This is a genomic window from Marivivens sp. ABH4_498 (assembly GCF_056160585.1).
In genome coordinates, this window is record NZ_JBSWXL010000007.1 from 113,853 (window position 1) to 165,369 (window position 51,517).

At 54.4% G+C, this 51,517-nt stretch carries 49 protein-coding genes (1 of these 49 running past the window's edge); 30 read left to right on the plus strand and 19 right to left on the minus strand.

Annotated features, from left to right (window positions below; genetic code table 11):
- The 3 genes from ctaA to ACXAGA_RS13970 form a co-directional block, all read left to right on the plus strand.
- Positions 1-897, plus strand: the 3' portion of a protein-coding gene (gene ctaA, locus ACXAGA_RS13960; RefSeq protein ID WP_475118082.1) for a heme A synthase. The gene continues 258 nt to the left of window position 1, outside the view; the window shows 897 of its 1,155 coding nt (coding positions 259-1,155); its start codon lies off the left edge, out of view; the stop codon is at positions 895-897.
- A 1-nt stretch (position 898) separates the two neighbouring features.
- Positions 899-2,368 carry a carboxypeptidase M32 gene (locus ACXAGA_RS13965; RefSeq protein WP_475118083.1) on the plus strand — a complete coding sequence of 490 codons (1,470 nt, stop codon included), beginning with the start codon at positions 899-901 and terminating at the stop codon, positions 2,366-2,368.
- 82 nt (positions 2,369-2,450) lie between these two features.
- The gene (locus ACXAGA_RS13970; protein WP_475118084.1) at positions 2,451-2,870 is read left to right on the plus strand and encodes a PaaI family thioesterase; all 420 of its coding nucleotides are present in this window, start codon (positions 2,451-2,453) and stop codon (positions 2,868-2,870) included.
- Positions 2,871-2,918: 48 nt separating this feature from the next.
- On the opposite strand, the gene ACXAGA_RS13975 is transcribed toward ACXAGA_RS13970, so the two are convergent.
- The gene (locus ACXAGA_RS13975; RefSeq protein ID WP_475118085.1) at positions 2,919-3,143 is read right to left on the minus strand and encodes a DUF1127 domain-containing protein; all 225 of its coding nucleotides are present in this window, start codon (positions 3,141-3,143) and stop codon (positions 2,919-2,921) included.
- Positions 3,144-3,238: 95 nt separating this feature from the next.
- On the opposite strand from ACXAGA_RS13975, the gene ACXAGA_RS13980 reads away from it, so the two are divergent.
- From ACXAGA_RS13980 to ACXAGA_RS13995, 4 genes are all read left to right on the plus strand, one after another.
- Positions 3,239-4,612: an aminotransferase-like domain-containing protein gene (locus ACXAGA_RS13980; protein ID WP_475118086.1), complete on the plus strand. Its 1,374-nt coding sequence runs from the start codon at positions 3,239-3,241 to the stop codon at positions 4,610-4,612.
- Positions 4,613-4,760: 148 nt separating this feature from the next.
- Complete coding sequence (rplM, locus tag ACXAGA_RS13985) at positions 4,761-5,219, plus strand: 50S ribosomal protein L13 (protein WP_475118087.1); 459 nt, start codon at positions 4,761-4,763, stop codon at positions 5,217-5,219.
- Between the two features lie 3 nt (positions 5,220-5,222).
- Entirely contained in the window at positions 5,223-5,705 is a 483-nt protein-coding gene (rpsI, locus tag ACXAGA_RS13990; RefSeq protein WP_475118088.1) for a 30S ribosomal protein S9, read from the plus strand.
- A 66-nt stretch (positions 5,706-5,771) separates the two neighbouring features.
- Positions 5,772-6,389 (plus strand): FMN-binding negative transcriptional regulator, encoded by a 618-nt coding sequence (locus ACXAGA_RS13995; RefSeq protein WP_475118089.1) that lies wholly within the window; start codon positions 5,772-5,774, stop codon positions 6,387-6,389.
- Here ACXAGA_RS13995 and ACXAGA_RS14000 read toward each other — a convergent pair.
- From ACXAGA_RS14000 to ACXAGA_RS14030, 7 genes are all read right to left on the minus strand, one after another.
- Entirely contained in the window at positions 6,365-8,812 is a 2,448-nt protein-coding gene (locus ACXAGA_RS14000; RefSeq protein WP_475118090.1) for a penicillin acylase family protein, read from the minus strand. The genes ACXAGA_RS13995 and ACXAGA_RS14000 overlap by 25 nt on opposite strands.
- Before the next feature lie 170 nt (positions 8,813-8,982).
- Positions 8,983-10,305, minus strand: a complete 1,323-nt coding sequence (locus ACXAGA_RS14005) for a branched-chain amino acid ABC transporter permease (RefSeq protein WP_475118091.1) — start codon at positions 10,303-10,305, stop codon at positions 8,983-8,985.
- Complete coding sequence (locus ACXAGA_RS14010; RefSeq protein WP_475118092.1) at positions 10,302-11,312, minus strand: branched-chain amino acid ABC transporter permease; 1,011 nt, start codon at positions 11,310-11,312, stop codon at positions 10,302-10,304. The genes ACXAGA_RS14005 and ACXAGA_RS14010 overlap by 4 nt, the downstream gene beginning before the upstream one ends.
- A gap of 1 nt (position 11,313) precedes the next feature.
- The gene (locus ACXAGA_RS14015; protein ID WP_475118093.1) at positions 11,314-12,027 is read right to left on the minus strand and encodes an ABC transporter ATP-binding protein; all 714 of its coding nucleotides are present in this window, start codon (positions 12,025-12,027) and stop codon (positions 11,314-11,316) included.
- Positions 12,024-12,806, minus strand: a complete 783-nt coding sequence (locus ACXAGA_RS14020; RefSeq protein WP_086450500.1) for an ABC transporter ATP-binding protein — start codon at positions 12,804-12,806, stop codon at positions 12,024-12,026. The genes ACXAGA_RS14015 and ACXAGA_RS14020 overlap by 4 nt, the downstream gene beginning before the upstream one ends.
- Positions 12,807-12,894: 88 nt before the next feature.
- Positions 12,895-14,085, minus strand: a complete 1,191-nt coding sequence (locus ACXAGA_RS14025; protein ID WP_475118094.1) for an ABC transporter substrate-binding protein — start codon at positions 14,083-14,085, stop codon at positions 12,895-12,897.
- Positions 14,086-14,257: 172 nt separating this feature from the next.
- Positions 14,258-15,253 carry a GlxA family transcriptional regulator gene (locus ACXAGA_RS14030; RefSeq protein ID WP_475118132.1) on the minus strand — a complete coding sequence of 332 codons (996 nt, stop codon included), beginning with the start codon at positions 15,251-15,253 and terminating at the stop codon, positions 14,258-14,260.
- A 227-nt stretch (positions 15,254-15,480) separates the two neighbouring features.
- Between ACXAGA_RS14030 and ACXAGA_RS14035 the strand changes: the two genes are divergently transcribed.
- Positions 15,481-16,851, plus strand: coding sequence for a class II 3-deoxy-7-phosphoheptulonate synthase (locus tag ACXAGA_RS14035; protein WP_475118095.1), 1,371 nt, complete (start codon positions 15,481-15,483; stop codon positions 16,849-16,851).
- Here the strand turns inward: ACXAGA_RS14035 and ACXAGA_RS14040 are convergent, their stop codons facing one another.
- On the minus strand, positions 16,852-17,454 hold the full coding sequence (locus ACXAGA_RS14040; RefSeq protein WP_475118096.1) for a PAS domain-containing protein: 603 nt from the start codon (positions 17,452-17,454) through the stop codon (positions 16,852-16,854).
- A 149-nt stretch (positions 17,455-17,603) separates the two neighbouring features.
- On the opposite strand from ACXAGA_RS14040, the gene ACXAGA_RS14045 reads away from it, so the two are divergent.
- From ACXAGA_RS14045 to ACXAGA_RS14095, 11 genes are all read left to right on the plus strand, one after another.
- Positions 17,604-18,497, plus strand: coding sequence for a YicC/YloC family endoribonuclease (locus ACXAGA_RS14045; protein WP_475118097.1), 894 nt, complete (start codon positions 17,604-17,606; stop codon positions 18,495-18,497).
- Positions 18,498-18,509: 12 nt separating this feature from the next.
- On the plus strand, positions 18,510-19,145 hold the full coding sequence (gene gmk, locus ACXAGA_RS14050) for a guanylate kinase (protein ID WP_475118133.1): 636 nt from the start codon (positions 18,510-18,512) through the stop codon (positions 19,143-19,145).
- The gene (locus ACXAGA_RS14055; protein WP_475118098.1) at positions 19,142-19,660 is read left to right on the plus strand and encodes a gamma carbonic anhydrase family protein; all 519 of its coding nucleotides are present in this window, start codon (positions 19,142-19,144) and stop codon (positions 19,658-19,660) included. Before gmk ends, ACXAGA_RS14055 begins: the two co-directional genes overlap by 4 nt.
- 70 nt (positions 19,661-19,730) lie before the next feature.
- On the plus strand, positions 19,731-20,777 hold the full coding sequence (locus tag ACXAGA_RS14060; RefSeq protein WP_475118099.1) for a sensor histidine kinase: 1,047 nt from the start codon (positions 19,731-19,733) through the stop codon (positions 20,775-20,777).
- A gap of 135 nt (positions 20,778-20,912) precedes the next feature.
- Positions 20,913-21,944 carry a substrate-binding domain-containing protein gene (locus ACXAGA_RS14065; RefSeq protein ID WP_475118100.1) on the plus strand — a complete coding sequence of 344 codons (1,032 nt, stop codon included), beginning with the start codon at positions 20,913-20,915 and terminating at the stop codon, positions 21,942-21,944.
- 85 nt (positions 21,945-22,029) lie between these two features.
- Positions 22,030-23,511: a phosphate ABC transporter permease subunit PstC gene (pstC, locus tag ACXAGA_RS14070; protein ID WP_475118101.1), complete on the plus strand. Its 1,482-nt coding sequence runs from the start codon at positions 22,030-22,032 to the stop codon at positions 23,509-23,511.
- Positions 23,511-24,836: a phosphate ABC transporter permease PstA gene (gene pstA, locus ACXAGA_RS14075; RefSeq protein WP_475118102.1), complete on the plus strand. Its 1,326-nt coding sequence runs from the start codon at positions 23,511-23,513 to the stop codon at positions 24,834-24,836. The genes pstC and pstA overlap by 1 nt, the downstream gene beginning before the upstream one ends.
- 56 nt (positions 24,837-24,892) lie before the next feature.
- Entirely contained in the window at positions 24,893-25,654 is a 762-nt protein-coding gene (gene pstB, locus ACXAGA_RS14080; RefSeq protein ID WP_475118103.1) for a phosphate ABC transporter ATP-binding protein PstB, read from the plus strand.
- A gap of 16 nt (positions 25,655-25,670) precedes the next feature.
- Positions 25,671-26,381: a phosphate signaling complex protein PhoU gene (phoU, locus tag ACXAGA_RS14085; protein WP_475118104.1), complete on the plus strand. Its 711-nt coding sequence runs from the start codon at positions 25,671-25,673 to the stop codon at positions 26,379-26,381.
- A gap of 1 nt (position 26,382) precedes the next feature.
- Complete coding sequence (gene phoB, locus ACXAGA_RS14090) at positions 26,383-27,069, plus strand: phosphate regulon transcriptional regulator PhoB (protein WP_475118105.1); 687 nt, start codon at positions 26,383-26,385, stop codon at positions 27,067-27,069.
- A gap of 124 nt (positions 27,070-27,193) precedes the next feature.
- Positions 27,194-27,949 carry a LuxR family transcriptional regulator gene (locus ACXAGA_RS14095; RefSeq protein ID WP_475118106.1) on the plus strand — a complete coding sequence of 252 codons (756 nt, stop codon included), beginning with the start codon at positions 27,194-27,196 and terminating at the stop codon, positions 27,947-27,949.
- Between the two features lie 371 nt (positions 27,950-28,320).
- Here ACXAGA_RS14095 and tsf read toward each other — a convergent pair whose 3' ends face one another.
- From tsf to ACXAGA_RS14110, 3 genes are all read right to left on the minus strand, one after another.
- On the minus strand, positions 28,321-29,193 hold the full coding sequence (tsf, locus tag ACXAGA_RS14100; protein WP_475118107.1) for a translation elongation factor Ts: 873 nt from the start codon (positions 29,191-29,193) through the stop codon (positions 28,321-28,323).
- Between the two features lie 78 nt (positions 29,194-29,271).
- Positions 29,272-30,039, minus strand: a complete 768-nt coding sequence (rpsB, locus tag ACXAGA_RS14105; protein ID WP_475118108.1) for a 30S ribosomal protein S2 — start codon at positions 30,037-30,039, stop codon at positions 29,272-29,274.
- Between the two features lie 151 nt (positions 30,040-30,190).
- Complete coding sequence (locus ACXAGA_RS14110) at positions 30,191-31,345, minus strand: HupE/UreJ family protein (RefSeq protein ID WP_475118109.1); 1,155 nt, start codon at positions 31,343-31,345, stop codon at positions 30,191-30,193.
- Here ACXAGA_RS14110 and ACXAGA_RS14115 point away from each other — a divergent pair.
- From ACXAGA_RS14115 to ACXAGA_RS14130, 4 genes are all read left to right on the plus strand, one after another.
- Positions 31,344-32,141, plus strand: a complete 798-nt coding sequence (locus ACXAGA_RS14115; protein WP_475118110.1) for a DUF4198 domain-containing protein — start codon at positions 31,344-31,346, stop codon at positions 32,139-32,141. The genes ACXAGA_RS14110 and ACXAGA_RS14115 overlap by 2 nt on opposite strands.
- A gap of 36 nt (positions 32,142-32,177) precedes the next feature.
- On the plus strand, positions 32,178-33,071 hold the full coding sequence (locus ACXAGA_RS14120) for a PfkB family carbohydrate kinase (RefSeq protein ID WP_475118111.1): 894 nt from the start codon (positions 32,178-32,180) through the stop codon (positions 33,069-33,071).
- A complete protein-coding gene (locus ACXAGA_RS14125; protein ID WP_475118112.1) occupies positions 33,068-33,991 on the plus strand; it encodes a pseudouridine-5'-phosphate glycosidase in 924 nt (307 codons plus the stop codon). The genes ACXAGA_RS14120 and ACXAGA_RS14125 overlap by 4 nt, the downstream gene beginning before the upstream one ends.
- Positions 33,992-34,070: 79 nt before the next feature.
- Positions 34,071-34,805 (plus strand): DUF502 domain-containing protein, encoded by a 735-nt coding sequence (locus ACXAGA_RS14130; RefSeq protein ID WP_475118134.1) that lies wholly within the window; start codon positions 34,071-34,073, stop codon positions 34,803-34,805.
- On the opposite strand, the gene ACXAGA_RS14135 is transcribed toward ACXAGA_RS14130, so the two are convergent.
- Together ACXAGA_RS14135 and ACXAGA_RS14140 are read right to left on the minus strand one after the other, a co-directional pair.
- Positions 34,802-35,836 (minus strand): patatin-like phospholipase family protein, encoded by a 1,035-nt coding sequence (locus ACXAGA_RS14135; RefSeq protein ID WP_475118113.1) that lies wholly within the window; start codon positions 35,834-35,836, stop codon positions 34,802-34,804. The two genes, ACXAGA_RS14130 and ACXAGA_RS14135, sit on opposite strands and share 4 nt — an antisense overlap.
- 112 nt (positions 35,837-35,948) lie before the next feature.
- A complete protein-coding gene (locus ACXAGA_RS14140; protein ID WP_475118114.1) occupies positions 35,949-36,722 on the minus strand; it encodes a 3-hydroxybutyrate dehydrogenase in 774 nt (257 codons plus the stop codon).
- Positions 36,723-37,066: 344 nt separating this feature from the next.
- On the opposite strand from ACXAGA_RS14140, the gene ACXAGA_RS14145 reads away from it, so the two are divergent.
- Both ACXAGA_RS14145 and ACXAGA_RS14150 read left to right on the plus strand, forming a co-directional pair.
- Entirely contained in the window at positions 37,067-38,884 is a 1,818-nt protein-coding gene (locus ACXAGA_RS14145) for an extracellular solute-binding protein (protein WP_475118115.1), read from the plus strand.
- Positions 38,874-38,990, plus strand: coding sequence for an entericidin EcnA/B family protein (locus tag ACXAGA_RS14150; RefSeq protein ID WP_475118116.1), 117 nt, complete (start codon positions 38,874-38,876; stop codon positions 38,988-38,990). The genes ACXAGA_RS14145 and ACXAGA_RS14150 overlap by 11 nt, the downstream gene beginning before the upstream one ends.
- A gap of 26 nt (positions 38,991-39,016) precedes the next feature.
- On the opposite strand, the gene ACXAGA_RS14155 is transcribed toward ACXAGA_RS14150, so the two are convergent.
- Positions 39,017-39,640 carry a helix-turn-helix domain-containing protein gene (locus tag ACXAGA_RS14155; protein WP_475118117.1) on the minus strand — a complete coding sequence of 208 codons (624 nt, stop codon included), beginning with the start codon at positions 39,638-39,640 and terminating at the stop codon, positions 39,017-39,019.
- A gap of 117 nt (positions 39,641-39,757) precedes the next feature.
- Between ACXAGA_RS14155 and ACXAGA_RS14160 the strand changes: the two genes are divergently transcribed.
- Together ACXAGA_RS14160 and ACXAGA_RS14165 are read left to right on the plus strand one after the other, a co-directional pair.
- On the plus strand, positions 39,758-40,402 hold the full coding sequence (locus ACXAGA_RS14160; RefSeq protein ID WP_475118118.1) for a DsbA family oxidoreductase: 645 nt from the start codon (positions 39,758-39,760) through the stop codon (positions 40,400-40,402).
- Between the two features lie 19 nt (positions 40,403-40,421).
- The gene (locus ACXAGA_RS14165) at positions 40,422-41,627 is read left to right on the plus strand and encodes an MFS transporter (RefSeq protein ID WP_475118119.1); all 1,206 of its coding nucleotides are present in this window, start codon (positions 40,422-40,424) and stop codon (positions 41,625-41,627) included.
- On the opposite strand, the gene mfd is transcribed toward ACXAGA_RS14165, so the two are convergent.
- Together mfd and ACXAGA_RS14175 are read right to left on the minus strand one after the other, a co-directional pair.
- Entirely contained in the window at positions 41,628-45,074 is a 3,447-nt protein-coding gene (gene mfd / locus ACXAGA_RS14170) for a transcription-repair coupling factor (RefSeq protein ID WP_475118120.1), read from the minus strand.
- 34 nt (positions 45,075-45,108) lie between these two features.
- Positions 45,109-45,633: a component of SufBCD complex gene (locus ACXAGA_RS14175; RefSeq protein ID WP_475118135.1), complete on the minus strand. Its 525-nt coding sequence runs from the start codon at positions 45,631-45,633 to the stop codon at positions 45,109-45,111.
- A 115-nt stretch (positions 45,634-45,748) separates the two neighbouring features.
- Here ACXAGA_RS14175 and hemB point away from each other — a divergent pair, with 115 nt between their 5' ends.
- Both hemB and ACXAGA_RS14185 read left to right on the plus strand, forming a co-directional pair.
- Positions 45,749-46,747 carry a porphobilinogen synthase gene (gene hemB, locus ACXAGA_RS14180; protein WP_475118121.1) on the plus strand — a complete coding sequence of 333 codons (999 nt, stop codon included), beginning with the start codon at positions 45,749-45,751 and terminating at the stop codon, positions 46,745-46,747.
- A 95-nt stretch (positions 46,748-46,842) separates the two neighbouring features.
- Positions 46,843-47,397, plus strand: a complete 555-nt coding sequence (locus ACXAGA_RS14185) for a lipid-binding SYLF domain-containing protein (protein WP_475118122.1) — start codon at positions 46,843-46,845, stop codon at positions 47,395-47,397.
- Here ACXAGA_RS14185 and ACXAGA_RS14190 read toward each other — a convergent pair.
- A complete protein-coding gene (locus ACXAGA_RS14190) occupies positions 47,394-48,623 on the minus strand; it encodes a DUF2254 domain-containing protein (protein ID WP_475118123.1) in 1,230 nt (409 codons plus the stop codon). The genes ACXAGA_RS14185 and ACXAGA_RS14190 overlap by 4 nt on opposite strands.
- 71 nt (positions 48,624-48,694) lie before the next feature.
- Between ACXAGA_RS14190 and ACXAGA_RS14195 the strand changes: the two genes are divergently transcribed.
- Complete coding sequence (locus tag ACXAGA_RS14195; protein WP_475118124.1) at positions 48,695-49,273, plus strand: nucleotidyltransferase family protein; 579 nt, start codon at positions 48,695-48,697, stop codon at positions 49,271-49,273.
- A 37-nt stretch (positions 49,274-49,310) separates the two neighbouring features.
- Here ACXAGA_RS14195 and ACXAGA_RS14200 read toward each other — a convergent pair.
- Positions 49,311-51,517, minus strand: a 2,207-nt coding sequence (locus tag ACXAGA_RS14200) for a Hint domain-containing protein (RefSeq protein WP_475118125.1), incomplete at its 5' end; no start/stop codon positions are given.

The window sequence follows — 51,517 nt, forward strand, 5'->3', positions numbered from 1 at the left end:
GAGTTTGAAAAATACCAATCCAGCCCCGAATACCAACTGCAGAACACCGGCATGTCCATGTCCGAATTCCAGTTCATCTATTGGTGGGAATGGGGCCATCGCCAATTGGGCCGCGTGATCGGTTTGGTGTGGGCTGTTGGGTTCTTTGGCTTTTTGGCGGCGCGTAAAATTCCGACGGGCTGGACAAAACGCCTGTTTTTGTTGGGCGTTTTGGGCGGATTGCAGGGCGCGATTGGCTGGTGGATGGTCCATTCGGGCCTGAATGAAACCGCACAAGAAATCGGCCGCACGGATGTGGCATCGTACCGTTTGGCAACGCACCTTGGTTTGGCGTTTGTCATCTTGGGCTTTACCGCGTGGTACATTTTCCTGCTGGGCCGCCCTGAATCCGCGTTGATGCAGGCGCGCCGCGACAGCAACCGCAAACTTTTCGGCATGTCGACGGGCCTGATGCATTTCGGGTTCTTGCAGATCGTTCTGGGCGCTTTGGTCGCGGGTATCGATGCGGGCCGCGCGTTCCCAACATGGCCGCTGATGGGCGATAGCTTTTTCCCGCCCGACCCATTCCTGATCGACCCTATCTGGCGCAATTTCTTTGAAGACGCAGGTCTGGTGCAGTTCATCCACCGCATGTCGGGCTATCTGCTGTTGATCTATGGGTTCATTGTATGGAACCGTGGCCGCAAATCGTCCAATGGTAAAACCCGCACTGCGTTCCACGCTGTTATGGCGATGCTGCTGATCCAGATGGTTCTGGGCATTATGACGGCGCTGTATTCCGCGCAGCTGCATGTTGCGATCACCCACCAGATTGGTGCGATTGTGATGTGGGTGCTGATCCTGCGTGCCCGTTACCTGTCGCAATACCCATTGCCGCAATCGATCCGAGGAAACTGATATGACCGCCTATGACGACCTGCTTGCCTTTGTTCGTGACACCCAAGCGTTAGGCGAAATTGCCGGTCGTCTTGGGTGGGATCAGGAAACGATGATGCCTTCGGGCGCTGCCGATCAGCGCGCCGACGAATTCGCAGCCATTGAATCGGTCCTGCATGCCCGCCGGACCGATCCGCGCATCGGGGAATGGTTGGAAACGGCGCAGGCGCCCGATGAAATTGGCGCCGCCGTATTGCGTCATGTGCGCCGCAGCTATGACCGCGCCAACAAAATCCCCGCGAAATTGGCGACCGATCTGGCGAAGCTGACGTCCAAATCCCAAGGCATCTGGGCCGCCGCCCGTGCCGACAATGATTTTGCCGCCTTTGCCCCGACATTAGCCGAGGTTCTGCGCCTAAAACGCGAAGAGGGCGCAGCATTGGCCGCTGGCGGCGCCATCTATGACGCGATGTTGGATGATTATGAACCAGGTGCCAAAGCGTCTGATCTGACGGCAATGTTCGACGCGATGCGCCCGCGTCTGGTAGCATTGAGAGAGGCCGTTCTGGCCCAGCCCGCGCCGAAACCCGTCCAAGGCCAATTCGACGATACCCAGCAAATGAAACTGTCGCAGTTGCTGGCGGAAACATTCGGCTACGACATGACCCGTGGCCGCATCGACAAAGCGGTGCACCCGTTCAGTTCGGGGTCGGGCAATGACGTGCGTATTACCACTCGCACTGCGGCTGATGATCCTTTCAATTGTTTCTATTCGACCATCCACGAAGTCGGCCACGCTTGTTACGAACAAAACATCGATCAGGCGTATCTGCTGACTCCGCTGGGATCTGGTGTGTCGATGGGCGTGCACGAAAGCCAAAGCCGCATTTACGAAAACCAACTGGGCCGTAGCCGTCCATTCACAGGATGGCTGTTCGGCAAAATGCGCGACGCGTTCGGTGATTTCGGCATTGATACCGAGGACGAATTCTATGCTGCCGTGAACCGCGTTCAAAACGGGTTCATCCGCACGGAATCGGATGAACTGCAGTACAATCTGCACGTCCTTCTGCGCTACGATTTGGAACGCGCGCTGTTGTCTGGGGATCTAGAGGTCGCTGTTCTGGAAACCGCTTGGAACGATCGGTTTGCCGCTGATTTTGGATTTGCCGTCGATAAACCTGCGAACGGCGTGTTGCAGGACGTGCATTGGTCGCTGGGCCTGATGGGGTATTTCCCAACGTACAGTCTGGGCAATGTCTATGCGGGTAATCTGTACACCGCATTGCGTCAGGCGCAGCCAAATCTGGATGATGATCTGGCAAAGGGTGATCTGACGGGCGCGACTGGCTGGCTGCGCGATAACCTGCAAACCCATGGCGGCCTGTATGAACCGCGCGATACGATTAAACGTGCCTGCGGGTTTGAACCATCCGAGGCGCCTTTGCTGGATTACCTAGAGGCGAAATTCAAAGATATCTATAATTTGTGACCCTACGGCCTATTTGAAATCTTTGAATAGGCCGTTGTCATTTTTGTACCCGTGATCCAACGTTTGGATGGGAGGATACATAATGACATTTGCACTGGATGCCGATGCGCTAAACGCGTTTTTGCAGGATGATTTTTGGCAGGTCAAAGACACGCTAAAAATCGAAGAGGTGACCGAGGAAGGCGTCATTGTACGCCTGACCCCGACGGCGGAAAACCTACGCCCCGGCGGCACGGTTTCTGGCCCTACGATGTTCATGTTGGCCGATTGTGCAGTTTATTTCGCCATCCTATCGAGGATCGGAATGAAACCGCTGACGGTCACAACGAACGCATCTATCGACTATTTGCGCAAACCAGCTGCGAACGCCGATCTGACATGTCACGTGCGACTGTTGAAAATCGGGCGCGTTTTGGCCGTGGGGGATTGTTTGGTCTATTCCGACGGCGTGGATGATCCTGTGGCCACCGCGCGCATGACCTATTCCATACCGCCCAAATAAAAAAGGCGGGGAACATGTCCCCGCCAGGTACAGGAAGAGCCGGGGATATCAGGCCCTCCAAAAGTATTTCGCAGCTTCGGTTTGTGCTTGTTCGCGGGTCAAACCGACATCGAATAGGATGTGATCGGGCATATTTCGCAGCGCCTTTCGGGTTTGGCGGCGGGTGGCCCATGTGTCCATCTTGACCGCGGCTGCAATCATGCCGCGCGATACAACAAATGTTGGCGCAGGGATTGTGATCGTTTGCGGGATGGTCGTGTTCACATAGGTCATGGGGTAAGCCCTTTACTTGTATCGGTACAATCGGATAGTGTGTCCGTGTAAGTTCGATACAATTTGCCGAACATCCTGTCGAGGAATAGATTGTTATGGGTACAATTTGGTTGCCAGATCTGGATCAGTCCAGCGGTCCAAAATATCGTGCGCTGGAAACAGCAATCAAAAAAGCCATACATGACGGTACTTTAGCGCCCGGAACGCGGCTGCCTCCGGTCCGCGAATTAGGGTGGGAGGCAAATGTAACCCCAGGAACCGTGGCGCGAGCGTACAAATCATTGGTTGATTCTGGCGTGTTAGAGGCCGCCGTCGGACGCGGCACATTTGTACCAGAACGATTACGGCCGGTAGAACGGCCCACATTTGATCCGGGCGCGACATTGCTTAGCCCTAGGTTGCCGGACATGGGGCAGGGGGATCTCATTCGGCAGGGTTTTGTTGAATATTCTCATTCAGCTTCGGCTGAAGCGTTGCTGCGTTATCCGCGCCGTGAATTTCACACGCCAGCGCACCAAGCGTTTGCAAAATATCACGCAGATGCACCCATTGGGCCTTTTACCGCGGACGACGTGGTGATCACGCATGGCGGCCAGAATGCGATCATCATGATTTTGCAGACCGTATTACGTGGCACCGCGCCTGTCGTGATGATCGATGACCTGACCTATTCGGGTTTTCGGCGCGCGGCTGAATTGTGTCGGGCCAAAGTGGTGAGCGTTCCGTGGGACGATGACGGACCGGATGTTGTGGAATTCGAAAGGTTGATCCGCGAAGAGGGCGTTCAGGCCTATTGTACCTCTGCCGATGTGATCAATCCCACCGCGCAAAGCGCGACATTAGAGCGACGCAAAGAAATTGCAGAGATTGCGCAGCGGTACAATATTCACGTCTTAGATGACGATTGTTACCGCAACGGACCCCACGAAGGCCCAAGCTATCGACAGCTGTTGCCCGAATTGGGGTGGTACACGACCTCTCCGTCGAAATCAGTTAGTGCTGCGTTACGAATTGGGTTCGTTGTCGCGCCTACAGGGTGGGTCAATCCGTTGATCCGTACCGCGACCTTTAACAGCTTTGGTGTACCTGTCGCGATCACTGCGGTTTATACCTATGTCCATAGCCACCCCGAACTGCCCGGAATTCTGTCTGCCGCGCGGGCGCACATGAACGGAATGCTGAACAAAGCGGTTGATCGACTAAAGCGGTACAATATCCGGTGGCGCAATAATGTCCCGTTTATCTGGCTGGAATTGCCCTATGGCTGGCGCAGTGGTGAATTCTGTCAGGCCGCCGAAGCCCAAGGCGTCTATCTGAAATCATCCGAAGAATTCGGACTGCGCCACAGCCAATCTGTCCACGCCGTGCGCATTGCCTTGAACGGAGAGATCGCTCAATCCGCGTTTAACGACGCCTTGGACAAGATTTGTTATATTTTGGATCATCCGCCTGAACAAATTACCGTTTAAGTTTGGGGTATTATGATACCATATTTGCAAGTCGTTGTTTTTGAACACTTTTTGCGTGAATAAACCTGTTGACTGTGTTTTTGGTGGCTATATAACCCGCCCATCGAATGTAACGGGGGCAAACCCCGCCAACCAGTCATGGTGTGATATGAAAACCTTTTCTGCTACTCCGGCAGACATCGAAAAAAAATGGATCCTGATCGACGCCGAAGGCATCGTTCTGGGTCGTTTGGCTTCGATCGTCGCCACTCGCTTGCGCGGTAAGCACAAGCCATCCTTCACCCCCCACATGGACATGGGTGACAACGTGATCGTTATCAACGCTGACAAAGTTCAGCTGACCGGTAACAAGCGTGAAAAACCAAACTACTGGCACACTGGCCACCCAGGCGGCATCAAATCCCGCACCACTGGTCAGATCCTGGAAGGCGCGCACCCAGAGCGCGTTGTAATGCAGGCTGTTAAGCGCATGCTGCCAGGCAACCGCCTGTCCCGCAAGCAAATGACCAACCTGCGCGTCTTTGCCGGTGCTGAGCACGGCATGGAAGCCCAGAAGCCCGAAGTTCTGGATGTTGCATCCAAGAACAAGAAAAACACGAGGGTCTAATCGATGGCTGATCAAATCAACTCGCTAGAAGAGCTGGGCGCAGCAGCCGGTGAAACCGTTGTTGAAGTCGCAGCACCACGTGAACCAGTACGTGACTCGCTGGGTCGTTCGTACGCAACCGGTAAACGTAAAGACGCTGTTGCACGCGTTTGGGTTAAGCCAGGTTCGGGTAAAGTCGTTGTAAACGGCAAAGACATGTCCGAATACTTCGCACGCCCAGTGCTGCAGCTGATCGTTAAACAACCTGCACAAATCGCAGGCGTTGAAGGTCAGTTCGACGTGATGGCAACCGTTAAAGGCGGCGGTCTGTCGGGCCAAGCTGGCGCTGTAAAGCACGGCATCTCGAAAGCTCTGCAGCTGTACGATCCATCGCTGCGCGCTGCACTGAAAGCAGCAGGCTTCCTGACCCGCGACAGCCGTGTTGTTGAACGTAAGAAATACGGTAAGCGTAAAGCTCGTCGTTCGTTCCAGTTCTCGAAGCGTTAATCTTCGATTACTTACCAATTACGAAAAGGGCTCGCTTTTGCGGGCCCTTTTTGCTTTGGTCGCGCCATGTACCAGCCTGATCATTTTAAACAAATTGACCCATCCGCGATTGACGCCCTGATCGCAGCGCACCCTTTGGCTGCGGTGTCCTATGTGGTGAATAGCGCACCTGACGCGGACCATATCCCGCTATTGCGGGTCGGTTCTGATTTGGTTGGGCATATTGCGCTGAATAACGATATGCACCTCATGTTGACTGATGGGGCGGCGGTATTGGCGATTTTTAAGGCTGAAAACGCCTATGTATCGCCCAATTGGTATCCATCCAAAGCGGACCACCACAAGGTCGTCCCGACGTGGAATTATGACGTTGTGCATGTCCATGGTCGGATCCATTTCGATCACAGCGAAAAATCGAAACGCGCGGTTGTGGGGCGATTGACCAAACATTTCGAAGGGTCGGGTGGTTGGCGCATGGCTGATGCGCCCCCCGATTATCTGGACGGCATGATCGCCAATATTGTCGCCGTTCGGATCGAAATTGACCGGATCGATGCGAAATCCAAGCTGAGTCAGAACAAAGAACAGCGTGACATATCAGGTGCCGCAAACGCGATTGAAGCGAACGGCGGCACAGATTTGGCAGAAAAGATGCGGCGCTATTCGGATAGCGGTTCGAAATAGGTCACGCCGACAGCCGCTGCGCGCGCAAGCGTTGGGTCCAACGACATTGGAATATACTCTCCGCGGCGCCACAGATCGCCCATATCATCATAATAGCGTGACAGCGGATGGCCGGATTGCCCCGTCGAAATGATGAACACAGAACTGTCTGGGTCGGCCAGATCATACACTCCGCGATACCCCGCAGCGTGGACATTTTCAAAAGGTGCGGCAGGGTCGCCCGAGGTCAGGCCTCGCATCAATGTTTGATCACCACCCGAGGTAGACTGCTGGATATTAACGACCCATTTCAACAACGGAGCTTCGTGCAAAATCGGATGGTTGTGAACGGCATTATGGGCGTCGCCCCAACGCAGCGATTCCAGCGCGGGACCATAGGTTTCTTCGATCCAGATGATCGCTTCGTCCAGTGATTGACGGGCGATATCGACACAGGTTTCCGTCGCTGCGGATCGGATAATATCACACCATGCTGCAGCCCCGCCAATGTTGCGATAAACCCGTTCGATGAACAGTGGATCAACATGCGTCAGGCGGTCTGCGGTATTGCCCAGTTCGTCGCGGATCAGGCGATCCTGCAGCGCGCGCATCCACGCGGCATAGATCAACGGTTCGGGCAGATGTTCGTTCATTTCGCCGTTCCACGCCGCCAGCATTTCCAGCGCATGTTGGCGTTGACGTTCGGGCGTGCCGTCTTGTGCCGGATCGCCGGTGAACCAAAGCTCGGCACCGACCAGCGGCAGCAGCGACCGCGCTGCATAGCTGACGGTGTCCAACTGCGCTTCGATAAAGCTTTCTCTGGTGTGGACTTCACGAGCTTGCATCAGGCGCTGCCAACGATAGATCCGCTGACTGTCCCCCCAGACGTAAGATACGTGATCGGGAAAGACGTCGGTGGTGGTTTTATTGTTGGTGTTTCCCAAAATCCCGCCGACCGGATCAATGATTTGCGGGGCATCTGCGTAGTTGCGCATGCCTTGCCATTGGTTTTCGGGCAGATACCCAAATGACGGCATGCGGCCTTGGGTGATGTGGCCAGCATCGCGGACGGGTAGGGCGCCAGCCAATTTCATGCCCAAACCGTTGCGGTCCGCCACCATGAGGTTCACAGCGGGCGCAATAATTGGTTCTGCTGCACGAATTGCGGCACGCATGTTTGGTGCGCGCATCACGTTCAGCCAGCCCGCAATGGTCGTGTCTTGGTCCGACAGGCCGGTCCAATTCATCGTGACCACGTGGCCAGCGGGACGGATGGCGGCCAACCCGAATTGATCAGGTGGCAAGACGGGGCCGTTTTCCGTCCATAGTAATTTCAGAGTGATGGCGGGCGCATCTTTGATGCGGATGATGCTGTCGCGGGTTCGGAACGCTGCCGTTCCGTCAGCGGTGCGATACCGACCTGCGGTTTGCGATACCTGTTCCAGATATAGGTCCATATCATCGACCCAAGCGGTCGTGGCGCCCCAACCCAGAACCGCGCTGCGACCCGACATGATCACCGGTATGCCCGGCATCGTCGCGCCAATGATCCCGCCCGACTGTAGTTCCAACCGCGCGAGATACCATTGGGCCGGCGCGGTTAATAGGTTGTGGGGATCGTTCGCCAACAGCGTGGACCCCGTCGTTGAACGGTTTGGTCCCGCGGCCCACGCGTTTGATGCACCTGTAACGGCAGGGCCGCCGATCGGGTCAATGATGTCAGCAAACTGGTTCGACGGCAGGTTGGGGACCAACGCCGCATAGGACGGTAGATCAACGATGCTTTGCCCCGGTACATCAGGCAGAATATCGCGCAGGCGTTCCTCGGGCAAAAGACGCGAAATATCCGCACGCAGGACTTCGGCCTGTAGATGTCCGCTAGACCGCAGCGCATGAAGCTTCATCAGCGCGATACTATCCCCGGGCTGCCACGGCGCGATAGGCTGATTGAACAGCCACATTTCGGGTGCGCCGCGCCCACGAACGCCGTTGTTCACTTCGTCGAACCATGCGTTGATGCCATCACTGTAGGCATTCAAAACAGACAACGTGTAGTCGTCTTGGTCGTCAACCGACGCGAGCGATAGGTTATACAAATCCAATCGCCGCATCAGAATGTCAGACGGTAGATAGCTTTGCCCGAACAGCTCTGCCATGCGTCCTTGGGCTGTGCGGCGGGCCGTTAGCATCTGCCACATGCGATCCTGCGCATGGGCGAATCCTAACGCGAAAAAGACGTCCGGATCGGTTTCGCCAAAGATGTGCGGTACGTTCGAATTGTCGCGCACGATTTCGATGGGTGCCGAAATATCCGTCGTTTCAATCCGTTCATCGTAATCGGGCAGCGAACGGGACGCGAAATAATAGGCCAGAAACGTCGATGCGACGATCAATCCGAACAGGATTGTCGCAAGGTATAACATCCATCGAAACAGATTGAGCATTCCGGCCCCTTTGGCAGCATCGCTTGGCTGGTCGAACGGACAACCCTAACCAGATAGATTAGGGAATATTCTGACACGCGCACGGGAACAAGTGCGAACCTTATCTTTACTTGGGCAGGCAACCCTTTGCCCACAAAGAAAAACGGGGCCGCTGGGGCCCCGTTCGATGTTTAGTTTTCAGGTAGCAACCCGCGCGGGTTAAACCGCAAGACCAAGAGCAGGATAAGACCCATGGTAAATAGGCGCATGTGGGGGGCTGCCTCTGCCATGCGGACCGCGAACCAGTTCGTTGGGTCCAGTCCAGCCGTAGTGACCTGCGCCAGCCATTGGCCCATGGGTTCCACTTTGACCCAGAGCCACCAGATCAGGAAACCGCCCAGAACCGAACCCAGATTGTTGCCCGATCCGCCGACGATCACCATCACCCAAATCAGGAATGTGAAACGCAGTGGGTGATAGCTGTTTGGTGTCAGCTGGCCATCTAGGGTGGTCATCATTGCCCCCGCGATCCCGCAAACGGCAGACCCTAGGATAAAGATTTCCAAATGGCGGCGGGTGACGTTTTTACCCATCGCGCGCGCGGCTGTTTCGTTGTCGCGGATCGCGCGCATCATACGGCCCCATGGGCTGTGACGCGCCAGTTGCGACAGGACCAGAATGAACACCAGCACCGCAGTGAACATCAGCGCGTAACCGATTTTCACGTAGAGGGTCGACGCCGTTACCGGATCCAAGCCCAATTCTGCGGCTTTGGCGACGAAATCGGCGCTTTGCTGTAGGTCGATTTCATAAGGCACAGGACGCGGCAGACCGTTGACGTTGTTCGCACCGCGCGCCAGCCATTCTTCGTTCTTTAGGATGGCGACGATGATTTCTGCGATGCCCAGCGTTGCAATCGCCAGATAGTCAGACCGCAGGCCCAATGCCGTTTTACCGATGATCCACGCAGCGCCCGCCGCCAACAGGCCGCCCACGGGCCAAGCCAGCACAACAGGCAATCCCAGACCGCCCAGATAGCCTGACACGGATGGGTCGATCGCCTCGACCGCGTTTACGCCGCCGTCGAAAATACTGCGATACGCAGCAAAGCCGATGACCAACATGACCACTGTCGCGATTGCGCGATTGCGGCCTTCGGGCATTTTTTTGCGCAAGAAAATGGTTCCGACCAGAAATGCGGCGCCAACAGCCAAGCCTAGGAAAATACGCGGACCACCAGCGGCCCACGTTTCCTGAACCGGGGCCATCGACGTGATGACCACAGCCAAACCGCCCAGGGCGACAAAGCCCATGATGCCCGTGTTAAACAGACCCGCGTAGCCCCATTGCAGGTTCACGCCCAAGGCCATGATCGCCGATACCAGCGCCATGTTCAAAATAACCAGCGACGTGTTCCAAGAGCCCGAGAATACCCACGTATTTGTGGTGCCTTCTGCGATGAATAGTACCGCCATGATGGCGAAAAAGAGTGATGCTCGTACAGTTTGGGTCATACCGATTGCCCCTTGAACAGACCGGTTGGTTTGAACAGCAGCACGATAACTAGGATCGCAAAGCTGACGGCGAATTTATATTCGGTGGACATCAATTGCATCAGGCTCGATGGTTCTAGGTTTTCTGGCATCAGATAGGTCAGCACCTTTTTCCAGACGTGGGTGATCATGACTTCGGAAAAGGACACGACAAACCCGCCGACGATGGCGCCCAATGGGTTACCCAGACCGCCGACAATCGCTGCGGCAAAGGTGGGCAGCAACAGCTGGAAATAGACGTAAGGCTGATACCCTTTGTCCAGACCGTATAGAACGCCCGCAGTCGTGGTCAGCAGCGCCACAATGATCCACGTGACAATCACAACGCGGTTGGGGTTGATGCCCGACAGCAGCGCCAAATCTTCGTTGTCGGAAAAGGCGCGCATGGATTTACCGGTGCGCGTTTTGTTCAGGAACCAGAACAGCCAAGCCACGATTGCGACAGCGACAACCACGGTCAAAACCTGCGTTGTGCGCAGTCCCAGAGGTTCGGCCAAACCTGTCATTTCTTTGAAATCACGGGCTTTTATAATGAAACGCGTGCCGTCATCGAACGATATGTTTTTCACGCCGGCCAGAAAACGGACAAAGCCGTTCATCATCAGCATCACGCCTAGCGACGCCATGACAAAGATGATCGGAACTGCGCGTTTGGCGCGATAGAAACGGTAAACTGCGAAATCCGTGCCGACCAACAATGCCGCTGTCACAACGACGGCAAAGGGCAGGGCCAAAAGGGCAGTTGGAAGCGGGCCCAGCGAAATGCCCCATGATTGGAACACTGATGTGATGCCGATGGTCACGATCGTGCCAAAGGCCATCGTGTCACCATGGGCAAAGTTCGAAAACCGCAGGATCGAATAGATCAGCGTCACACCCAGCGCACCCAGCGCCAGCTGCGCGCCATAGGTGGTTGCCGGAATGATCAAAAGGTTGGTGATATTCACCAGAGCGTTAAGAAAATCCATCTTAACCTCCCAAGAATGAACGGCGGACTTCGGGGTCTGCCAATAGCTCTTTGCCGGTGCCGGTATGCGCATTTGCGCCCTGCACCAGAACATAAGCACGATCCGCGATTTCCAGCGCCTGTTTGGCGTTCTGTTCGACCATCAGGATCGGAATGCCTGTGCGGCTGACTTCGATGATGCGATCAAACAGTTCGTCCATCACAACAGGGGAAACGCCCGCAGTCGGTTCGTCCAGCAACAGAACTTTTGGCTGAGTCATCAGCGCGCGGCCCACGGCCACCTGTTGACGCTGACCGCCAGACAGTTCGCCCGCCGCCTGATTGCGTTTGTCGCGCAGGATCGGGAACAGGTCATAAATCTGTTCGATCGTGCTGCGGAAATCGTCGGTACGGATGTAGGCGCCCATTTCCAGATTTTCTTCGACCGTCATGGACGGGAAAATATTGCGGACTTGGGGGACGAACCCCATGCCTTTGATCACGCGTTCCTGCGGAGACAGTTTTGTAATGTCTTCGCCGTCCAAACGGACCGAACCGGACCGGACGTTCAGCATGCCAAAGGTGGCTTTCATCGCCGTCGATTTGCCAGCGCCGTTCGGGCCAACAATCACGGCGATTTCGCCAGGGTTCACCGCGATGGTACAGTTGTGCAGAATATCGGGGCCGCGGCCGTAACCGCCGGTCATATTATCCCCGATCAGGAAAGGTTCGGTCATGCGCCCACCTTGTCTTTGTTCTTTAGGCCGGTGCCCAGATAGGCCTCGATCACCTGTTCGTTCGCTTTGATTTCAGCCAAGCTGCCTTCGGCCAGAACCTTACCTTCGGCCATACAAATGACGGGGCCGCAGATTTTGCCGATGAAATCCATGTCGTGTTCGATCACAACAAATGTGTACCCGCGTTCTTTGTTCAGCTGCAGGATCGCGTCGCCGATGGTCATCAGAAGGGTGCGGTTCACGCCTGCGCCGACTTCGTCCAAGAACACAATCTTGGCGTCCACCATCATGGTGCGGCCCAGTTCCAGCAGTTTTTTCTGACCGCCAGACAGGTTGCCTGCCTTCTCATCCGCCAAATGGCTGATCGTCAGGAACTCTAGCACTTCGTCTGCTTTGGCGCGTAGGGCGCGTTCTTCGTCTGCGATGCGTTTGCGGCCGAACCACGTGTTCCACAGGCTTTCGCCCGACTGGCCCGCAGGGACCATCATCAGGTTTTCGCGGCAGGTCATCGAATGGAATTCATGCGCGATCTGGAACGTGCGCAGCAGACCTTTGCCGAATAATTCATGTGGCGGCAGGCCTGTGATATCTTCGCCGTCCATGGTCACGCGGCCCGAGGTTGGCTCAAGAACGCCCGCGATCACATTGAAAAGAGTGGTTTTTCCCGCGCCATTCGGCCCGATTAATCCAGTGATCGAACCCTTTTCGATCTCTAGACTGGCGCCATCCACAGCGTGGAACCCGCCAAAATGTTTATGGAGGTTGTCTACGACAATCATTTGTATCCCCAGCGACGCTTTACGCGTTCATCTTATGGAAAAACGGCGCGGAGATTCCCCGCGCCGTAAATTGGTCTAATCGTTCAGATTAGCGGTATTCGACGGTGACCATTTCGCCACCCGACATTTCGATCACGCGGTAGGAACCAGCAGCTTCGCCGCCGTTCACCAGCTCAACGCCAGTTGCGCCAACCAGATCAACGTCGCCGCCTTCGGCCAGAATATCCAGCGCTTTGCCCAGCTCGCCTGGCATGATTGGTTCACCCGGTGCGTTTGCAACGGCCTCTACGAACTCTTTATAGACGTTCGGGTCGGTCGAACCTGCCGCCTGCATCGCCAGCATGATCAGCGCAGCAGCGTCATAGGACTCCGACGCATAGGTGCCTTCGCCGTTGAATGCGTCGCCAGCCAGTTCAACAAAGGTGCCGTAACCTGGGTTGTCGGAACCTGGTGCCTGACCGAACGATCCGTCGATTTCGTCGCCGAACGTGCCGCCCAGTGCGTCACCGATCATGCCGTCTGGGAAATGGAAGGTGTCGAATGCGCCAGCGTCCAGTGCTGCGCGAACGATGTCGCCGCCGCCTTGGTCAACGTAGCCAGCAACGACCAGACGGTCGCCGCCTGCACCCGAAAGCGCCGCAACTTCAGCCGAATAGTCGCCTTTGCCAACTTCGTGCGATGCGGAAATCGTCACGGTGCCGCCGATTTCGGTGTAGGCCGCTTCGAATGCGTCAGCCAGACCTTTGCCGTAGTCAGAGTTGATGTAGGTCACTGCAACCGATTCAACGCCTTGGGACATCAACAGTTCAGCCATGACAACACCCTGACGTGCGTCAGATGGTGCGGTGCGGAAGAACAGGCCGTTGTCTTCGACGGTCGACAGACCTGGGGACGTTGCCGATGGCGAAATCATAACCATGCCGTTTGGCACAGCAACGTTCGACAGGATCGCGCCGGTCACGCCCGAACAGTCAGCGCCAAAGATACCTGCAACGCCTTCGGCGATCAGTTCTTCGGCTGCGGTGGTTGCTGCGGCTGCGTCAACACAGGTCGAGTCTTTGCGAACCGGAGTGACAGCCATGCCGCCCAGCAGGTTACCTGCTTCGGTGACTTCGGCCATTGCCAGTTCAGCGCCTGCTGCCATGTCAGGGGTCAGCGATTCAATCGGACCGGTAAAGCCCAGAATCACGCCCAGCTTAACTTCGGACCCGTGACCTTCGGCGGAGGCTGCACCAGCAACCAGAGCGGTGGCCGCAGTGGCCAGAAGAAGTTTTTTCATTTTTAGACTCCCTATCGGATGTTGTTATCCTGATCACACGCTAAGTTGACCAATTGGAAAAGTGAAGCGGTGACGGAACGAAAATAGCCCGCGAAAGCAGTTTTTCACGGGCTATCCTATGCGTTGATCAACCATTCCGCGCAAATTGGACGGATCATTGGTATATTTGAGGTTATTCTTTCCGCCCATGCGCACCGCGTTCACGGTACGGGGTCGTTTCATAATGCGCGCGGTAGCATTTCGAAAAATGCGAAGGCGACGTGAAACCGCAGGCAAGGGCGACGTTAATCACGCTCATATCCGTTTGCATCAACAGGTTCCGCGCTTTTTGCAGGCGCAGTTCCATATAATACCGTTTTGGTGACCGCGCGAGGTAACGGCGGAACAGGCGTTCCAACTGGCGCGTCGACATGCCCACATCTTTGGCCAACGTCGCGGGGCTGATGGGTTCTTCGATATTCTTTTCCATCATCTGAATGACGCTGGACAATTTGGGGTGACGCACGCCGATCCGTGATGGGATCGACAGACGCTGTGTGTCGCGGTCGGTACGGATGGACGAATAAATCAGCTGATCCGCCACAGCATTTGCCAATTCTTCGCCGTGGTCGTCGGCAATCAATTTCAGCATCAAATCCAACGATGACGTGCCGCCAGCCGCTGTCATGATGTTACCATCGACCACGAAAACCGATTTTGTCAGCAAAACTTCTTCGAAATCTTCGGCGAAACTATCTTGATTTTCCCAGTGAATGGTGGCGCGTTTTCCGTCCAACAGCCCCGCTTTGGCCAGCGCGAAACTGGCGGTGCATAGCCCGCCGATGGTCACGCCGCGACGTGATTCTTTGCGGAGCCAATTCAGCACGCGTTTGTTTGTCGCTTTTTGAACATCGACGCCGCCGCACAGCATTAAGGTATCGTCACGACCAAGGTCGGATAGGTCTATGTTCAGTTTAAATTCTGTCCCGTTTGAACACGTAACAAAGTCGCCGCCGTCACCAGCAAGAACCCAATCATACAGGGATTTGCCCGACATCCGGTTCGCAATCCGAAGGCATTCAACGGCGCCCGCGAAAGACAAAAGTGTAAAATTTTCCAACAGAACAAAGACAAACCGACGTGTTTTGCCGGTTGTTTCTACGTCGACAATTTGAATGTCGCTTTCCATCGTGGCCCCATCGCTTCGGTGAATGATGGACCAGAACATTTTTTTTCAAAACGACGCAAGAGGGTAAAGTCAAAGAATTTGCTTAGCCTTTCACCGAACGCCCTAACTTTAGGCAAAAACCGTTTTTGCATTGCCCCAATCGAGGCAGTTTATATAAATGGCCTCTGATACCGCTAAAATCGATTATAGCGGATCGTTGAAAAGAGACATTTTTACGGAGCAAGACAATGACCGAGTGGCAAAAATCTGACTGGCGCCAAAAGCCCCGAGTTCAGATGCCCGACTATACGGATGGGGCAAAGCTGAACGCTGTAGAAGCGAAGCTAGCCAGCTATCCGCCCTTGGTCTTTGCTGGCGAAGCCCGCAAGCTAAAGGCAAAGCTGGCAGCTGTTTCGCGCGGCGAAGCGTTCTTGCTTCAGGGTGGTGACTGCGCAGAGAGCTTTGGTGAATTCAGCGCGGACAACATCCGCGACACGTTCAAAGTGATGCTGCAGATGGCGATGGTTCTGACCTACGGCGCCAAAGTGCCTGTGGTCAAAGTTGGCCGTATGGCTGGCCAGATGGCAAAACCGCGTTCGGCACCGACAGAAACAGTGAACGGCGTCGAACTGCCTAGCTACCGTGGTGACATCATCAACGGTTTCGATTTCACGCCAGAGGATCGCATCCCTGACCCTGACCGTATGCTGCAGGCGTACACTCAGGCCGCGGCAACGCTGAACCTGCTGCGCGCGTTTTCGACCGGTGGTTACGCTGACCTGCACAAGGTGCATTCTTGGACCTTGGGCTTTGTCGAAAGCCCAGAGGCTGAACGTTACCGCGAACTGGCGAACCGCATTAGCGACACGCTGGATTTCATGAATGCGGCAGGTATGCGCGACGAAGCTGCGCACGCGATGCAGACCGTCGATTTCTACACCAGCCACGAAGCATTGCTGCTGGAATACGAAGAAGCCCTGTGCCGCTTGGATTCGACCTCGGGCAAATGGCTGGCAGGTTCGGGTCACATGATCTGGATCGGCGACCGCACCCGCCAGCCTGACGGCGCGCACGTTGAATTCTGCAAAGGCGTGATCAACCCGATCGGTCTGAAATGCGGCCCGTCGATGACCTCTGGTCACCTGAAATCGCTGATGCAGTCGCTGAACCCAACAAACGAAGAGGGCCGTTTGACCCTGATCGCGCGTTTCGGTGCAGGCAACGTGGGTGAACACCTGCCACGCCTGATCAAAGCCGTTCAGGAGGAAGGCGCAAACGTGACTTGGACCTGTGATCCAATGCACGGCAACACGATCAAATCGACCTCGGGCTATAAAACCCGTCCGTTCGACAGCGTCCTGCGCGAAGTGCGCGAATTCTTTGCCGTGCACAACGCCGAAGGGTCCGTTCCAGGCGGCGTCCATTTCGAAATGACCGGCAAAGACGTGACCGAATGCACCGGCGGCGTGCGCGCAGTCACAGACGAAGACCTGTCCAGCCGTTACCACACCGCTTGCGACCCACGTTTGAATGCGTCGCAATCGTTGGAACTAGCGTTCCTAGTCGCCGAAGAACTGTCGGCGCGCCGCGAAAAACTGGCTGACGTTGCGAACGGCTAATTAGCTGTTGTCGACAATCAAACGAAGGGCTGGCCGCTGCGCCGGCCCTTTTGTTTTGATGGGGGCATCATTCGTCCACACGACACGTTCCGCAATGTGTCCGCCATGGTCTGCGATGTGAAATTTGGGGCTGCGCACATAAGATGGGCTATCGGTGATGATCGCGCCCATAACGCGGGTCGGTAATCCGTTATGCCCAGCCAAAGGCAGCAAGATCATTCTGCCGTGGATTTTTGCCGCTGGACCACGGTTTGCAAACAAAGTCAGGCGTTTGATCGACGGCCCATCGAAACAGTCATTTATGATCTGGGCCAGTTCGGCGCGACTGTCATTGTGGAAAAAACACGACAACGGCATCCCGCGTGTTTCCATCAACATCATTTCATTCACTTTCTGGCCGCTGACCCGAAACCGTGCCGCACCTTTGGCCACGCGTTCCAGAATGAAAGAATAAGGTAAAGCCATGTCCAGACGCGCAGGATCAAACGACGACCGTTTGGGCAGGCCGGACAAACCGCGCATGTCTTGCCAATACGCTTCGATATCAGCGATGACATCGCGATTGTCAGGGGTGTTGATCTGATTGATTTGAATAACGTCCATAACCGGCTCCATCGTAAACTATCGCCAATTTAACTTAACTCTTCGTACAGATCAGTTACCAAATGATGAACTGGTTAAAGGGTTAATGCCAAAGCCTTGATACCTTTGGCATATACGCTTAATCACCTAGGCAGAGGGAGGACCGTAAATTGATCCAGTCGATGACCGCCTTTGCCAGCCGCACCAGTGAAATTGATGGGGCGAATTGGGTATGGGATATGCGCAGCGTCAACGCGCGCGGCATTGATATACGTGTCCGATTCCCCGAAGGCTATGCAGCGCTGGAACAGATCATTCGCCAACGGATCGCGAAAACCTTTGCACGGGGCAATATATCCCTGACCTTGCGCATGACGGCCGATGACGCACACAGCGCGATTGAGATTGATCAGGATATGTTGGCGCGTGTCATCGCGGCCAGCGGTATTGCTCGCGCGCAGGCCGAAGCAGCAGGTATTCCAATCGCCGCGCCAACGGCGCTGGATTTTTTGAATGTCAAAGGCGTCATGGTGCCGCGCCAAACCTCGGCAGGGAATATAGACACCGTCGTTACGGCGTTGACCCGTGAATTTGATCTGTTGCTGAATGATTTTGCGTCCATGCGCAAAACCGAAGGGGCCGCGCTGTTTGCGGTGATCTCCGACCATCTGGCGACCATCGAGGCGCTGATTGATCAGGCCGCACAGGTCGCCCTAGACCGCCAGCCGCATATGGCAGCATCATTGAAACAAGCTGTTTCGCGGATCATGGCGGACGCCGATACGATCGATCCAGATCGTTTGGCCCAAGAAATCGCTCTGGTCGCCGTGAAACAAGACGTCACCGAAGAGATTGACCGATTGCGTGCCCATGTGATCGCAGCGCGTCAGTTGATCAATCTGCCTGAACCTGCGGGGCGAAAACTGGATTTTCTGGCCCAAGAATTTAACCGCGAGGCAAACACTTTGTGTTCCAAATCGCAGTTCCGCGAATTGACGGCTGTCGGTCTAGACCTTAAGGCCGCGATCGAACAGATGCGCGAACAAATCCAGAATGTGGAGTAAACCATGACCGAAATGCGCCGCCGTGGCCTGCTGATTATCCTTTCTTCGCCGTCTGGCGCGGGCAAATCGTCTTTGGCCAAACGCCTGATGGCATGGGACCCATCGCTGAAATTTTCGGTCTCTGCCACAACGCGCCAACCGCGCCCGGGCGAGGTTGATGGTGTTGATTACTATTTCAAATCCCACGAAGAATTTGAAACCTTGATCGCCGAAGGCGGTATGTTGGAACACGCCGAAGTTTTCGGGAACTACTACGGCAGTCCACAAGGCCCAATCGACGACGCCATCGCCGAAGGCCGCGATACGATTTTCGATATCGACTGGCAGGGCGGTCAGCAGATCCGCCGTTCGAAATTGGCCCAAGACGTTGTTTCGATTTTCATCCTGCCGCCATCTATTGCTGATCTGGAATCCCGCCTGCGTGGCCGCGCGCAAGACAGCGAAGAGGTGATCGAAAAACGCATGGCACAAAGCCGCAACGAAATCAGCCATTGGGCCGAATATGATTATGTCATCGTTAATCGCGATTTGGACAAAGCCGAAGAAGAGCTTAAGACTATTCTAACAGCTGAACGTGCCCGCGCATCGCGCCAGCCGCAATTGACCGAATTTGTGCGCGGCCTGAACAAGGAATTCGAACAACGATGATTTATGAACTGGATGGAATTGCGCCCGAAATTGCCCCTGACGCATGGGTTGCGCCCGATGCGAATGTGATCGGTAAAATCACCCTAGGGCCGCGCAGCTCTGTCTGGTTTGGCGTGACGCTGCGCGGTGACAACGAACGGATCACCATCGGCGAAGGCAGCAATGTTCAGGAATTGACCGCGCTGCACACCGACATGGGGTTTCCACTGACCGTTGGGAAAAACTGCACCATCGGTCACAAGGCGATGCTGCACGGCTGCACCATTGGCGACAACACATTGGTCGGCATGGGCGCGCAGGTCATGAACGGCGCAAAGGTCGGCAAAAATTGCCTGATCGGGGCAGGGGCGTTGATCACCGAAGGCAAAGAAATCCCTGACGGATCGCTGGTCATGGGCGCGCCGGGCAAAGTCGTGCGCCAATTGGACGACGCCGCGATTGCCAAACTGGAAAAATCTGCGCTGAATTATCAGGCGAATGCTGCGCGTTTCCGTGATGGCCTGAAGGCGGTTTAGGTTTCGTCGCAGGACTGTCACACTGTTCATCGATAGTCTGACGACTGAATATTTGGAACGGCGCGAAAATATGACGACCCCGATTGAACCGGCTGATTTGGTGAATGCATTCCCGCTGACTGCGGTGTTGATTGGACCAAACGAACGTATTTTGGCAGCCAATCAGTTGGCCAAGGATTTGTTCAGTTCGGAATGTGTGGGTCAGCATTTCATCAATGTTCTGCGACAGCCCAACGTTCTAGACGCGATCGAGACTGTAATCGTGCGCGGTCAGCACATGGAAACACGGTATTTGGGCCGCGATGGTGGTCGCGATACGACTTACCGCGTTAATGCGGCCCCTGTTGCCGCGCCAAATGGCCCTGCTGTTTTGCTGACATTCGAAGACCTGACCGACATCGAAGAAGCCGGCAAGATGCGCCGCGATTTTGTTGCGAACGTAAGTCACGAATTAAAAACGCCGCTGACGGCTTTGATGGGGTTTGTTGAAACGCTGCGCGGACCTGCGCGCAACGATCCCAAAGCTCAAGATCGGTTTCTGACAATCATGGAACGCGAAGCGTCGCGTATGTCCCAATTGGTTCAGGATCTATTGTCGCTTAGCCGCGTAGAGGAACACGAACGCGTTCGCCCCACTGAACAGGTGGATTTGGTCGCGCTGGTCGCATCTGTCAAACAATCGCTAGAGCCTGTCGCAGCATCGTCCGATGTGACGATCAATCTGGATGTGCCTGATACGCAGGTTCAGGTTTTGGGCGATTCCAATCAGTTGCGTCAGGTGCTGACAAATTTGATTGAAAACGGAATCAAATACGGCGGCGCGGGAAAATCGGTCGATGTGTCGGTTTTGATGCCGCAGGATCAACCTTTGCTACGGGGCAAAGGTGTCACAATTTGTGTCACAGATCACGGTGAAGGAATCGCCGAACATCACATTCCGCGCCTGACCGAACGTTTTTATCGCGTCGATTCACACCGTTCGCGCGAAGTTGGCGGTACTGGATTGGGTCTTGCGATTGTAAAACACATTATCAATCGTCACCGCGGTCGTTTGCGGATTCATTCTGAATTGGGTCAAGGTACTGTTTTTTCAGTAATTTTACCTGTTTTGGAATAAAGTTTGCATTTGAACCCAGCCCTGTCATAAAACTTTTACAAAAGTGTCACAAAAGCGTGGTGAGGCGCACTTAGGACGTCCCTCGAAGGCTACGGGAAACGCCCAACGCCTATGACTGACAGACTGGAGTTAAATATGTCTTTCATCAAACTGACCGCTTCGACCCTGGCAATTGCTGCCGTTACCGCGACCGCAGCTGCTGCACGTGACAACGTTCAGGTTGCAGGTTCGTCGACTGTTCTGCCTTACGCTTCGATCGTTGCCGAAGCATTCGGTGCAAACACCGACTTCCCAACACCAGTTGTTGAATCGGGCGGTTCGTCCGCTGGCCTGAAACGTTTCTGCGAAGGCGTTGGCGAAAACACCATCGACGTTGCAAACGCATCGCGTGCTATCCGTGAAAAAGAAATCGTTGCTTGTGCAGAAAACGGCGTAACCGACATCATCGAAGTTCGTATCGGTTATGACGGCATCGTATTCGCATCGCAAATCGACGGCCCAGCATACGACGCTTTCACTCCATCGGACATCTTTAACGCTCTGGCACCAAAAGTGATGGTAGACGGCGAACTGGTCGACAACCCATACACCCAGTGGTCGGAATTCAACGCTGACCTGCCAGCCGCTGACATCCTGGCATTCATCCCAGGCACCAAGCACGGCACCCGCGAAGTTTTCGAAGAAAAAGTTATCGCAGCTGGCTGTGAAGCAACTGGCGCAATGGAAGCGATGATTGCTGGCGGCATGTCCGAAGACGACGCAGAAGACGCATGTCTGGAAGTTCGCACCGACGGTCGTTCGGTCGACATCGACGGTGACTACACCGAAACTCTGGCTTCGATCGCTGCAAACAGCAACGCTATCGGCGTGTTCGGTCTGGCATTCTACGAAAACAACACCGACAAGCTGAAAGTCGCGACCATGTCCGGCGTTGTTCCTTCGACTGAATCGATCGCAACCGGCGAATACCCAGTATCGCGCCCACTGTTCTTCTACGTGAAAGCAGCACACATCGGCGTTATCCCAGGTCTGAAAGAATACGCACAGTTCTTCGTATCTGACGATCTGGCAGGCCCAGACGGCCCACTGGCAGCATACGGTCTGGTTTCGGATCCAGAACTGGCAGCGACCCAAGCTGCTGTTGAAGCCGAAGCAACCATGAACTAATAGCCCTAGGGCATACACATCCCGAAGGGGCGGCTGTGACTGCCGCCCCTTTACCATTTCAACGAATTACCCATATGGGGGGCTAATGCCTATTTTATGGCTCATCTGTGCGGTTTTGATCATTGCCGCAATCGGATTTGTAATTGGACGGACCCGCGCAATTTCTAGCGGTCAGGGTGACATCCGCAACTTGCACTCTTTGCCCTCGTACTATGGTTGGAACGTTGCACTTAAAACATTGGTGCCAGCGTTTCTTGTTTTGATTGTCTGGCTGATTGCGCAACCACTGATTATTGGTTCGATCACGTCATCGAAACTGCCTACCTCTGCGATCCCCGAAGGATCTAGCGCCGGCCTAATCATGAGCGAAGTCCAGCGGACATCGAACGGTGTAACGGCGGCCGTTGCATCGGGTGATCTGGATAGCGCTGTCTTGGCTGACCCGAACGCGGATCTGTCCGTTGTCACTGACGCACTTAAAAGCGCGGGTCAGATTGTGACCACCGACTTGACCCAGCCGATCTGGGATGCGGCGCTGTTCTATCGTTCGACGTCGAATGCGGGCACGATTGCAATGTGGGCTGTCGTGATCGCATTGGCAATTGCCGGTATGGTCTGGGGCCTAAGCCAATCCAGTGCCGATTTTCGTGCGCGCAACACGGTGGAAACCAGCATTCGATATATGCTGATCGCAGCCGCATCGATCGCGATCCTGACGACGGTTGGTATTGTTCTATCGCTGGTCTTTAACACGATCGAATTTTTCCGCCTGTATCCGATCTCGCATTTCTTCTTTGGCACCGAATGGGCGCCTAGCTTTTCGGGCCGTGGTGGATCGTCTGAACTGGGCATTCTGCCACTGCTGTGGGGTACGCTGTACATTTCAGTCGTCGCATTGGCGGTGGCCGTGCCGATTGGCCTGTTTGCTGCGATCTACCTGTCGGAATACGCATCGAATTCGGTTCGTTCCGTTGCCAAACCATTGCTAGAGGTTTTGGCAGGCATCCCGACCATCGTTTACGGTCTGTTTGCACTGTTGACCGTTGGCCCGTTGTTGGTCAGCGTCTTTGGCGAAGGCGGATATTTGGGCGTCGATTGGCAGGGCGGTGGCCGCGCGGTGATGACCGCAGGTATCGTCATGGGCATCATGTTGATCCCGTTCGTATCGTCGCTGTCTGACGACATTATCAACGCAGTACCACAGTCGCTGCGCGATGGTTCATACGGATTGGGCGCGACCCAGTCGGAAACGATCAAACAGGTTGTTTTGCCCGCAGCGTTACCTGGGATCGTTGGTGCGGTTCTGTTGGCTGCATCGCGCGCCATCGGTGAAACCATGATCGTCGTATTGGGGGCAGGGGCCGCCGCGCGCCTATCGCTGAACCCGTTCGAAGCAATGACCACCGTGACCGCAAAAATCGTATCGCAGTTGACGGGCGACAGTGACTTTTCGTCACCCGAAGCCTTGGTCGCTTTTGCACTGGGCATGACCCTTTTCATTCTGACGTTGGGCCTGAACATCTTCGCGCTCTACATCGTTAATAAATATCGGGAGCAGTACGACTAATGACCGACGCTACCAACTCGGGGGCACAGGCCCCAAAAACGTCGCTGATCGCACATGACGCCCGTACGAAAAAACGCAACTCGGCTGAAAAACGGTTCCGCGCATATGGTATGACCGCCATTGGCATTGGCCTGTTTTTCCTGACCGTCCTGTTCTATTCGATCCTGAAATCGGGTCTGCCTGCGTTCACGACAACTGTTCTGTCGGTCGAATTCACAATGACCCAAGAACAATACGAAGAAGCCGAAGGTACGATGCTGAAGACAGCAAAATACCAAGGATTCTTTAACGACGGACTGGCCGCGCAGTTGGCCGAAGCCGGCGTAGAAGTCGCGTATGATGCGAAAACGATTGAACGGATTGCGGGCAAAACCGGCAACCTGATCCGTGCGCATTATCAGGAAAACCCGAACGACGTGGGATCGCCTGTTACGTTCGATCTGCCAACGTCATCGCGCGTGAATCGCTATATCAACGGTGAATTCACCAAAGACGAAGTTGAGGACAGCCGTTTCCTAGAGGCAGCCGACCTTGATCTGGTGGATGTCATGCTGGAATCGGGCACGATCCGCACGGTGTTTGACTGGAATTTCATCACTGGCAAAGACTCCGGCGTGGATAACCCAGGCGGGGCAGGGATCGGCGCATCGGTTATCGGGTCGTTCTTTATGATGTTGGTGGTCTTGGTTCTATCGCTGCCGATTGGCGTGGCTGCGTCCATCTACCTAGAAGAATTCGCACCGAAAAACCGTTGGACTGACCTGATCGAGGTGAACATTTCCAACCTAGCCGCAGTGCCGTCCATCGTGTTTGGTATCTTGGGTCTGGCTGTGTTCATCCAGTTCATGCACCTGCCACAGTCCGCACCTTTGGTCGGTGGTTTGGTTCTGACGCTGATGACTTTGCCGACGATCATCATTTCGACCCGTGCATCGCTAAAGGCCGTGCCGCCGTCGATCCGTGACGCTGCACTGGGCATTGGCGCATCGAAAATGCAGGCGGTGTTCCACCACGTTCTGCCTCTGGCCATGCCGGGAATTCTGACCGGTACAATCATTGGTCTGGCACAGGCCTTGGGTGAAACGGCGCCGCTGTTGTTGATCGGTATGGTTGGCTTTGTCGCGCGTGAATACCCTGAGGGTTTCATTCAGGGTTTTGTCGAACCAAACTCTGCTATGCCTGCACAAATCTACACCTGGGCGTCCCGCGCGGATGCCGGTTTCTACGAAAAGGCGTGGGGCGGTATTATCGTACTGCTGGCTTTTCTTCTTACGATGAACATCATCGCAATCATCCTGCGCCGCCGCTTTGAGCGCCGCTGGTAATCGAGCAGGAGGACATAAACATGAACGACATGCGACTAATTGATAGAGCGGTGGACATGAAAGACATCAAAATTTCGGCCCGTGATGTACAAGTATTCTACGGCGATAACCACGCGATCAAAGACGTGAACGTTGATATCGCTGACAAAACCGTCACTGCATTCATCGGCCCATCGGGGTGTGGTAAATCCACGTTCTTGCGTTCGCTGAACCGTATGAATGACACCATCGATATCTGCCGCGTCGAAGGTAACATCCTGCTGGACGGCGAAGATATCTACGACAAACAGGTTGATCCCGTGCAGCTGCGCGCAAAGGTCGGCATGGTTTTCCAAAAACCGAACCCATTCCCGAAATCGATCTATGATAACGTGGCTTACGGCCCGCGTATTCACGGTCTGGCGAAAAACAAAGCCGACCTAGACGACATCGTTGAAAAGGCGCTGCGTCGCGGTGCGATCTGGGACGAAGTAAAAGACCGTCTGGATAAACCGGGCACAGGCCTGTCGGGCGGTCAGCAACAGCGTTTGTGCATCGCACGTGCTGTCGCAACCGAACCAGAGGTTCTGCTGATGGATGAACCATGTTCGGCGCTGGACCCGATTGCGACCGCTCAGGTCGAAGAATTGATTGATGAACTGCGTGAAAACTATTCGGTCGTTATCGTGACGCACTCGATGCAACAGGCCGCGCGTGTCAGCCAGAAAACCGCGTTCTTCCACCTAGGGAATTTGGTGGAATACGGTGAAACCGGTCAGATTTTTACAAACCCGGTCGATCCACGTACCGAAAGCTACATCACAGGCCGTATCGGTTAAGGGCAGGGCAGATATAATGACAGATCAACACATTCTTTCCGCATACGACCGCGACCTAGAAGCTATTCAGGCGTTGGTTATGAAAATGGGCGGACTGGTCGAAGCCGCCATTCTGGACGGCGCGCAATCGCTGGAAACCCACGATATCGAATTGGCGGATAAAGTCCGTCAGGGCGACAAAGCCATCGATGCGCTAGAACTTCGCATCAACGAAGAGGCCGCGCGCACCATCGCGCTAAGAGCGCCTGTTTCCAAAGATTTGCGCACCGTTCTTACGGTAATGAAAATCGCGGGCAGCTTGGAACGTATTGGCGATTACGCGAAAAACATGGCGAAACGCACCCATGTTCTGGCGGAAATGACGCCGATTAGTGGGCCGGATGCCGCGCTGCGTCGTATGGCCCGCGAAGTGCAAGGTATGCTGCGCGACGTGCTGGACGCCTATGTGCGCCGCGACGCCGAATTGGCAGAGCAGGTCCGCATGCACGACCAAGACGTCGACCAGATGTACAACGCGCTGTTCCGCGAATTCCTGACATTCATGATGGAAGACCCGCGTAACATTACGGCCTGCATGCACCTGCATTTCATCGCGAAAAACGTGGAACGCATGGGCGATCTGGTGACCAACATCGCCGAACAGGTGATTTATCAGGTGACCGGCGAAATCCCCGACGAGGCGCGCCCAAAGGGCGATATTACGACATCGGTGTCTAAGGTAGAGTAACATGTCTGGCCAAGCTCATGTCTTGATTGTCGAAGACGAACCAGCGCAACGCGAAGTTCTGTCGTATAACCTAGAGGCCGAAGGCTATCGTGTTTCGGCCGCTTTGAATGGCGAAGAGGCGTTGCTGCTGGTTTCAGAAGAAGCCCCAGACGTCATCGTGCTGGATTGGATGCTGCCGAACGTTTCTGGCATCGAGGTCTGCCGCCAAGTCAAAAGCCGTCCTGAAACCCGCGAAATTCCTGTGATCATGCTGTCCGCGCGGTCAGAAGAAACAGACAAGGTGCGCGGATTGGAAATTGGCGCTGACGACTATGTGACCAAACCGTATTCGGTCAGTGAACTGTTGGCGCGCGTTCGCAGTCAGCTGCGCCGTGCGCGTCCAACGATGACCGGTCAGGTCATGACGTTTGATGACATTCAGCTGGACAGTGAAACGCATCGCGTCACGCGCAACGGCGAAATGCTCAAACTTGGGCCAACTGAATTTCGTCTGTTGTCGACCTTTATTGAAAAACCAGGTCGGGTTTGGTCACGAGACCAGCTGCTGGACCGCGTTTGGGGCCGTGATGTCTATGTCGATACCAGAACCGTCGATGTTCATGTCGGGCGTTTACGCAAAGCGTTAACCGCGCATGGCGGGGCAGATCCAGTGCGCACAGTCCGCGGGGCTGGCTACGCATTAGGCTAAAGTCGCAGTTCAGTGTTTGTGTAATCAGTATTATGTTAAATAAAGAGGCGATAAAGCTATTGGTTGCTACCGTTTAAGATGATATTAGCAGTCAAGATTAAGTTATTGACCATACGGGTGTGTTTTGACTGACTTTCTGGAATACCTTGACGGCTTGGCAAATTCAGCCTCGGTCGAGGAATTGTGGAATTTACACACAGACAAAATGGCGGCCTATGGATTTGATCGGCTGATCTTTGGATACACGCGATACCGCACGGAACGGTCTTTGGGTGATCCGCAGGATTGGGTTGTTCTAACGAACCAATCGCCTGAATACATGAAAGTTTTCATCGACGACGGAATGTATTTCCATGCACCGATGGTTCGTTGGGCTATGGAAAACTCTGGCGCATGTAGCTGGAGCTGGATTCGGGGCGCGGTCGAACGTGGCGAACTGAACGAGAAAGAGCTAGAAGCCTTAGCTTTCAATCAAAAGATGGGCGTCACGGCCGGTTACACGATTAGTTTCCATTCCATGAGCGCACGGACCAAAGGCGCGATCGCCCTCACCGCCCCTACGGGTGCGAACCAAGACGACGTTGACGCGATTTGGGACGAACACGGGCGTGAAATTCATCTGGCTGCCAATGTTGCTTACCTAAAACTGCTCACGCTGCCGAATACGCATGCACGGCAGTTAACCAAACGCCAACGCGAAGTTTTGGAATGGGTTGGCGACGGCAAAACGACCCAAGACATCGCCCAAATCATGGGGCTTACGCCTGCGACTGTTGAAAAACACCTACGTTTGGCACGCGAATCTTTGGATGTAGATACGACGGCTCAGGCGGTATTAAAGGCGTCTTTTTACAACCAAATGTTCGTCTTGGATTTTTGATTCAACAGTCAAATAGTTAAAATACATCAACTATTTCAAATGGTCAGGTATACCTGACTTTCATTACCTAACGTCAATCGTCATAACTGAATTGTTCCGTGAGTGGTGGCCTTAGGCCAGGGACACAAGCGTTTTGGATCCCTAAACATTTTTTAGGTTCCCCAAAGCGTGCCGGTTTTCCGGTGGCTGGTTGCGATAGTTTGCTATCAATTCCGGCGTACAGTTATGCGGCGAACATCCCATCCTTTTCGTTGCATGACGGTGTTTCTGGGCGCTGTGTCTTATGACCAGCGCCTTTTTTTTATTGGCTATAGATAAAGAAAAAGGCCCGCCAAAATGGCGAGCCTTTCGAATGCGATATGATCCAGAAATTACTGGTTCATTGCAGCAACTTCAGCTGCGAAATCGGATTCTTCTTTTTCGATGCCCTCGCCGACTTCCATACGGATAAAGCCAGTGATTTCAACGCCAGCTTCTTTTGCAGCAGCTTCGACGGTCAGGTCCGGGTTCACAACGAACGCTTGGCCCAGCAGAGTCGATTCAGCGATGAATTTCTTCATGCGGCCTTCGATCATCTTTTCGATGACTTGTTCTGGCTTGCCCGATTCACGTGCGATTTCGATCTGGATCGAACGCTCTTTGTCTACGATCGCTGCGTCCAGGTCAGCTTCGCCCAGTGCGGCTGGGTTTGCTGCTGCAATGTGCATTGCAACCTGTTTGCCGAACGCGTCGTTTTCTGCGGACAGAGCAACCAGAACACCGATTTTGCCCATGCTGTCTGCTGCTGCGTTGTGGACGTAGGTCACAACCGAAGCGCCTTCGATCGAAGCCATGCGGCGAACCGACATGTTTTCGCCGATGGTTGCAACTGCATCAGTGATGGTTGCTTCTACGGTTTTGCCGCCCAGATCAGCAGCTTTCAGCGCGTCCACGTCTGCAACGTTCAGTGCTACGCCTGCGATTTTGGTAACCATTGCTTGGAACTTTTCGTTCTTAGCAACAAAGTCGGTTTCGGAGTTAACTTCGACAGCAACACCTTTGCCGCCTTCGATAGCTACTGCAACCAGACCTTCGGCAGCGGTACGGCCAGCTTTCTTAGCAGCTTTTGCCAGACCTTTGGTGCGCAGCCAGTCTACTGCTGCTTCCATGTCGCCGTTGTTTTCAACCAGAGCTTTTTTAGCATCCATCATGCCAGCGCCAGTCGACTCGCGCAGTTCTTTTACCATTGCTGCGGTGATCGCCATTTCACATCTCCTGGAAATTATAGTGTCCGGCCATGGATGTATTCCATGACCGGTAACATTTGTGCAAAGCCCCTGCCCTTATTGAGCAGCTGCTTCCTCTGCCAGTACTTCTTCTGCCATTTCTTCGACAGCACCCAGGTCAAAACCTGCTTTTGCCATCTGAGCGGACATGCCGTCCAGAGCTGCGCGAGCAGCCAGGTCACAGTACAGAGCAATCGCACGAGCAGCGTCGTCGTTGCCTGGAACTGGGTAGTCAACGCCGTCTGGCGAAGAGTTGGTGTCAACGATGCCAACAACTGGGATGCCCAGTTTCTTAGCTTCGGCGATTGCCAGATCTTCTTTGTTTACGTCGATAACAACCATCAGGTCAGGAACGCCGCCCATTTCGCGGATGCCGCCCAGCGAAGCTTGCAGTTTAGCTTGCTCACGCTCTGCGTTCAGACGCTCTTTCTTGGTCAGACCTTCGAAACCACGCTCTGCGGATTCGTCGATTGCTTTCAGACGGTTGATCGACTGCGAAACAGTCTGCCAGTTGGTCAGCGTGCCGCCCAACCAACGGTGGTTCATGTAGTACTGAGCGCATTTTTCTGCAGCGTCAGCGATAGGCTTTTGTGCCTGACGTTTGGTACCAACGAACAGAACGCGGCCACCTTTTGCGACGGTGTCACGGATGACGTTCAGAGCAGCGTCCAGCATTGGAACGGTCTGGGTCAGGTCGAAAATGTGGATGCCGTTACGCGAACCGTAGATGTACTGTTGCATCTTAGGGTTCCAGCGCTGTGTCTGGTGACCAAAGTGTACGCCTGCTTCCAGCAGCTGACGCATGGTGAACTCGGGTAGAGCCATGTCTCTTTCCTTTCCGGTTTAGCCTCAGCGGGGGATCAGACGAACGTCCAACCGGTGGATGCATGGGATTTCTCCCCACGTCACCCGCCCCCGCTTGCGGAGTTGAATGGCGCGCGTTTACCCCGCGCGCCCCAGAAAGGCAAGGCCCGAATTACAATAAGGTGCGTTCAATCACCCACCAAACGCCCATCAAACCAATCGCGATGGATGCAGGGATCGCAATGACGCTGCGATACCATGGTTTATGTCCAAACCAGAACCCGACCAGCGCGTAGGCGATCGCGATAACGAACAGCTGTCCAACTTCGACCCCGATGTTGAACCCGATCAGCGCAGCGATGAAACCGTCTTCGGGCAGTCCGTATTCCTGCAGAACCGATGCAAACCCCAAACCGTGCAACAGACCAAAGGCAAAAATCACGATTGGGCGGAACGGGCTTAGTCGACCTTTTGCTGTGATGTTTTCAAACGCGACGAATGCAATGGACGCAGCAATCAATGGTTCGACGATTGACCCCGGTATGGTCACATAGCCCAACGCGGCCAGTGCCAAAGTGATTGTATGTGCCAGCGTAAAGGCCGATACCTGCCATAACAGCGGGCGCATCTGCATAGAGAAAAAGAACAAGCCCAAAACAAACAGAATGTGGTCCAACCCTAGTGGCACGATGTGTTCGAACCCTGTCGGGATATAGTTCAGGAAGGTTTGCCACCATGGCAACGCGTCGCCACCAGTCAGTGAAATATCCCCCGACGACGTCCCGCCAGACAAAGTGCCGGTATAGGGTTCGTCCACGCCGTTCTGACGCAAAATGATAAAGCCCAACGTTTCATCCCATGAAAACGCGACGGTCTGAGATTCAGAAACATCACCCGCATCAAATGTGAAAACCGTCAGGCGTGCCATATCTACGTTGTCGGTCGATGGTACGTCCACGGACCGCAGGGTTAGATCACGCGACTGTCCGTCGACCATCACGTTGATCTTTGATTGTACATCGGCCCATTCAGCCGCAAAGGTCGTGGCGATATCATCTGCTGCCATGGCGCGATAGTCGTCAAAGGTCGCCGCCCGTGGCGCGTCATTGGTATCGGCAAATTGGCTTAGGTCGATATCCGCCAAAATGCCTTCTATTGCCATTTCGACCTCGAACACCAGTTGGTCGTCTTGGACCTCCATATTGGCAATGGCTGGCATAACTTCGTGGGCCACGGCGTTTTGAAACAGCCCCGACCCCAAAACAAAGATTGACACAAACCCAATCAGAGCCAGTTTGGTTTGTGTAAATAAGGATTTGATCATCATGCGCAGTCTACTCTCTGCATTGGCCCTATTATCGACGCCTGCCATGGCGCACGAACTGTGGCTTGAACCACTGGACTATATCGTTTCGAACGAGGGTAGATTGGTGGCCAATATTGTCAACGGAGAAGACTTTGACGGCGCAAATCTAGTGTATTTGCCAAGCAGGATCGCCCGCTATGAAAATTATGCCGGCACAGAAATTTCCGCGATAGAAATGCGCGCCGGTGATCGGCCAGGGTTGGATGTGGCGCCTATTTCTGATGGGCTGAATGTCGTTGTGTATCAATCAACGGCCGCGCGTTTGACCTATACCGAGCTCGCGAAATTTCAGCGCTTTGTAGACCACAAGGCGTTGCCAGATCCAACCAGCGCGCCCTATCCAACCGCCCTGCCCGATAACGGCATTTTGGAAACCTATTGGCGCTATTCGAAAACGTTGATTGGCGTTGGTGATGCGGTTGGTATTGATCAACCGACAGGTATGCTGACTGAATTTGTGGCGCTGACCAATCCATATTCGGACGACACCACCGAATTCAAAGCGACACTGCTATACAGCGGCGAACCACGCGTTCGGGCTCAGGTCGAAGTTTTCGAAAAATCACCCAGTGACGAGGTGACAATTTTTACCGTCCCAACAACGGATGACGGAGTGGTAACGATACCCGTGAAAGCAGGCTACGAATACATGCTGGATGCGGTTGTGCTACGTGCCCCCGAATTAGAAGAGGCGATTGAAATGGGGGCAATGTATGAAACCCATTGGGCAAACCTGACGTTTGCCGTTCCGGAATGACTTGCGTATGCCGTTGTGTCGCGTCATGACGGGTTTATGATCAAATCTATCGACATTCTATGCATCGGGTCCGTTCTGTGGGACGTTGTTGGGCGGTCTCCTTCGGTGATGCGGTTGGGGTCCGACGTTCCTGGGCGTATCGAACGGTTGCCCGGCGGCGTTGCGATGAACATCGCGATGACGCTGGCGCGGTTTGGCATGACGCCTGCTTTGCTGACAGCGATTGGCCGCGACCGCGAAGGTGATGAATTGATGACCGAGGCGCAGAACATGGGCCTTGTCACCGATTATGTTTATCGGTCCGATGACTTGCCCACCGATAGTTACATGGCTGTCGAGGGTGCGAATGGTCTGATTGCAGCGATCGCGGACGCCCATTCTTTGGAACAGGCGGGCGCTAAAATCATCACCGCACTGGGCGACGGTCGGTTAGGTGATGACGCCAATCCCTATAGCGGTCTAATCGCGCTGGACGGCAATTTGACCGTTGATCTGCTGCGCAAAATTGCCATGTCCCCATTGTTCGCTGCCGCTGATTTGCGCGTCGCCCCCGCAAGCCCCGGCAAGGCGGATCGACTGCTGGCGCTGCTGGGCCATCCTGTCGCGACGCTATATGTCAATTTAGAAGAGGCGAACCTATTAACGCGGCGCGACTGTACCAGTTCGGAACAGGCCGCGCTGGCGCTGATTGAACGCGGTGCAAAACGAGTTTTGGTGACAGATGGCGGCAAATCCGCGTCTGATGCCACCGCCGACCGCGTGATTACCAAACAACCCCCATCGGTATTGGTCACGCGCGTGACCGGTGCAGGTGATACATTTATGGCCGCACATATTGCAGCCGAACGCCGCGGCGAAACGCGCGATGACGCGTTGGAAACAGCATTAAACGCCGCAGCGACCTACGTTTCAGGAGAACACCCAAGATGATCCCTATGTCCTTTTCTGCCGAAGTAGCAGAGGCGATGAAAAACGACCAACCTTTGGTCGCGCTGGAAAGCACCATCATCAGCCACGGGATGCCGTACCCGCAAAACGTAGAAACGGCCCGTTTGGTTGAACAAAAGGTCCGTGACAACGGCGCCGTCCCCGCCACAATCGCCGTTATCGAAGGCGTCCTGTGCATCGGTTTGGATGACGATCAATTAGAAATGTTTGGTCAGGCCAAAGGCGTCGCAAAACTCAGCCGCGCGGATATCGCTGCCTGTCTGGCGTCTGGCGGCACAGGGGCAACAACCGTTGCAGCAACCATGATTGGTGCGCATCACGCGGGGATCAGCGTTTTTGCGACGGGCGGCATTGGCGGCGTTCACCGCGGTGCGGACCAGACCTTTGATATTTCGGCGGACCTGCCCGAATTGGCGCAAACCCCAGTGACCGTCGTTGCTGCTGGCGCCAAAGCCATTCTGGACCTGCCAAAAACATTCGAAGTACTGGAAACCTACGGCGTTCCCGTCATTGCATTCGGCCAAGATGAAGTGCCCGCATTCTGGTCCCGATCGTCAGGCATCCCTGCCCCGCTGCGTATGGATACCGCTGACGAGATCGCAAAATCTCACCAGATGCGCGGATTGCTGGACCTGCCGGGCGGTCAACTGGTGGCAAACCCAATCCCCACGGACGCCGAAATCGCCACCGAAGAATTGGCCCCAGTGATTGACGCCGCATTGGCCGAAGCCGAAGCCGCGAAAATCGCAGCCAAAGATGTGACGCCGTTCCTATTGAATGCGATGTACGAAAAAACCGAAGGCCGCAGCCTGACCGCCAACATCGCACTTGTGCTGAATAACGCGCAATTGGCAGCACAAATTGCAACGTCTTTGCACAAGCTGACATCGAAAACCGACTAAGGTCGATAACATCCATTGTAGGCGCGCATGGACGCGCCTACATTAAGCCAAACACATTTATTTTGGCTTGATTGTGAATATCCAAACTCCTCCTGAACCGCCCAAACGTCGCTCTGGTTTGATTTCCGGACTGCGCAATAATTTTCTGGCGGGCATTGTTGTCATTGCGCCGATTGGCCTGACCATTTGGCTGATTTGGTCGGTTGTGGGGTGGGTTGACGGGTTCGTCTGGCCTTTAGTGCCCGACTATTATCATCCAACGCAGATCGTGAACCGTTTGTTGGGTAATGATAACCCGATGAGCCCAGACTACATTCAGGTCAATGTCCGCGGATTGGGCGTAATCCTTTTTTTGGTGGTCACTATTGCAGTTGGCTGGATCGCCAAAGGTATCATCGGCCGCCGTTTTTTGGTTTGGGGAGAAAGCCTGGTCGCGCGGATGCCTGTCGTGCGGTCCATTTACAATGGCGCCAAACAATTGGCGGAAACCGTATTTGCGCAATCCGAAACCAGTTTCGACGAAGCGTGCCTAATTGAATATCCGCGCAAAGGTTTGTGGGCGATTGGGTTCATTTCCACCAAAGCCAAAGGCGAAATGGCCGAAAAAGTACCCGCAGACGACGAAATCATGACTGTCTTTTTGCCCACAACGCCGAACCCGACATCTGGTTTTCTGCTGTTCGTGCCGCGCTGTGATCTAACGATGCTGGATATGTCTGTCGAAGATGCGGCCAAATTGGTGATTTCGGCGGGATTGGTGTATCCGAACACCAAAACGCCGAAAATCGATCCCAAAACCCTGCCTAAACGCTAATCAAACATTTCGTGTAGATCGACGCTGCCGCGTTTTCCCAGATCCTTTTTATGGTTTTTCAAAAAACGATCCATGGAATTGCGGCCCGCCTCTTTGAGCCGTGACAGGACAACGGGCAGCGCGATCATTTTTGTGGCCAGACCTAGCTCGGTCATCAATGCTTCGTCTTCGACCAGATGAACATTGACGTCTTTCATTGCACCCTTTTTGATCGACCCGTCGGCAATCAGGCGTTTCACAAAACTGATCGCCCGCAGTTCCCGCAGTAGCGACGTGTTAAAGCTGATTTCATTGATCCGGTTTTGTATAGATTGCCCATCCGTTGGGATTTCTTCGCGGTATAGCGGGTTGATATTCACGATGACGATGTCGTCGGGCAAATGCTGTGGAAACAGCGGAAACAGCGCAGGGTTACCGGTATAGCCTCCGTCCCAATAGGCTTCGGTTTTGCCGGTCTTAGCGTCATGAATTTCGATGGCTTCGAACAATGTCGGCAGACAGGCCGAGGCTAGGATTGCTTGCGTTGTGACCTCTTCATCCTTGAAAACACGTATTTTTCCGGTTCGGACGTTGGTTGCGCAAACGTGCAATTCGGGCCCGTCCGACGCGCAAATGGCATCCCATTCAAATTCTTTGATGATCCGTTCTAACGGATTGGCGATGGACGGGCCGAAATTATACGGCGACATCATGCGAATGGCCGTTTCCCACCACATAAAGGCTGGTGAATACGTCAGCGCGTTTGCATATAGTTCGGTCGCGGGCGCAAACGGTTCCATCCATTTGTTCACGGTCGGATCGGTAATCGCGCCAACGCGGCGCCAAACCCAATTCAGGTTTTCCCGCGCGCCTTCGCGGCCGCCATTGACCAGCCCCGCCTTGAACGCTGCCCCGTTTAGCGCCCCCGCCGAAGTTCCTGAAATTGCAGACACTTCTACGTCGTCTTCATCCAACAAGCGGTCTAATGCACCCCAGGTGTAGGCCCCATGAGCACCCCCACCTTGCAAAGCAAGATTGATACGAAACGTCATGTTTTCCCTACTTTTCTAAAAACAGAAATTCGGACACGATTGAACGCAATAGCGTAGCCAGTGTCGTGTTCCCGAAGATTAGGCAGGTACATCACCGTACCTGCCTTTTCTTTTACAACGCGGTCCAACCACCATCGACGCTGATCGTGGTGCCTGTGATTTGTTCCGCAGCCGAAGAACACAAAAACACAGCGGTGCCGCCGATTTGTTCCACTGTCGCGAATTGTTTGGACGGCTGACGTTCCAAAATGACCTTCTCGATCGCTTCTTCTTCGGTCATGTCGTATTTTTTTGCGGTGTCGGGGATCTGTTTTTCCACCAAAGGCGTGTGGACATAGCCCGGGCAGATCGCATTGGCTGTGATGTCCTCTTTCGCGGTTTCCAGAGCGACAACTTTGGTCATCCCCACCACACCATGTTTTGCCGTAACATAGGCCGATTTGTATGGCGACGCGGTCAAACCATGGGCTGATGCGATATTCACAATGCGGCCCCATCCACCTTTGCGCATCAACGGCAGTGCCGCTGCGGTCGTATGAAAGGCCGAGTTCATATTAATGGCGATAATCGCATCCCATTTTTCGACAGGAAATTCGTCAATCGGCGCAACGTGCTGGATCCCTGCGTTATTGACCAGAATATCGCATTTGCCCGCCTTTTCGATCAGCGCGCGGCATTGATCAGCTTTGGACATATCGGCCTGAATGTAGCGCACGGTGACGCCAAACTCTGCTGCCATATCGGATGCCAGTTTGTGATCGTCGTCGTTGTCTGTAAATGAATTTAGAACAATATCGGCGCCCGCTTTGGCCAATTCGCGCGCAACGCCCAGCCCGATACCGGAATTTGATCCTGTAACAACGGCTGTTTTACCTGAAAGAGACATGTCTTCCGTCCTCTGTATGTACGAAAACCTGTCTTTGATAATGCTGCGACTGCAAAATAATTCAATGACTCGGCGTTAAAACAGCACAAAGAATCGCCGATTCCGTGGCCGATTCCACGCAGTTTTGATGACCCTGAAATATGCGGAAAGCCCAATAAAAAAACGCCGGCACAAGGCCGGCGCTAAGTCATTGAGGCAGGTTTCATACAGGCAAGAAACCTATCGAGCAGTGAGTTCTTTATAAGCAATTCCACGCCGATATCCAAGGATAAAAGTTTGAACTGACCAAAGCGCCCAGATACGGTCAAACAAAAGCCGCTGGCACTACAGGGATTGTTAACAAAATGAGATCAATGACTTTATCCGTTCTTCGGCAAACGGGCGCTGCGTTCGCGTTCATGGCGTCTATGGGGATTGCAGGTGCCGAACCAATGCACGGCATCGCAATGTACGGTGAACCCGCTCTGCCCGATGGATTTGTCTCTTTGCCTTATGCAAACCCCGATGCCCCCAAAGGCGGCATTATGGTCACCGCCGAAGTCGGCGGGTTTGATAGCCTGAATCCCTACGTCGATAGCGGCCGCGTCCCGTGGCAGCTGTCCTATCTGATCGGCGAAAGCCTGATGGGTCGGTCGCTGGACGAACCGTTTTCGCTGTATGGTCTATTGGCCGAAAGCGTCGAAACCGATGAAGACCGCAAATGGGTTGAATTCACATTGCGCCCAGAGGCCGCTTTTTCAGACGGCACGCCGGTCACGGTCGATGATGTGATCTGGTCCTATGAAACGCTGGGCACCCAAGGCCACGGGCGGTATCGCAGTTTCTGGTCGCAAGTAGAAACGATCGAACAGACAGGCGAACGCAGCGTCCGCATCACGTTCAACACCGACAACCGCGAGCTGGCATTGATTGCAGGCATGCGCCCGATTTTGCAGAAATCCCAATTCGAAGGCGTCGATTTTGCCAATGACGGTCCCGATATGATCCCGGTCACATCTGCGCCCTATACCGTTACCGATTACGAACTGGGCCAATATGTCGAACTGACCCGCAATCCCGACTACTGGGGCAGCGACGTTCCGTTCCGTCAGGGCACCGCAAATCTAGATACACTGCGTTTGGAATTTTTCGGCGACGAAACCCCTGCTTTCGAAGCGTTCAAAACAGGCGACGTGCATTTCACCCGTGAATTCAGCGAAAGCCGTTGGGAAAGCCAGTATGATTTCCCGCGCGTCCAATCAGGCGAAGTGGTCAAAGAAATCCTGACTCATCAACGCCCATCTGGTATGACCGGATTTGCGATGAATACCCGCCGTGCTCCGTTCGACGATTGGCGCGTCCGCGAAGCGTTGATCACCGCTTTCAACTTTGAATTCATCAACGAAACGATCACTGGAGGACAACAGCCGCGGATCACGTCCTATTTTTCGAACTCTCCATTAGGGATGCAAGACGGCCCAGCAACTGGCCGCGTGCTAGAGTTTCTGGAACCCTACGCCGATCAAGTGCTACCAGGCACGATCGAAGGATACGCACTGCCGCAAACGGACGGGTCTGAAAACGACCGCCGCAGCCTGCGGTCCGCGTTGGCATTGTTTGCCGAGGCTGGATGGACCCCTGATGACAGCGGTACATTGCGCAATGATGCAGGTGACGCACTGGAATTCGAAATCCTGATGAAAACGGGATCAAGCGAAACAGAATCCATCGCGGATATGTACATTCAGACCCTGTCCCGATTGGGGATCGAAGCGCGTTTAACCAACGTCGACAGCGCTCAATATGTACAGCGGTCGGACGCCTATGATTTCGATATGATCTATTATCGCCGCGGGCTATCTCTATCGCCCGGTAACGAACAATACGCGTATTTCGGCACGGAATATTCAAACACCCAAGGCGGGCGGAACCTGATGGGGGCCAATAGCCCTGCTATTGATGCAATGATCACGCATCTTTTAACGTCAGAAAGCCAAACCGACTTTATCGCGGCTGCGCGGGCTCTTGACCGCACCCTGACTGCTGGGCGATATGTTATTCCGTTCTACCAATGGAATATCAGTCGGATTGCATATGACCAAAACCTGCATCACCCCGAAAACATCCCAATCTTTGGCGACTGGCCCGGCTGGCAGCCGGATGTCTGGTGGTATGAAGAGTAAAGTCGCGCTGATCGCAGCGCTGGCATTGCTGGCTGGTTGCAACACGGTCGCGGGCGTCGGTGACGATATTTCCGAAACCGCGCGAACCGTTCAAACCTGGTTCTGATAATTGGCCCTACGGGGCCTTTTATTTTATGTGATCGTCGTAACCCACAGGATGGTCGCATCTTCGGTGCTGGTCGACACCACATTATGCCCCATCGACGCATCGTAATACGCACTGTCACCGCGTTTCATATCAATGGGTTCGTAAAATTCGGTATATAGTTTGATCGTCCCCGTCAGGACATACAAAAACTCTTCTCCGTCGTGGCGGACCCACCCATCAAAATCATTCATGTCGCGCGCACGGATCCGCGCCCGATACGGTAGCATCGATTTTTTGGTTAGCTGATCGGCCAATAATTCATGTTCGTAGGTCGTTGTGATCTGGCGATTGCCTTCGCCCGATTTGGTCGACACCATGCGGCCATTCACCTGATCTTTGCTAGGCGGCGTAAACAGCTGCGGTACGGAAATGTCCAAACCCACCGCCAGTTTCTTTAGCGCTTCATAGGTGGGCGACATCTGGCCGTTTTCAATTTTGGATAGGGTGGATCGCGCAAGCCCTGCATGCTGGGCGGCCTGTTCCAATGTCCAATCACGTTCTTTACGCAATTCACGCACACGCGCGCCCAAATCCAACGGAGCCGCTGTTTCAGCATCGCCAGAGGCGCGCGCAAGTCGGATCAGGTTTCCGTTGTCGGTATTTGTCATTTTGTGTCCAACCTATGTCCGCGAATACCAGCTATTCCTATACTACCATTTGCGGCGATCCCATAGGGCCGTTACAACACCGGTGACCACGGCGATATGTGCTGACAAAATTGGAAGATGACTATGGTAAAACTCGATATTTTCGCTGATCCATCCTGCCCTTGGTGTTACGTGGGCAAAGCGTATCTGGATCGCGCATTGGAAAAATCGGGGGACCATCCGTTCATCGTTGAATGGCATCCGTTCCTATTGAACCCTGACATGCCAGCCGAAGGCATGGATCGGGCCGATTATTTGGAAATTGTGTTTGGTTCCAAAGAAAAAGCGATCGAAGCGCATGTAGAATTGATGGACCATGCCGCGCGCGCCGGTATTACGTTTGATTTCGAAAACATCAAACGGACTCCGAATACACTGGACGCGCATCGTTTGGTGTACTGGGCCGGACTGGAATCCAAACAGACACCAACGATGACCGCGTTGATGCAGGCCTATTGGCGCGACGGTCGCGATATTTCCGATCACGAAGTGCTATGTGATATCGCAGATAGCATCGGGCTGGATGCCTCTGTTATTGCACGACTTTTGAAAACCGACTCTGACATCGACAGCATTCAACGTCGCGATGCGCATAGCCGCGAAATGGGCGTGAAATCTGTCCCGACGTATATCGTCGCAGGTCAGCATGCAGTCCCTGGCGCACAGAACACCGAATTGTGGCTGAACGTTATTTCTGACATCCAGAAGTTGATTGAAGAATGATCCGCAAGGAATTGAAAAGTTGAATAAAATTCAAATCGACACAAACGGTAGAGCAAGTGTCGAATTCATCGGTCTGATGGCAACGTTGACCGCAATGGTCGCGTTCAGCATCGATTCCATGCTGCCTGCTCAGCAAATCATCGCATCAGAATTATCGCCCGACGCACCACAACTGGCGCAGCTGATTGTGACAATCTTTCTGTTGGGCCTAGGTGTTGGAACCATTTTGGTGGGTCCGCTTTCTGATCGATTTGGGCGTCGCCCTGTGCTGATCGGCGGAGCTGTTCTGTACATCGGCGGCGCAATTTTGGGATATTTTGCGAATTCAATGTCCGCATTGCTGGCCGCGCGATTGATTATGGGCATTGGGTCGGCTGGTCCGCGCATCATGGTCGTGGCGGTTGTGCGCGACCGTTTTTCGGGCCGTGAAATGGCATCGGTCATGTCGTTCATCATGATGATTTTCGGCGTCGTACCCGCCATTGGTCCAACGGTTGGCGCGGGTTTGATCGCGTGGGGCGGATGGCGGTTTTCGTTTGTTGCCTTTGTCGTTTTTGCAGCCGTCGGGGCCGTCTGGGCCCTTGCTCGCCTGCCAGAAACCCTAGCCTCCCATAACCGCCGCGATCTAGCTGTGCGGCCAATCATTGTGGCGATCAAAGAAATCGTTTCGAACCCCGTCGTTATGATTGCGACGATCATACAGACATTGGTTTCCGCCATGCTGTTCACTGTTCTGTCGACAACGCAGCCCATTTTTGAAACCATTTTTGACAAAGGCGCACAGTTTCCATTGTGGTTTGCCGTGATTGCCATCACTGCAATGGCCGCGTCGCCTATCAACGCAAGGCTGGTTCCCCAATTGGGGATGCGCAAAATTCTGATCGCAGCCCTTTTCGTTCAGTCTGTCGTGACGCTGATCGTCGCTGTGGTCATGATGTTGGATTTGCCCGTATCAGTTGCGTTTCCTATTTACCTGATCTGGACCATCGGCGTCTTTTTTCAGAACGGGTTCACCTTGGGCAACTTAACCGCCATCGCGATGGAGCCATTAGGCCACATCGCCGGCGTTGCCGCATCCGTCATTTTGGCGATTGCGACCATTGCATCATCTGTTCTTGCGATCATTATCGGCCAAATCGTCGGCGTTTCGATCGCGGGACTGGCCGCGATGTTGTTCCCGCTGGCGGCGGTTAGCCTAGGCCTGATGTTCGCGATTAAACGGTAATCAGGCCTTTTTCTTGGCTTCGGCAACTTTTTCGGCAAGGTCACGGGCAATCGCAAAGGCGCCCTTGATCTTGTCCGCGTCGGTTTTCCAATCGCGGCGAATGACGATTTTGTTGTCTTTGACTTTGGCCAGACCTTTTTGCGCGGTGATGAATTCAACCAACCCTTCTGGGGACGCGAATTTATCGTTGTGGAACCGAATGGTCGCGCCTTTGGGGCCGCCATCCAGATGGCTGATCCCTGCCCGTTTACACATCGCTTTGATGCGCACGATCAGCATCAGGGTGTTCACCTCTTTGGGCAGTTTGCCGAACCGGTCGATCAGTTCCGCGGCAAAGCCTTCCAGCTCGACCTTTTTCGTGAGGCTGGACAGACGGCGGTACAGACCCAGACGGACGTCCAGATCGGGAACGTAATCTTCGGGGATCAGGACCGACACGCCCAAATTGATCTGAGGCGCCCACTGGCCGTCATTGTCAGACAGCGTCACGCTGCCCGATTTGATTTTGGCAATCTCGTCTTCCAGCATCTGTTGATACAGCTCGAACCCGACCTCGTTGATGTGACCGGATTGTTCTTCGCCCAATAGGTTACCAGCCCCGCGAATATCTAAATCCTGCGACGCCAGAGTGAAACCAGCACCCAAGGTATCAAGGCTGCCCAACACCCGCAGACGTTTTTCCGCCTGAGGCGTCAGTTTCGCCCGTGGTTTCGTCGTCAGATAGGCATAGGCGCGCGTTTTCGAACGTCCGACGCGGCCACGGATCTGGTACAGCTGCGACAGGCCAAACATATCCGCGCGGTGCACGATCATCGTGTTCGCTGTCGGGATATCCAGACCGCTTTCGACGATAGTTGTTGCGATCAGAACGTCATATTTACCGTCGTAGAACGCGTTCATACGGTCGTCCAATTCGCCCGCCGCCATTTGTCCGTTGGCAACGACATAGGATACCTCGGGTACCTCGCGTTTGATCCAATCTTCCATCTCGGCCAAATCGGATACGCGCGGGACAACCAAGAACGATTGCCCACCGCGATAATGTTCGCGCAGCAGCGCCTCGCGGATGGTGATCGTGTCCCATTCGCTGACATAGGTGCGGATCGCCAAACGGTCGATGGGCGGCGTGCCGATGACAGATAATTCGCGTACGCCCGACAGCGACAATTGCAGCGTCCGCGGGATCGGCGTCGCAGTCAGGGTCAGCACGTGAATATCCGACCGCATCTGTTTCAAACGTTCTTTGTGTTGAACGCCGAAATGCTGTTCTTCGTCGATGATGAGCAGGCCAAGGTTTTTGAAATTCACGGTCTTGGACAGCAGCGCATGGGTGCCGACAACGATATCGACCTGCCCGTTGGCGATACCTTCGCGGGTTTTGTTTGCCTCTTTGGTGGATACAAATCGGGACAGCGGCGCGACATTGATCGGGAAACCACGGAACCGTTCGGCGAACCCTTTGTAGTGTTGACGCGCCAGCAGTGTCGTTGGCGCCACAATGGCCACCTGCACACCCGACATCGCCGCCACGAATGCAGCGCGGATCGCGACCTCGGTCTTGCCAAAGCCAACGTCGCCGCAAATCAGGCGGTCCATCGGGCGGCCGGAATCCAGATCGTCCAGAACGTCCGAAATCGCCTGTAGCTGATCTTCGGTTTCGGCGTATGGGAAACGTGCAAGGAATTGATCCCACATGCCATCTGGCGGCGTTAGAACCGGCGCTTTGCGCAATTCGCGTTCGGCAGCCACGCGGATCAGGCGTTCGGCCATCTGGCGAATGCGTTCTTTCATCCGCGCCTTTTTCGCCTGCCATGCGCCGCCGCCTAGTTTGTCCAGCAGCCCCGTTTCATGGCCATATCGCGACAGCAGTTCGATGTTTTCGACCGGCAGATACAGCTTTGATCCTTCGGCGTATTCCAGCAGGATACATTCGTGCGCCGCGCCCAAGGCTTTGACGACTTCCAGACCCATATAGCGGCCAACGCCGTGATCGACGTGAACGACCAAATCGCCCGGAGTCAGGCTTTGGGTTTCGGTCAGGAAATTTTCCGCTTTGCGTTTCTTTTTCGACTGGCGGATCAGACGGTCGCCCAACACGTCTTGTTCAGAAATGACCGTCAGGTTGTTGGTTTCAAACCCTTTTTCCAGCGGCCAGATGGCCAAATGGATACCAGATTTTCCAACGCGGGCGTAGTTTTTGACGGGGATAACTTCGCCCAGTCCTTCGTCCTCTAACAGGCCAGTCAGGCGTTCGCGCGCGCCTTCGGAATAGGATGCGATGATAACGGGGCCGTCGTCTAAACGTTTCTTAACATGATCGGCCAAGGCACCGAAAAGGCTGATGTTTTCCTGCTGGCGCTCAGGCGCAAAATCCCGCCCGATACGGCCGCCGGCATCGATAACACCCAAACCCGTCGATTGTTTCAGCGGTTTGAAATCCAAGATGCGCCGCCCTGCAACAGCATCCATCCACGCATCATCATCCAGATACATCGTACGAGGCGGCGCAGGTTTATAAACGCTATCGATCCGCCCTTTTTGCGACATCGCAATCTTGCGTGTCTCATAGGCGTCGTCGATCATCGTCCAACGTGCATCACGCGCCGCATCTATTTGATCATCATAGGTAATTGTAGCGTTGGGAACATAGTCAAACAGAGTTTCAAGACGTTCGTGAAAGAACCCTAGCCAATGTTCTGCGCCTGAATGTTTGCGGCCTGCACTGATGGCTTCGTACAGTGGGTCGTCAGTGCCTGCGGCCCCAAATTCAATACGATAATTCTGGCGAAAACGGGTAATTGCGGCATCATCCAAAATAACTTCGGACACGGGCGCCAATTCTATCACATCAAGTTTTTCGATTGTTCGCTGCGAAGCTGGATCGAACCTGCGGGCACTATCCAGAACATCACCAAACAGGTCTAGGCGAACGGGGCCGCTTTCCCCTGGGGGAAAGATATCAATGATACCGCCGCGGATCGCATAATCACCTGGCTCCATCACTGTAGGCGATTGGGTAAATCCCATACGAACCAGATAGTTACGCAGCCCTTCTTCGTCCATGCGGTGGTTCACATGGGCGGTAAAGGATGCGGATTTCAACACATCGCGCGCTGGGATTTTCTGGGTCGCCGCGTTCAGCGTGGTCAGAACGACAAATTTGGCTGGCATCCCGTGGCACAGCGCCGCCAAGGTCGCCATACGCGCCGCAGACACATCCGCATTGGGCGACACGCGGTCATATGGCAAACAATCCCACGCAGGAAAAACCACGACGGGCATGTCGGGCGCAAAAAACGCCAAAGCGGCCTGAATTTCGGTCAAACGCCGATCATCGCGCGCGACATGCAAAACAGGCGCGCCCGTTTTTTCGATTTCGTTTAGAATAAGCTGGGCGTCAAAACCTTCTGGTGCGCCGCAGACCGTGATGTGAGAGTTCTGAGCCATGCGCGTGACCTATCCTGCCCGTCCGTGAAGTCAATCAGAACCCGTAAGCTCCGCCCAAGTTTTGGTACATGCCGAAAATCGCGGTTACAAAAATGGACGCCATCCCGATAAATTGGGTATAGGTCCGATGTCGGCGCAATCGACCAAACAATGTCGTTTTTTCCAGCCCCTCAGCTTCGATGATATGCGCGGTGTAAATCGACAACGCACCGACCAAAGTCATCGGAAAGGCCATCAAAATAACCGCTTGGGCGAATTCGATGTGGTAAAATGCGGCCAGAATAAACAGTCCGGTCAACACGAACGTCATGAACCCTGTCAGCCACAGGCCCGACCCGCGTGCGATGAACAGCAAACGGTTTACGTTGACGCGTACGATGGATTGCAGATCGTCGAACGCCTCTCCGCCTTCTCGGGCGGCGCGTTGGATCAGGTCAAACGGGACGCCCAACACGTAATGGGATGCGGTGGACCACAAAACAGCCAACGCGATCCAGTACCACAGGTTTGAAAATGACCGCAGGTCGATGACTTCGAAAATCGTTTGCGTCAGGTTCACGAATACCGTCCGTTCATTGTTTGTGTCGGACACTATCGACCCAATTGGGCAAAGCCCAGACTTGTTCCCGTCAAAAATCCGTGGCACCCATGATTTGTGACATGAAAGGCCCGCTATGAAACCCACCGTCGCTCCGTATCCTACGTCCCGACTGCGCCGTTTGCGCAAATCCCCCGGTATCCGCGCCATGGTGCGCGAAAACACGCTGACGCCTGATGATTTTATCTGGCCTGTGTTTTTGATGGATGGCGAAGACGATGAAACACCGATCCCGTCTATGCCCGGCGTGCGGCGTCAAACCATTGACCGCGTTGTCAAATCGGCTGCGATGGCGTCGGATCTGGGCATTCCAGCGATGTGTCTGTTTCCCTATACGGCCATGGAACATCGGACCGAAGATTGCGCCATGGCGTGGTCGCCCGACAACCTGACAAATCAGGCCATCCGCGCGATCAAAGACGAAGTGCCAGAAATGATGGTCATGACGGATATCGCGCTGGACCCTTATAACATCAACGGCCACGATGGATACGTCGACAATGGCGAAATCCTTAACGATGAAACGGTCGAGGCGCTGGTCAAAATGGCTCTGGCGCAGGCAGAGGCTGGCGCGGATATCCTCGGACCATCTGACATGATGGATGGCCGCATTGGCGCGATCCGTTCTGCGCTAGAAAGCGAAGGATATCAGAATGTTGCGATCCTTTCTTATACTGCGAAATATGCCAGCGGGTTCTATGGCCCGTTCCGCGATGCTGTTGGCGCATCGGGTGCATTGAAAGGCGACAAAAAGACATATCAAATGGACCCCGCCAATTCCGAAGAGGCCATGCGGCTTGTCGAACGCGACCTGATGGAAGGCGCGGATATGATCATGGTGAAACCGGGAATGCCGTATCTGGATATCTGCCAGCGCGTAAAATCCACCTTTGGCGTGCCGACCTATGCCTATCAAGTGTCGGGCGAATACGCGATGATCCAAGCGGCTGTTCAAAACGGCTGGCTGGACGGTGAAAAGGTCATGCTGGAAAGCCTGATGTGTTTCAAACGCGCGGGCTGTGACGGCATCCTAACCTATTTCGCCCCCGAGGCCGCCCGTATCCTAAACGGTTAACCGCCGACATACAGGTTGTGGATGACACAAACCGCGCAACAGCGTATAGTTGCGCGGACAGAGCGGGAAAATCCGCCATACAAGAGGCAAGAGCAATGACCCTTATCACTCGTCGTAATTTCGGGCTGGGCGCGGCTGCGGCTACGCTATCGGCCTGTTCAAACGGGATCGGCACAAACGGTGCGGCGACGATCGACGCGCGCGTCGATTCCACATTGTCCTACATGTACAGCCGCTACCCCGGCACCCGTGACCTTATGCTGAAATCGGCCGGTATGTTGGTTATGCCGCTGATCACCGAAGTCGGTTTGGGCTTTGGCGGTGCATATGGCCGCGGCGCGTTGCGGATCGGTCAAACGACCGTTGATTACTATTCTGCCGCCAGCGCCAGCGCGGGCCTGCAGTTGGGTGGTCAGCAATACAGCCACGTTCTGTTTTTCATGACCGAAGAATCGTTGATGGATTTCCGCCAGTCGTCCGGCTGGGCAGCCGGTGCGGATATGGAATACGCACTGAACGATCAGGGCGAAAACATCCGCGCAGAAACCACAACGTCGCTGGCCCCTGTGATTGCGGTCGTGTTCGGTCAGGCGGGTTTCCGTGTTGGCGCCACGCTAGAAGGCACCAAATACACGCGCGTTCTGCCTTAAATCCAATCGGGTTTATAAATATCTTGCTTGTCCACGTCTGTGGGCAGGCCTTGTTGTCCGCGCGCGTATAAACGCGCGCCAATTTCGCGCGCCGCCGCCGCTAGAGCCGGATCGTCGCAATGCGCAACGCCATCCAGCCGTTTAAACATTGCTTGTTGGACTTCGACCGCGCCGGCGGAATAGCGGGCAAGTAGGTCGACAGACGTATAAAACGCGCGATGCAGTTCAAAGACTGGCATCCAAATACGGTCGCAGCTGGGGGGAACCTGATCTGGCGCCTCAAAAATGACTGACATAATGCGATCTATCATCCAGATCGCCGTGCCGGGGTCATTCACACCGGGCGACATGGCCTTTACGCCAATTTCAGACAGCATGACCATTCCGATTTCGGGGTCTTGCGGGATATCGCGATGTAGTCCGATATCGATGTGCCGTTTGATCGCGCGGTTCATTGCGTCAATGTCGCCTGAAACATGGCCGATAACTTCGCCTTGGTTGACGTAATCGCCTGGTTTGACGGTCAGCCATATGTATCCCTGACAGTCCATCGCAGCATTCTGCAACGCATGGACAAAAACGCGGACAATGTACCCTGACCGATCAGCACGCACCGTCACTGCATCGGCTGGGATGATAACATCGGGCGTCAGTGGGTTGGCCGACAACGCTGGCTTTGACAAACATTCGTTCAACGCGCGCACCGTGTCATCGCGAATAGTATTCGCCGTTTGTTCCAAGCTGCCAAAGGTTTGCAAATGCAGAACCCAACGCAAAATGGTCGCCACAATCATGACGATCACAACGATCGTCATGGCAAACAGAACAACGATTTCGCCTTCGGTGAAAAATGGCGTGTGCAGCAAAATGATCGACAATAGCGCATAGATATACGCGCCGACAAAGGTCGCCAAAACAGTTTGGGTCCGCGTGTCTTTTAGCTGAATACGGTGCGCGCGCGGTGTCCATTGTGATGCGACCGATCGATAAACGGATACCATCACCGACAACGAAAATGTCGTAACGGCCAACATCGACGACGCGATGATCGTCAACAGAGCATCAACAGCCTCTGCTCCGATTTTTTCGCTGATGCCATCTGGGATGAACCCGCCAAATAATTTGGCCGTCGGGACGGCAATAACCGCCAATCCCCCGACCAGCAGGACACGCCACGCCAATTGCTGAAATAATAGACGAAGCCGTTGTAATATCGATAAAATCAAAATTGCACCTAATTTGCTTATCCGAATGGTAGGCCGACGATCTGCATTGCCAATGGCGAAAAGGAATTCCGATGACCGCTATTTTATTTCCTGCCTCTGGTTTGTCATCACGCATGGGCGGACAAGACAAATTGACCAGACAGATTGACGGCGTTCCCCTATTGGTTCGGCAAGTGCGACGCGCGATAGCGGTCGGTTGCCCCGTCTTTGTTGCCGTTCCGTCGATGGATCATCCACGTGCGCAGATGTTGGAAAATTCGGAAGCGACCTGCGTTCTGGGCAGCCCGACGGGCATGTCCGACACGTTGCGGATGGCCGTAGGTTCGATGCCACAGACGGACCTGATGATTTGTCTACCTGACATGCCAGATATCGAAACCAATGATTTCAGCAGGTTGATACAGACCCGTAGCGCGCAGCCAAATCACAAAATTTGGCGATATGGGTCGAACGGCAGAATGGGACATCCCGTCCTTTTTACATCAGACCTTTTACCCCTGTTCGACGATCTATCCGGCGATAATGGCGCCGCCAAAATCATTCGATCCCATCGCAAACAGATGTTCGTGATCGACACCGATGATGAACGATATGTTCGCGATCTGGATACGATCGATGCATGGGACAAATACGAAAAAAGCCGGCGATAACCGCCGGCTTCTTTTTTCTTAAAACTCTGATCTCGGTTTAGCGGATCAACAGTTTGGCTTCGTGACGTTTCAGCGCCTTACGTGCCGAATGGTAGTTATCCAGACCATTCTTCAGTTTCAATTCTGGGAACAGTTCCAGAATTTCATTGCGCTGACCATTACCGATACCTTTCAGGCTGTAATCACCTGGCTGGAAGCTTTCGGTCCACGATCCGTTCGAAAGAACCACCTCGTGGCGTTCGAACATAAAGTGGATGTAGGTCGTCTGCATCACGTCAACGCGGTGAATACCTTGGCTGCCGACCAAATGTTTCGCCGCTGCCAGAACTTCGCGTTCTTCGAAATACAGCTGCGTCAGGTCGGACGACACCAGAACACGGTGGTTCGGCGATACCAGCATGTCACGTTCAGGCAGCCCCTGCCCCAAAGCGCCTGCCTTGATCAGCACAGGTTTCAGGTGCGGGTTGTTGACGAACTGTTTGCCGGACATGTCTTTGTGACCCAGCCACGCGATTTCCTGAATGCCGTTGTCGCGGGTGATAACGCGGTCACCGACACATAGGTCTTCGACAGGGACTTCGCCGCGGATCGTTGCGATCATCGTACCAGGCGTAAAGCACGGCACAACATTTTCGATTTCCGAGAATGTCATGGTCGACCCATCAAGGAAGGTAACCGTACCGTCCTCTTTGTCGTCGCTGGTGTAGGTGATGAAATCTACGTTCGAACCGGTCAGATCCAGTACGTCAACATCGTTGCCGTCCACGTCTTCGCCGCCGACGACAGTGTCACCACCTTGGCCACCCAAGAACGTGTCGTTGCCAAAGCCGCCCGACAGATCATCCGCACCTTCGCCGCCAACGATGGTATCATTGCCATCGTCGCCCGAAATTACGTCGTCACCGGCATCGCCAAACAGAACGTCATCGCTTTCGCCGCCCATGATGGTGTCGTTGTCAGCACCACCATAGATCAGATCAGCATTGTTGCCGCCCTGAATGGTGTCGTTGCCTTCGTTGCCTTCGATGTAGTCATCGCCGCCACCGCCAACGATACTATCGTCGCCCAGACCGCCAAAGATGCTGTCATTGCCGGACATACCGTCGATGGTGTCCGCACCAGTTCCGCCGTAAATGACGTCAGCATCAAAGCCGCCCAGCAGTGTATCGTTGCCGTCGTCACCGGAAATCGTGTCGTTGCCGCCGTTGCCGATGATGTTATCGTCGCCTTCGCCGCCCGACACCACGTCATTGCCGTCGCCAGCTTTGATCGTGTCGTTTCCAGCTTCGCCCAAGATGGTGTCGTCACCGCCGTCACCATAGATGACGTCATCGCTTTCGCCGCCCATGATGGTGTCGTTGTCAGCACCACCATAGATCAGATCAGCGTTGTTGCCGCCCTGAATGGTGTCGTTGCCTTCGTTACCTTCGATATAGTCATCGCCGCCGCCGCCAACGATGCTATCGTCGCCCAGACCGCCGATCAAAGTGTCATCGCCAGACATGCCGTCCATGACATCCGCGCCATCGCCACCATAGATGGTGTCAGCGTCAAATCCACCACGCAGGATGTCATTGCCGTCTTCACCAAAGATGGTGTCGTTACCGCCGTTACCAATGATCGAATCGTCGCCGATGCCGCCATAGACTTCGTCATCGCCAGTGCCGGCCGTGATGGTGTCGTCGCCTTCGAAACCGTAGATCAGGTCATCATCGCCAACATCGCCCGGAAGGATCGCATCGTTGTTGTCAACCATGTCGCCATCTGGGTCACCGATATAGGTGCTGTCGATAATATCGTTACCTGCGGTGCCTTCGACGGTGCCGTCACGCGGATCATCCGATACGGCCACGCGCACAGTTGCGGTATCTGTCAGGCCTTCTTCGTCAGTGATCGTGTAGGTGATGGTTGCTTCACCTTCGAAACCATCGTTCGGCGTAAAGGTGATCGTGCCATCGCCGTTGATCGCGACAGAGCCATCTGCCGAAACCGCATCGGTGACGGTTAGGTCATCACCATCAACATCGAAATCGTTCGCCAGAACATTAATGGTCACAGGCGTTTCGAATTCGGTTGCCGACACATCATCGACGGCCTTTGGGGCATCGTCCACCGGCGCAACCGATACGGTCACGGTCGCGGTGTCGGTGTTGCCCGCAGGATCGGTCACTGTGTAGGTGATCGTCGTGTCACCGTTAAAGTTTTCGTCCGGCGTGAAGGTGATGGTGCCATCCGGGTTCACAT

Coding starts and splice junctions, on each gene's coding strand:
- ACXAGA_RS13965 (WP_475118083.1), top strand. CDS start 899: ATGACCGCCTATGACGACCTGCTTGCCTTTGTTCGTGACACCCAAGCG.
- ACXAGA_RS13970 (WP_475118084.1), top strand. CDS start 2,451: ATGACATTTGCACTGGATGCCGATGCGCTAAACGCGTTTTTGCAGGAT.
- ACXAGA_RS13975 (WP_475118085.1), bottom strand. CDS start 3,143: ATGACCTATGTGAACACGACCATCCCGCAAACGATCACAATCCCTGCG.
- ACXAGA_RS13980 (WP_475118086.1), top strand. CDS start 3,239: ATGGGTACAATTTGGTTGCCAGATCTGGATCAGTCCAGCGGTCCAAAA.
- rplM (WP_475118087.1), top strand. CDS start 4,761: ATGAAAACCTTTTCTGCTACTCCGGCAGACATCGAAAAAAAATGGATC.
- rpsI (WP_475118088.1), top strand. CDS start 5,223: ATGGCTGATCAAATCAACTCGCTAGAAGAGCTGGGCGCAGCAGCCGGT.
- ACXAGA_RS13995 (WP_475118089.1), top strand. CDS start 5,772: ATGTACCAGCCTGATCATTTTAAACAAATTGACCCATCCGCGATTGAC.
- ACXAGA_RS14000 (WP_475118090.1), bottom strand. CDS start 8,812: ATGCTCAATCTGTTTCGATGGATGTTATACCTTGCGACAATCCTGTTC.
- ACXAGA_RS14005 (WP_475118091.1), bottom strand. CDS start 10,305: ATGACCCAAACTGTACGAGCATCACTCTTTTTCGCCATCATGGCGGTA.
- ACXAGA_RS14010 (WP_475118092.1), bottom strand. CDS start 11,312: ATGGATTTTCTTAACGCTCTGGTGAATATCACCAACCTTTTGATCATT.
- ACXAGA_RS14015 (WP_475118093.1), bottom strand. CDS start 12,027: ATGACCGAACCTTTCCTGATCGGGGATAATATGACCGGCGGTTACGGC.
- ACXAGA_RS14020 (WP_086450500.1), bottom strand. CDS start 12,806: ATGATTGTCGTAGACAACCTCCATAAACATTTTGGCGGGTTCCACGCT.
- ACXAGA_RS14025 (WP_475118094.1), bottom strand. CDS start 14,085: ATGAAAAAACTTCTTCTGGCCACTGCGGCCACCGCTCTGGTTGCTGGT.
- ACXAGA_RS14030 (WP_475118132.1), bottom strand. CDS start 15,253: ATGGAAAGCGACATTCAAATTGTCGACGTAGAAACAACCGGCAAAACA.
- ACXAGA_RS14035 (WP_475118095.1), top strand. CDS start 15,481: ATGACCGAGTGGCAAAAATCTGACTGGCGCCAAAAGCCCCGAGTTCAG.
- ACXAGA_RS14040 (WP_475118096.1), bottom strand. CDS start 17,454: ATGGACGTTATTCAAATCAATCAGATCAACACCCCTGACAATCGCGAT.
- gmk (WP_475118133.1), top strand. CDS start 18,510: ATGCGCCGCCGTGGCCTGCTGATTATCCTTTCTTCGCCGTCTGGCGCG.
- ACXAGA_RS14055 (WP_475118098.1), top strand. CDS start 19,142: ATGATTTATGAACTGGATGGAATTGCGCCCGAAATTGCCCCTGACGCA.
- ACXAGA_RS14060 (WP_475118099.1), top strand. CDS start 19,731: ATGACGACCCCGATTGAACCGGCTGATTTGGTGAATGCATTCCCGCTG.
- ACXAGA_RS14065 (WP_475118100.1), top strand. CDS start 20,913: ATGTCTTTCATCAAACTGACCGCTTCGACCCTGGCAATTGCTGCCGTT.
- pstC (WP_475118101.1), top strand. CDS start 22,030: ATGCCTATTTTATGGCTCATCTGTGCGGTTTTGATCATTGCCGCAATC.
- pstA (WP_475118102.1), top strand. CDS start 23,511: ATGACCGACGCTACCAACTCGGGGGCACAGGCCCCAAAAACGTCGCTG.
- pstB (WP_475118103.1), top strand. CDS start 24,893: ATGAAAGACATCAAAATTTCGGCCCGTGATGTACAAGTATTCTACGGC.
- phoU (WP_475118104.1), top strand. CDS start 25,671: ATGACAGATCAACACATTCTTTCCGCATACGACCGCGACCTAGAAGCT.
- phoB (WP_475118105.1), top strand. CDS start 26,383: ATGTCTGGCCAAGCTCATGTCTTGATTGTCGAAGACGAACCAGCGCAA.
- tsf (WP_475118107.1), bottom strand. CDS start 29,193: ATGGCGATCACCGCAGCAATGGTAAAAGAACTGCGCGAGTCGACTGGC.
- rpsB (WP_475118108.1), bottom strand. CDS start 30,039: ATGGCTCTACCCGAGTTCACCATGCGTCAGCTGCTGGAAGCAGGCGTA.
- ACXAGA_RS14115 (WP_475118110.1), top strand. CDS start 31,344: ATGCGCAGTCTACTCTCTGCATTGGCCCTATTATCGACGCCTGCCATG.
- ACXAGA_RS14110 (WP_475118109.1), bottom strand. CDS start 31,345: ATGATGATCAAATCCTTATTTACACAAACCAAACTGGCTCTGATTGGG.
- ACXAGA_RS14120 (WP_475118111.1), top strand. CDS start 32,178: ATGATCAAATCTATCGACATTCTATGCATCGGGTCCGTTCTGTGGGAC.
- ACXAGA_RS14125 (WP_475118112.1), top strand. CDS start 33,068: ATGATCCCTATGTCCTTTTCTGCCGAAGTAGCAGAGGCGATGAAAAAC.
- ACXAGA_RS14135 (WP_475118113.1), bottom strand. CDS start 35,836: ATGACGTTTCGTATCAATCTTGCTTTGCAAGGTGGGGGTGCTCATGGG.
- ACXAGA_RS14140 (WP_475118114.1), bottom strand. CDS start 36,722: ATGTCTCTTTCAGGTAAAACAGCCGTTGTTACAGGATCAAATTCCGGT.
- ACXAGA_RS14145 (WP_475118115.1), top strand. CDS start 37,067: ATGAGATCAATGACTTTATCCGTTCTTCGGCAAACGGGCGCTGCGTTC.
- ACXAGA_RS14150 (WP_475118116.1), top strand. CDS start 38,874: ATGAAGAGTAAAGTCGCGCTGATCGCAGCGCTGGCATTGCTGGCTGGT.
- ACXAGA_RS14155 (WP_475118117.1), bottom strand. CDS start 39,640: ATGACAAATACCGACAACGGAAACCTGATCCGACTTGCGCGCGCCTCT.
- ACXAGA_RS14160 (WP_475118118.1), top strand. CDS start 39,758: ATGACTATGGTAAAACTCGATATTTTCGCTGATCCATCCTGCCCTTGG.
- mfd (WP_475118120.1), bottom strand. CDS start 45,074: ATGGCTCAGAACTCTCACATCACGGTCTGCGGCGCACCAGAAGGTTTT.
- hemB (WP_475118121.1), top strand. CDS start 45,749: ATGAAACCCACCGTCGCTCCGTATCCTACGTCCCGACTGCGCCGTTTG.
- ACXAGA_RS14185 (WP_475118122.1), top strand. CDS start 46,843: ATGACCCTTATCACTCGTCGTAATTTCGGGCTGGGCGCGGCTGCGGCT.
- ACXAGA_RS14195 (WP_475118124.1), top strand. CDS start 48,695: ATGACCGCTATTTTATTTCCTGCCTCTGGTTTGTCATCACGCATGGGC.